Origin of the sequence: Vibrio sp. 10N.261.46.E11, from assembly GCF_041472735.1 — a bacterium.
Lineage (GTDB): Bacteria > Pseudomonadota > Gammaproteobacteria > Enterobacterales > Vibrionaceae > Vibrio.
The window spans coordinates 230,970-288,640 of sequence record NZ_JBFRQW010000002.1 but is presented as its reverse complement, the minus strand read 5'-3'; the positions used below and the strand labels follow the sequence as shown (position 1 = coordinate 288,640).

Here is a 57,671-nt window from a genome sequence, read left to right as displayed (position 1 = left end):
GTTTTATTACCACTGTCTGCAGTTCTTGGCGCACTGTTGTTAACCGCCGCAGATATGTTTTCTCGGGTGGCACTTGCACCAGCAGAACTGCCTGTAGGCATTGTCACTGCAATCATCGGTGCTCCTTTCTTCTTGTATCTACTATTTCAACAGAAAGGGAGAATCCTTTAATGTTTCCTTCAGCACTCAAAGCGACCAACATCGAAGTGAAATTCGGTAGTAAAGTGGTATTAGATGGCGTTTCTATTGAGATTGAAGCGGGGAAGGTAACCACACTACTTGGGCCAAATGGCGCAGGGAAAAGCACGTTACTTAAAGCTTTGTGCCAAGAGATATCAAGCACGGGTGATATTCAGTACTTTGGACATGCCAAAGATAAGTGGCCGTCTCAAAAGCTGGCAAGACACTTGGCTATGCTTCCTCAGCACAGTACGTTGACCTTCCCATTTTTAGCTCATGAAGTTGTCGAACTAGGAGGAATACCTCTGCAAGAGTCCAACAAGACGCTCACCAATATAGCTAGCCAAAAAATGGACGTTGCCGATGTGTCTCACTTGAGCGAAAGACTTTACCCTTCTCTATCCGGCGGGGAAAAGCAGCGTGTCCATTTAGCTCGAGTGCTAACCCAGCTTCACCACTCTGGTGATCAGTGTCTATTGATGCTTGATGAACCAACATCCGCACTGGATCTTGCTCACCAACACAACACCCTAAAGATCGCGAGGGATCTCGCCGACAACCACAACGCAGCGGTTATCGTAGTTTTGCATGACTTAAACCTAGCCGCTCAATACTCAGATCGATTGGTAGTTTTGAAAGAGGGAAACTTAGTTTGCGATGGCAGCCCTTGGGAAGCACTTAAGCCTTCGATGATTGAAGATGTGTACGGCTACACAAGCATTGTCGAAAAGCACCCAACCATGAACTTCCCACAGGTTCATCCCGCACAATAAGCTCAATTAAGAACAGGTTTGTTTTGAGTATTCGCTTTATCTAACAACCACACCATTCACCGCCTCGATTTCTTCGAGGCTTTTTATTGTCTCACAGTCCCTCTCTCGCCTTAAAATCAATTTTGTTAGTTACCATGGCAATACCCCTTAAAACGGCTCACCTTGAGCGTTTGAGGCTCTAGAAATAAACACCATCAGTTAATGTTAGTAAGCTTTTAGTTACTCAGAAATATGCAGGCAAAACCCTAAACATCTAAAAAGAAAAGAAATAACTTTATTCGGCACAAAGACAGCATCACGACAACGGTGTGAAAGCTAGAGAAAAAAGGAAGAAAAGTGAAACTACAGGTACAAAAAAAGCCCCCTTAGGAGCTTTTTTTATTGCGTGTTGATTATTGGCTCATATGAATCAATGATTTACCAATCAACCACTCTAATTCTTTACCACTAGTATCACCAAACTGAGTTTCAGTCAGTTTGTATAAGCGATCAATACCATTTGCAGCGAATTCATGTGCATTCTCAGCAGTAACGATATGATGGAAAAGTAAACGTAAGATCGCTAGGAACTCAGCATCTTCAAGTGCTGCAACCCAGCTAGCCGAAAATGCATCAAGGCCATTTTCAAAGTCAATGTGCTCCATGAACATCTTGAAAATACGACCGTCTAAAGCAGCAGTAAAATCCGTTTTCTTTGGAAAGTGATGACTTATACCGGTACGAGAAACGCCTGTTTGTTGACTCAACGTCGTGTATGACATTTTGTCGTAACCCAATCTCAATAGCTGGTCTACAACGGCATCCATGATCTTCTGGATCGTGATTTCTGTATCTTCTTTACTACGCTTTGGCATATTCAGGTTCTTCTCTTTGTAAATCCATCTAACTCAACCGAATGAAGTCAGAATGAAAATCGTTATCAGCATTATGTGAGCAAGGTATTTTTTCGCAAGTATTTCCATTAAATACCCACAAATACTTTGTACGAACAATTTTACAGTGTTGCCTCTTTGGGCACTTTGTTTAATTATTCTTCGAAAATCACCTTACAATCCTAAGTCGATAAGTTTAAATAACTACTTAGAATATGAAATACCCAACGAAAAATTCATTGTATAAATAACTGTCAAGCGATAGATACTCTTATAAAATCAATCCTGGCGCAACTAAGTGAATGATATTCTGACAAATAAATAACGTACCTCTTCAGGAAAACGTGATATTAATCACATACATATTTATCGTCGCGAATATACATATTCATTAAATATCCTATCAAACAGCATAGCATACTAGTAAAAATTAGTTCAAAGATTTTGATTTTTGTAGATACAGTTCAAATTGCTCGCTAGAATAACCGCAGACTTTGTAAGAGGATTATTTATGAGCCAAGATATTGGTAACAATGATGTATGTGAGGCTTGCGGCTGCGCAGGTGAAATCGGGTTTATCATTAAAGAAGGCGACGATGTTGCCGAAGTAACGGTTTACGGTAACTCTAAAGCACTCATTGAAACTGAGTTTGCTAAGTACGTTGAGCTTGCTAAACAAGTGTCTAGCAACGTTGAGTTTGAAGCATCAGAACTGACAGAAGAAAGCACAGAATTAAATGCTCGCTTTAAGTTTGAAGTCAGCGCTGAGAAGATTATTTTCGAACTTAAGACTCGCTCTCTAGCACGTTAATATAAGCACCAACACTCATACCAATGAAAGACGAGTTTATTTCTCGTCTTTTTTTATAATCTCAATCCAGCCTAGAGCACCATTGGTCTCAAAATCATTTTCGGCAGCACATCGAATCAACACTCCTGAAACTTCAACGACCGCACCTAGGCTATAGGCCTTATCATCATAATAACAAACTCGTTGCTGTGAACCACTCTGAGTGACGACGACTGCAGCCTTAGCGGGCGTTGATATTATTTTATTAGCATTCGCTGATGCTGAACAAAATACAGAAGTTACAATCACAAAGCCTTTTAGAATTTGACGCTTTATTTCAATCACAGATTCGCCTTTCATTGTGTTCTATTCTTTTTTACCGACCAACAAATGAGTAAAACACTATGCGAGAATAATTTTTTCATTATAGTGTTAACGTCTATCGTAATAAGAAGCTTGTTATGCTCCGAATAATCGTACTTATTATTGGTTCTTTAACCATAACAAATGTGACTGCAGAACCACTCGATCAGTATCAAATATTGAACCATCTGGATAATTACGGAAACTTATATTTACGAAATAAGCCCTATACATCGCTACCGACAGGATTGGTCGTCGATGGCAATTTAAATATAGAAAAAACCGCAATCACTCGCCTTCCCAAAGGGTTGGAAGTTAACGGAAGCCTTAAAGGCGGTAACAGTCTACTAGCCCGAGTTCCATCGGGCGTAAAAATAAAAGGCTACGCCGACTTGATAGGAAGTAAGATTACCCGTTGGCCAAAAGGTGTGAGAGTGGGTGGATTCATCAACCTCACAGATACCCCCCTAATACGGCTTCCCAACGGCTTTAGAGTAAAAGGAGACCTAAGCGTGATCCGTACTCCTTTAACCGAGCTACCAAACGGGATAGTGGTTGATGGCGATTTATATATTGGCGGATCTGCAATTACAGAATTTCCCGATACCATGACGGTCAAAGGCAATATCTACCTAGGTGGTAACACGATTACCACGTGGCCGACCCAATTAGATCTTGGTGGTGCTGTTGCTCGCTAACCTGCCGTTCGATTCATTGATTGATTGATTGATTGACGGTAATAGCAGTACTTAGAAAAAGACACCTATACCGCTATAAAAAAGGAGCCTTAGGCTCCTTTTTCAATTCAATCAACGAACGTGTTTGCTAACGCTCGTTAACCAATATTCTTCACTGGGTTCGCATAGCTATCGATCAAGTACTGACGAGCACCTTGTGGCAAACTCGATAGTTTATCTTCAAACTCTTGCTTCACCGCAGCTGTAATCGACTCGTCTTCTTTTTCTGCAGCCAGTAAGTTCACAGGAAATAGTTTGTAGTTATCGTGGATCTGGCGGTCAATCTCTTGAGCAAGAGCTTCAGGCGTATCGAAATCTTGGTCAATAACCTGACCAAAACCAACATGAACACGCCCTTTATTACCGATGATGCCTTGAATGATACTTTCGATATCTTCAAATTCACCTTTTTCGTAACTACCGTTAACGTCTTTTTCAAAAAGCTCAATTGCTTTCGCTGTGTCACACGGATCGTTTTCGTATGAAATAGCCACAGGAACGATCTTCAATGATTTTACGTATTCAGGGAAGGCTATTTTCTGCTTACGGCCTTCAACGTGGAACATTTTCAAGATTGCAGGCTCAGTAAAATCGTTACCGTCCTTTGCACGACCTTCTTTCTGAGCGATCCAAATAGAGTTACCTGTTTCTAGAGAATGCTTAATGTACGAAGACAACTGCCCTAGCGCTTTCATCATTTCACGTGGCCCTTTGAGAGAACGCTTTACGATGAAGCTTTTGTTCAGACGCATCAGTTCAGTGGCACATGGTTTCTTCAACAAGTTGTCACCAATAGCAATACGGCAAGTCTGATGATTTTTCTGATGCAAAGCGTAATTAACTAATGCTGGATCCATAGCAATGTCACGATGGTTTGATACAAACAGGTAAGCTTGATCAGTATCCAATGACTCTAAGCCCGTGTATGTCACCCCTTTGGTGGTTTTAGCTAGCGTGTCACGTAAGTACTTTTTCACTTCAATCTGAATGGATTCGACGCTAGTCAGCTTGCTCCACTTCATTTTTAAGTAAACGCGTAGAATTGGACTCATTAACGTTTTGAACCAAGACGCATGGTTTGAAAAACGGTAGTGCAAAATCGCACTGATAAATTCTTCATCATTAATAAGACGGTTTAGTGCCGCAGGAATTTCATCATCGCCGTAAGGACGAATATCAACATATGGATCGCTTGGAGAGGTCATTTTTTAATTCATATAATAAAAAGCTGGCTCATTCTACGCGTTGTTTTGACTTCTCGCAGCTACAGAGCCCATACTTTTGATAAGGTCAGACCAGAAACATTGAAAATCCCCTGTTATTGTTGGCATTCTTACAGATTAACGGTAATCTTGACGCCCCAAAATTAAGGTACTATCTATGAACTTCGCTATTGAATATACATCGGCTTACTTTTCACACTTGGTGATCACACCACGCAAAAAAGTACTTAAGCATAGCCTTGTATCTGTTCAAAGTGGCTTGGTTTTGATAAAGCTAGGTAAACAAGAGTATGCCGTTGAGCCAGGTCAAAGTATCTGGATTCCCTATGACTGCTTAACGTCACTGACCTACTTTCCAAATACCCAAATTAATCGTGTCGATTTTTCTGTGCGTTTAACGGATTCTTTCCCAAGACAAGCGGGTTACATCACTCAAACTAACCTATCTTCGGCGCTATTAGAAAAACTAGAGATAACCAAAGCTCGCGCTTCAAATGCTAATAATACCGAGCAAGCATTCAAAGATATGCTTTCTGTGCTTAAACAAGAAGTGTTAGCGTTCAAACCACTGCTTTGCGAAAGTGCTCTGTCTCAGCGATTCAATCAATGGAATGTTGATGACTCTAACTTGCCGCAAGAGCACACCTTGGTGATGGTAATGCGCGAAGCAAAGAAACGCATGCAATCAGGTCAAAAGCGAACTCTTGTGATTGATGACCTGTTCTCAGGCAAAGAAGAAGAGTTCGAACAATTGTGCATGCTCGTGTTTGGTGAAGACCTATAAGCAAGAGTATCGGACACCGGTTCTCTGCTCACTAGACTGTTCTTCACTTGCTAAGTTGCTGAGAAAATTAAAGCTTATCTTCAATCAGCCTGTAAACCACACAGCTAAATCAAACGACCAAACACCAGATACCAAAAAGCCGCAAAAACTCAGTTTTTGCGGCTTTTCTATATTCTTATCGCTTCTTAGCTCAGAGCTAATGTACCTGCAAAGATATTTTACCTAAAAAGGTACTTTTATCTAGAAAGGTAGCTCGACCTGCATCATAAGGTCTGCGTCTCGTGAATCATGCCAACGATAATCAAAACGCATACGCGGCTGCCCTTCAACTTTATCACCAAAACCTATGCTCAGCTGAAGACCATGGTTCATCAACCACTCTTCTGTCGACATATTATACTGTTCATCTTCAAGATCTTCTGGAAACCACATCCCCAAACCAACATAGTTGGACTCTAGGCTTTGTGTTAACAATGGCGTGTCTTTACTTTGAAGAACCCAGTCAGACCAATAGTCTGGCGCTTCAGGCTCTTCGTCACTTAGTCCGCTGATTTCCATCATACGTTGGCCAAAAGACTCAATACTCGTAGAGAAATCCAAACAGCCATTTTCATCATCAGAAGTCAGCATGACCGAATCTAGGCTAAAAAGATCACAATCGGCATATGCAGGTAAACTGCATGCTGCAATGATCATCGTCGCTGGTATCGCGCGCTTTAGCATAGTCATCAGACCTCTTGAGTGAGTGAATCTACATTATTGTATACAGTCCACTATCTTGCAATATCTTTGTAACTGACTTTGTACTCAGTTTTGCAACATCGCTTCCACTTATCAGCGCATTACGAATGTCTGTACTACGAATTTTCACTTTTTCAGGGCAAGCCATTACAGACCATCGCTTGGTAATTTCATCTGATTTATAGAAAGATGAGAACTTAAAGAAGTTGTCAGGCCCAATAACGAACGTGAGTTCCGCGTCACGATGTAACTTTTGCAGTTCACTGAGCACAGCATAAGTTGTCACGCTTTCACCGGGTGTAAACAAGCTCTTTTCAATCAATGATAGCTCAACTTGATCCAGGGAAAGATCACTGATAAATGCGCTAACTAACTGACATCTCGTATCAAAGTCTAGCATCTCTTTTCCCCAAGCATGGGCAATACTTGGAACGAGTAGAATTTTGTCAAAGTGAGCCAACGAATCAATCACACTTTTATGCCCTAAGCTCGGTGGATTAAACGCACTACCGAAAATGGCTATTTTTTCCATTATTTATTACTGCCTTCTCTTTCTAAGCTTGTGCAAAGAGGTTTTTAAATCGGATGATTTAGGTATGATAACACTAGATTTTTAATTTGCTTGCAGGAAAGGAATACGAATGGAACAGTTAATTCGTGACGAAATGCGCGTACTACCTTCAATTGACCCTCACTTCGAAGTGACTCGTCGTGTGGACTTTATTAAAACGAAACTTCAGCAGTCAGGCTGCAAGTCTCTGATCCTTGGTATCAGTGGCGGTGTGGATTCGACAACTTGTGGCCGTTTAGCACAAATGGCAATCAACAGCCTGAATGAAAACGCTGGCAGCAATGAGTATCAGTTCATCGCGGTTCGCCTGCCTTACGGCGAGCAAAAAGATGAAGACGAAGCACAACTTGCTCTCTCTTTCATCCAGCCTTCTCAATCCGTCTCTGTAAACATTAAAGCGGGTGTTGATGGGCTTCACGCAGCCTCTCACGTAGCTTTAGAAGGTACAGGCTTACTACCAACAGATTCTGCGAAAATCGACTTTGTGAAAGGTAATGTAAAAGCTCGTGCTCGCATGATCGCACAATACGAAATTGCAGGTTACGTTGGTGGCCTTGTGATTGGTACTGACCACTCAGCGGAAAACATCACTGGCTTCTACACTAAGCACGGTGACGGCGCATGTGATTTAGCACCACTGTTTGGTTTGAACAAACGCCAAGTTCGTGAACTTGCAGCAACGCTGGGCGCTCCAGAGCAACTTGTAAAGAAAGTTCCAACCGCTGATCTAGAAGAGCTTGATCCACAGAAAGCCGATGAAGCAGCCTTGAACCTTTCTTACGATCAGATTGATGATTTCCTTGAAGGCAAAGAAGTCCCTCAAGACGTATCAGAGCGTTTAGTTGGCATCTACAAAGCAACGCAACACAAGCGTCAACCGATCCCAACGATCTACGATTAATTTTTTGAATTAGTCTCAGAATCACAAAGGCCGGACGTTCATTTCAACGAACTTCCGGCCTTTTCTATTGAGTGCTTGTCTAACCCAATGAGTCGTTAATCAACAATTTCGATATCGGTTTGCGGAACACTACAACACGCCAATATCTGACCCATATTGCGTTCATGCTCTTGCAAAGCTGGTACGTCAGGTTGGTGAACTTGCCCTGACTCAAGGGTCACTTTACAAGCACCGCAGAAACCCGCGCGACAGCTTGAAGCAATAGACACACCCGCCGACTCGGCTTGCTCTAGCAAGGTTGACTGATTATTACCTTCGAACAAGTAGCCATTCACACTCAACTGCAGTTGCTTCACAGCTTCCTCAGTCGACTGAGCCACACCAAACGCTTCTTGATGGTAATGCTGAGGGTTGAGCCCCATTTGAATCAGCAATTTCTTAGCATTATCCATAAAGCCGTCAGGGCCACACACGAACGCTTGGCGCTTGTGTAGTTCTTCAATTTTAGCGACATGTGACACGCTTAGACGCCCAGACAAACCATCCCACTCTTTGGTTGGTTGGCTTAATGAGTAAATCACACGAAGACCCACGTGCTCACTGGCAATCTTATCAATCTCAGCTTGATAAGGAATGTCTTCTTCACTGCTGCATTGATGATAGAAAACCACATCATCGATCTGACCATGGTCTGCCAAGTAACGAAGCATCGACAACATTGGCGTAATGCCGCTGCCTGCAGACAAAAGCAGTAACAGGTGAGTTGGGTTTGCTTCTAAGTAGAATGCACCATCTGGGTTTTGAGCAACTAGCGTATCGCCCACTTGGAAATGGTCATTCAACCAGTTAGAGATTTGGCCATCGTCCACTCGCTTCACTGAAATCGCTAAACGACCTGCTCGTGAAGGGCTAGAAGATAACGTGTAACGACGAGAAACTTTTTCACCGTCAATCACCATCTCAATCGGTAGATGTTGCCCAGGCTTATAACTTGGTAGTGAATGGTTCTCTTTGGCAGGTTCTAACCAAAAGGTCGTAAAATCACGAGCGACCTCTTCGCGCTCAACACACGTTAAGTGCAACGACTCAACCCAAGTGTCTTCATAGTGTTCTTTTTCTTTGGTTTCGAGCACTTCAACCACATCACCGGCTTTGACTAAACCTTCATTTTTAGCCACAAGATTCTGACCAAAGAAAACGCCACCGCGTTCATTCGCTCGGAATGTAGAGAAGGTATTAAGCGGCTCTTTTGTTGCTCTAAATTCACCACGCTCAACATCAACTGTCGTAAGGATACAACGTTCACAAGGCTTAACCGCTTCGAATTCAACCTCACCAATACGGATACGCTTCCAACCATCTTCAGCAAAGGCTTCGGTATTAGAAACGACAAAGTTGGTGCGGAACTGGTCCATTGAATGGACTTCAGGGCTGCGGCGATTAAGTTCATCTAGCGATGCTTGGCTGATCACCAACATTGGGTAGCCATCAGCGAAACTGACATTCTGGCCGAGCTTTTCACGAACACGATTCGACTGCTCACCAGAGAACAATAACTCAACGCGAACACCCAACACATCGCTGAACCAATCATCGGCTTCATCATTGGTGGTGTAAGCAGTGAAACTGTCCTTCCAAACTGTTGCTGGCGCTTCTTGCATCTTGAAGTTTGCATATTTCAGACGCAGTGGCTCTTTACCTTCATAAGTAAAAATCAAACCGTCAGGTTGCAAGCTTGAAGAGACCTTAACCATCTTCGGGTACTTGCGCGCTGTAACCATTGAACCGTCTGCCAACGCCAGCATGAAACGCCTGTCAAAAGTTAGACCTTGTTTTTCGACCCAAGCAGAAGAGAGCGCGATCCCGCCCACAGATTTCACGGGAAATACATTGATTTGAGATAGAGAAGGCACTTGCTCTAAAGCCTTTTGATCTGACGGTAGCTGCGACATAACGATTCCAATGTTTTGTTGTTTGCCCCAATGCTAACAAATGGTTATAAATAGATAAACTGGCAGCTACTAAACACTTGATACTAAGCTAGTATCTTGAGATGTTTAGCTTTCACCTTGATACATAAAGACACCAATGCATTAACTTTCTCCATACGTTCTATAATTTGAACACGGTTATCGCATTAAACCTTCATTGAATAAAAAGGATTTATCATGAACAAACTCGTCATTATCATTTTATGTGTACTGCTTCCGCCTGTTGGTGTGTTCTTCGCTCGCGGTGCAGGTAAAGACCTATTGATTAACATCATCCTGACTTTTTTCTTCTGGGTGCCAGGAATGATTCATGGTCTGTGGGTAGCCACCCGTTAACCCTTCTTAACAAATAAATACCGAATAAAATACCCATAAAAACAAGCTCCTAGCCCTGAAGAGTTAAAAATAGGATGAAATGAAAGTGCTTTTCCACTATCATCCTGTCGCCTAAACGTAAGCGATTGCTTTCACAGATTTCGCTGAGTTTAGGCTCCAACTACATAACACTTCAAATGGTGGGAGCCTTCAATGACACAACTTACGATTACTCGTCCTGACGACTGGCACGTTCATCTACGCGATGGCGAAGTATTAAAAGATACAGTGCGCGATATCAGCCGCTACAATGGTCGAGCGTTAATCATGCCAAACACCATCCCACCGGTAACCGATACCGAAATGGCTTTAGCTTACCGTGAACGCATCATGGCAGAGCAGCCAAGCGAACAATTTCAGCCTCTAATGGCACTTTACCTGACAGACAACACTACACCTGACGAAATTCGCAAAGCGAAAGAATCTGGTGCTGTTGTAGCAGCGAAACTATACCCTGCAGGCGCGACGACTAACTCTGATTCAGGTGTAACCTCAGCTCAAAAGATTTACCACGTACTTGAAGCGATGCAAGAAGTAGGTATGTTGCTGCTAGTACACGGTGAAGTAACAGCTCACGATGTTGATATCTTTGACCGTGAAAAAGAGTTCCTAGACACTGTTCTAGCGCCGATTGTTAATGACTTCCCTAATCTGAAGATCGTTCTAGAGCACATCACGACGGCAGATGCTGCGACTTTCGTTAAGAACGCTAACGAGAACGTAGCGGCAACCATCACCGCTCACCATTTGCTTTACAACCGTAACCACATGCTGGTTGGCGGCATTAAGCCACATTTCTACTGCCTACCTATCCTTAAGCGCAACACGCACCAGTTAGCACTTATCGAAGCGGCAACAAGCGGTAGCAAGAAGTTCTTCTTAGGTACAGACTCTGCGCCACACGCAAAAGGTGCTAAAGAGTCAGCATGTGGTTGTGCGGGTTCTTACACTGCGCACGCAGCAGTAGAACTGTACGCAGAAGTATTCGATTTAGAAGGCAAGATTGAGAACCTAGAAGCATTCGCGAGCCACAACGGCCCTGACTTCTACGGCATGCCACGTAACTCAGACACAATCACGCTCGTTAAAGAAGAATGGAATGTTGCTGAAACAATGCCTTTCGGTTCAGACATTGTTGTGCCAATCCGTGGCGGTGAGACGATTGCTTGGTCTGTAAAATAGGCGCTTAGGCGGTGAAATAAAGGGGCTCGATAAACAAAGCCTTTCGTTTCAATGCCGCTCATATATATCTTGATATCAGTTAACGATATTGCTTTGCCAGTAGCACAAGTTACTGGCTTTTTTCATGAGCTTAATTTGGCGTATATCCCGATCTTTACCTTATATTAATCGTCGTAAGACGCCTTAGCTTAGCTTGTTATAAATACCAGGCACCCCATTCCATACACAGATCCGATAAGAGTTGCATGATAGCGTTCTGCTGATTATTCTCACTTCATCACAATGTACCGTATAGAGATAAACGATGGAAAGCACATACACCTACCCAATCGGTAAGCCAGGACAAAAATGGCAACAAGCAGAACGTGAAGCATGGTTAGCTCAACGAACGGTTAAGCGTGAATACCAGCAAGAAGTTGTACCAAAGATTAAAGCACTTGCAGACCATTTTGATATCGAACAATACGGCGCACTGAGCTACGACGAAGCTCGCTTCCCACTTTTCGCAATTAAGAGCAAAATCTGGGACGAGTCAAAGCCGACCATTCTGGTTACAGGTGGCGTTCACGGTTACGAAACCAGTGGTGTGCATGGCGCGATCAAATTCGCAGCGACTCAAGCAGAGAAATACACGGCGCACTTCAACATTGTTGTAGCACCGTGTGTGAGCCCTTGGGGTTACGAAGTGATTAATCGCTGGAACCCAAATGCTGTTGATCCAAACCGTTCTTTCTATGACGGTACGCCTGCTGAAGAATCAGCAAACCTACGTGCCTTAGTTGCGTCTCTGCCAGAAGTATTGGTTCACGTTGACCTGCATGAGACGACAGACTCTGATGAAACTGAATTCCGACCAGCACTCGCAGCTCGTGATGGTATTGAGTACATCGAAGGTATGATCCCAGACGGTTTCTACACCGTGGGTGATACAGAAAACCCGCAGCCTGAATTCCAAGCGGCAGTAATTGCTTCAGTAGAAAAAGTAACGCACATTGCGCCAGCAGATGCAGACGGCAAGATCATTGGTTCTGAAGTTACCCAACATGGTGTAATTAACTACCCAATGAAGAAGCTTGGCTTATGTGGCGGTGTGACCGACTGTAAGTACGGAACAACCACTGAGGTTTACCCAGACAGCGACAAAGTGACAGACGAAGAGTGTAATGATGCTCAAGTTGCTGCTGTAGTCGGTGCTCTGGATTACGTTATTCAACATGAATTGAACGCGTAAGCCAATAGCTAGTAGCTAGTAGCTAGTAGCTAGTCCCTTAGAACTAATCCCTAAAACTAAAAAGAGCCATAAGTGACGATTCACTTGTGGCTCTTTTTTTTGTCTTTTCTACTTGTCTTTGATTTCTTCTTGGGCATAAAAAAGCTCCCTTGCACACAGTACAAGAGAGCTTTGAAATAACGCTGAATAAGGAGTAATTAGCGAACTATATACTCCCCATACTCGATTACTTTATTTAGCGGTTTCGCTAACGTTTTCTTGTCCTTTATCTACTTCAGTCAGTAGACCTTTCAACAAGCTAAAACAGCCAATAAGAAGAATGATCGTAAACGGCAGTGCTGCAATAATCGTGATCGATTGCAGAGCTTGGATAGATTGAGTGCCACCAATCCACAGCATTACCATTGCGATTGCGCCAGAGATAACCGCCCAAACCACTTTCTGTTTCACCGGTACTTCTAGTTTACCACCTGCTGTCATGCCATCGATAACGATAGAGCCTGAGTCTAGCGTTGTAACGAAGAACACGATGATCAGCGCGACTGCGAGAACTGACAGAATGCTACCGAACGAGTAAGCATCTAGCATGTAGAACAAGCTTAGAGATACGTCTGTAATGCCTTGGTCGAAGCCAAGTTGTCCCACATGGTTAATTACTTGCTCGATAGCCACGCCGCCGAAGATCGACATCCAAGCCGACGTTACCAATGTTGGGATAATCAGTACGCAAAGTAGGAACTCACGCACCGTACGGCCCTTAGAAATACGCGCTACGAACATACCGAAGAATGGTGCATACGCAACCCACCATGCCCAGTAGAACACAGTCCAGCCATGCAGCCATGTTGTGTCTTCACGACCCGCACTTTGGCTCAAAGCTACGATGTTTTTCACATAGCCCGTTGCCGCAGTCGCCACAGAATCAAGCACTGTCGTAAAATTCAATACAGCGATAAGACCAAGGAATACGAACGCAATAACCATGTTCAGGTTACTTAGGAACTTAACACCACCGTCCATGCCACGCATAACAGAGATGATCGCCAAGCCCATGATCAGAACGATAATAGATTGCTGAAGGTAGATGTTGTTTTCCAAGCCAAACACGTGGCTAATACCACTTGCTGCTTGCGTACCACCTAGGCCTAATGAAGTTGCAAGGCCAAACAGAGTAACCAGTACCGTTAGTACGTCGATCACATCACCTGTTTTCCCCCAAACTCGTTCACCCAGTATTGGGTAAAACACAGAACGCATTGATAGCGGTAAGCCTTTGTTGTAAACAAAGTACGCTAGACAAAGCGCCGTCATGCCATAGATAGCCCATGCATGAAAGCCCCAGTGGAATACGGTTGCACCTAGTGCCAGTTCACGGCCTGCTTCTGTAAAAGGTTCTGCATCTAATGGTGTGCCGAACCAGTTAGTGAAGAACGCGGTTGGCTCAGCAACACCCCAGAAAATAAGCCCGATACCCATACCCGCTGCGAATAACATCGCAATCCAAGATGACATCGAATAGTCCGCCGTCGCGTCTTCGCCACCTAGGCGAATCTTACCCAACGGTGAAAATGCTAGAACAACAGCAAACGCCAGCATGATGTTAGCTCCCCACATAAACAGGAAGTCAAACTTTGATAAAACAGCACCCTTAATAGAATCAATAGCAGCTTTAGCGTCTGCTGGAGGAAGAGCAAGAAGAGTGATGATGAAAAGAAGAGATAAGCCTACTGAGGCTATGAAGACGGTGTTGTGGACATCCATGCCCCATTTACTGACGTTATCTTGACCAACTTGATAGTCAGTAGAATCGATACTGTATTTTTTTGATTTAAAACTCATAAATTATGATGTTCACATATCCGAATCAACGAATATAAGGACGCTCTCCATATCCAATTACTACTTGATTGGCTCGCCGCACCACCTAAATAGAAGCGATAAAAATCACAATGGTTGGTGATAAATGGACTTACTGGCTCAATCCCAAGGCGCCAATTATAGCACAGCTCAAAGCATTTTGACTGAGTTTTAGCTCAATAGTCACCCAAACCACCGTCAATAGTGATAGTTAAGCCAATAAAAACAGAATAAAATAAACAAGTAAAAATGTTTAAATACAGTGCTTTAAATTAAAATAACGCACTGCAAAATCTCATTCAAACTTTCTAAAGATAAAATCAACAACAACCCAATTTATTTATAGCTCTAAGAAAAAAGCCCCGCTATAGGGGCGGGGAAATTACCAAAGGTAAAAGAGAAATCAGTATTCAAATGTCAGTGCTACGTCTAGCAGAGCAGCACTTCATATTTCAAAGACAGCACATTAGATCGCGAAGCAAAAGCCTAGGTTGTAGTCTTCGCCATTCTTCGCCGTGAACTCTTTGTCTTCACTTGATGCATTCGGGCGGCCGCTTTCATCACCTTTTACTAAGCTCACCCAGTGACGAATACCTGAAGAACGGCTAGCCTCAGTTTGGCCAAACGTGGTGCACGTCTCTAATTGGATATCTTGAATATCAACTAACTCCAGACGGCCTGTGCCTTTACGAGCGCCGATTGTCACTTCAACGTGTGTACCACTTTCATCGCGGAATAGTATTGCTGAAGGCTTAGACTTGTCACCGGTGTAAGCTACAAAATGCTTAGCGCGTTTCAGGCCGGTGTGTTCACCGTTTTTGAAATAAACCTGAACATGTCGGTAATCAATCTCGTAGCTCACTGCATCTTCGTGTGAACCCGCCTCTAGAGGGAATAGAGTATCAAGTAACTGTTTCGCCATTTTTTGTTTTTCGAGTTGCTTGTCTGCTTTCACCATTTCTACGGCAAAGACAGCTTCAGCAATAAATGTTGAATGGTTTCTGTGAAGTTCTGTTTTGTCTAGTGTCAGCATATTCATAATCTTTCCCTCTTACGGCTTTGAATTTCATGTAGGTCAAAAATCCTGATTGACCTTGTTCAAAATTGTTCTTTGCTGTGTCGCTTCCATGTATTTCATACTACTTGTATTTTTGAAACAATTTCACAACAAAAATTTCACACTGTGAATTTTACTAAATTGATTTTTTACACAAACCGGAATTTTCGCCCCCAGCCCTTTATTTAATTGGGCTGAGAGCTCACTAGACACACTTTTACGTGTTGTTTGATTTTGTGTAATTACCAACTCAATCACAGTCAACACGCAACGCTATGGTAATCATTTCAGGAAAAAAGCGGGGGCGGGGACGTCTCGAAAACAAAAAACACTGTATTATTGAGTAGTAACCATAAGCTTCGACCAATGAACATTTGGTCGAAGTCATTTAATCACTCGCCAACCCGCACGTCTAAAGTAATCACAACAAAGGAATCACGATGCTAAACATTAAGAACCAGCGCTTACTCTCTTTTATGGTGACAGAAGCGAATAACGCGGTTGCCGTGAGCAATCCAGCAACAGGTGAACTTATTGGCCATGCGCCTATCTCATCTGAGGCGGAGTTAGAGAGCGCTATCGAACGTGCTCATGTTGCGCAGAAAGAGTGGGCAAAAATTCCCGCTAAATCCCGTGCTGCATTGCTAAGTGGTTGGCATCAACTGATCCTTGAAAACAAAGAAGATCTTGCTCGCCTAATGACCATTGAACAAGGTAAGCCGTTAGCAGAAGCAACGGGCGAAGTGGTGTATGGTGCAAGCTTTATTGAATGGTTCGCCGAAGAAGCGAAGCGCACTTATGGTGACTCGATTCCAAGTACTGCTGGGGATAAGCGTTTAGTGACGATCAAGCAGCCAATTGGCTTAGCATGTGCCATTACACCGTGGAATTTCCCGATTGCGATGATCACTCGTAAGGCCGCACCAGCTCTAGCGGCTGGGTGTAGTTTTATTGTGAAGCCCTCAGACGAGACACCGCTTTCTGCATTTGCTGTGGTTGAATTGGCTTACCAAGCGGGCATTCCTAAAGATCTACTTCAAGTCGTACTTGGCGATAGCCCTGAACATATTGGCGAGCTTTTCACATCACACCCACTGATCAAAAAGATCTCTTTTACTGGTTCGACTCGAGTCGGTAGTATCTTGATGGCTCAAGCGGCGAAAGGCATTAAGCGCACTTCAATGGAACTGGGCGGCAACGCACCGTTTATCGTGTTTGACGATGCGGATATCGACGCGGCCGTTCAAGGCGCAATGGCTTCAAAATTCCGTAATGCAGGCCAAACCTGTGTTTGTGCGAACCGTTTCTACGTTCATAGCAAGGTGCATGACGAGTTTGTAGCAAAATTCGACCAAGCCGTTCAGCAGCTCAAAATTGGCAACGGCTTAGATGAAGGCGTCACTATTGGCCCTGTGATCAGTGAAAGGGCGAAACAAAACATCCAAGGTTTGATTGACCGAGCGATGGAACAAGGTGCGCAGCCTGTAACCTCAACTCAAGCGCTTGACGGTTTGTTCATTCAACCTGTGGTTCTTAAAGATGTAAAACACAGCATGGACATCGTTCAACAAGAAATCTTTGGCCCAGTCGCGCCTGTGATGAAATTCGAAACCGATGAAGAACTTATCGAGATGGCCAACGATACCATTTATGGTTTGGCGTCTTACTTCTACAGCCAGAATATCCACCGTGTATGGAAGGTAGCAGAAGCACTTGAGTACGGTATGGTTGGCATTAATGACGGCATGATCTCAACTGAGGTTGCCCCTTTCGGTGGGGTTAAACAGTCAGGCATTGGTCGTGAAGGCGCTAAAGAAGGCATCGATGAGTACATGGATATAAAGTATTTATGTTTCGGTGGCAACTAAGCTTCGGGGGGAATTAAGGTTTTGGCGAAAATTAGGTTTGGTGATAGATAAGATAACTGCTTTTCATTTCTAAACTCAGCTCCCACATCTAACCAAAAACCAAAAAAAAGCCGCGCTATAAAGCGCGGCACCTTGGGCTCGGTTAAAGGGGGTTTCTTTTTTTAGTATTTTTCTTTCTCTGTTTTTGTTATTAGATCACTTTCCTATTTCAGTGATTTAGGCTTTTTGTGCTTTCGCTTATCTGCGATTTAGCACTTTCCGACTCAAATACTCTGCGCTTTCAGTTTTAGGCGCATCGCGTGTAACACTGGCTCGGTATAACCACTCGGCTGAGCACAGCCTTCAAATACCAACTGACACGCTGCGGAAAACGCAATGCTGTTTTCGAAATCAGGCGCCATGTTTTGGTAGCTTGGATCCCCAGCATTTTGCTCATCAACCACTGCTGCCATGCGCTTCATAGTTTTCATTACCTGGGCTTCCTCGCAAATACCGTGACGTAACCAGTTAGCAATGTGTTGGCTTGAAATACGCAACGTTGCACGGTCTTCCATTAACCCTACATCGTTAATATCAGGCACTTTCGAACAACCGACACCTTGGTCAATCCAACGAACTACGTAACCAAGAATACCTTGCGTGTTGTTGTCCAGTTCATTTTGGATATCTTGAGCTGTCAGCTTTTGATTGCCTAGCAACGGGATAGTAAGAATATCGTCAACATTTGCTCTCACACGCTCACGAAGCTCTTTCTGACGGCTAGGAACACTCACCTTGTGATAGTGCAAGGCATGCAGAGTCGCCGCGGTTGGAGAAGGAACCCAAGCGGTATTGGCTCCGGCTTGTGGGTGTCCAATTTTTGCGTCCATCATCTTGGCCATGTTATCTGGCTCTGGCCACATACCTTTACCAATCTGGGCTTTACCTTGCAGGCCACAAGCTAAGCCAAGATCAACGTTTTGATCTTCGTACGCGCCAATCCATGTCATGGTTTTCAGCTGTGTTTTAGGAGCAAAAGGACCCGCTTCCATACTGGTGTGGATCTCATCACCCGTTCGGTCTAGGAAACCTGTGTTGATAAACACCACACGGTCTTTGGCTGCGCGAATACACTCTTTCAAGTTCACAGAGGTACGACGCTCTTCGTCCATAATGCCGACTTTGATGGTGAAGCGGTCTAAACCTAGTGCATCCTCAATGCGACCAAACAATTCATTGGTGAAAGCCACTTCTTCAGGGCCATGCATCTTAGGTTTTACAATATTGATGCTGTTCGCGGTCGAGTTTTGGTAAGGGCTATTACCCTTTAAATCGTGCATCGCGATGAGCGATGTCACCATGCCATCCATGATACCTTCAGGCACTTCATTACCTTCTGCATCAATAATCGCAGGGTTAGTCATTAGGTGGCCCACATTGCGTATGAACAACATGCTGCGACCTTTAAGTGAGATTTCACCCCCCGTCACACTGGTGTATTGACGATCGGGGTTAAGATTACGAACAATGGTTTTACCGTTTTTCTCTAGCGACTCTTGCAGGTCGCCCTTCATTAAGCCTAACCAGTTTCGGTAAGCCAATGCTTTGTCTTCACCATCAACCGCAGCGACCGAATCTTCGCAATCCATAATCGTGGTCAGTGCCGATTCCACCAGCACATCTTTAATACCTGCAACATCGACGCTACCAATTGGCGCGCTCGGGTCGATTTGAATTTCAATATGGAGATTATTGTGTTTAAGCAGGATACAAGAAGGTGCGCTTGCGTCTCCTTGATAACCAATAAACTGGTTGCGATCAATTAGAGTGACTTCTTCGCCATTATCTAGCGTTGCTGTCAGCGTGTTGCCAATGCTCACATCGCTGATGCTGTATTTGGTCACGTCTTTATGAGAAACACCATTCAGCGGTGCGGCGTCATCAAGGAACCCGCGAGCATAGCTCACGACTTTAGCGCCACGAACAGGGTTAAAGCTTCCACCTTTCTCTGCACCGTCGCTTTCGCTGATCACATCGGTGCCGTAAAGCGCATCGTATAAACTGCCCCAACGCGCGTTTGCTGCGTTAAGTGCAAAACGTGCATTCATAATTGGAACGACAAGCTGTGGTCCTGCTTGGGTGGCGATTTCTGGCTCGACATTTGCTGTTGTCACTTGAAAATCATCGCCTTCAGGGACTAGGTAGCCGATCTGTTGTAGGAACTGTTTGTACTCTGCCGCATCTAGCGTTTGTCCAGCACGCTCTTGGTGCCAGGCATCAATTTGATGTTGAAGATCGTCGCGCTTTATAAGCAATGCGCGGTTCTTAGGAGCCAAATCTTCAAGGATGGTTGCAAAAGATTGCCAAAAGTCTTCAGCGACAATGCCTGTTCCAGGGATTACCTGCTCATTAATTAATTGGTAGAGGGTGCTATCAATGTTCAAGCTTCCCTGTTGAATACGACTGCTCATAAAATCTCTCTCAAGCTAACTGATGACTACTGAATAAATTTACGCAACGGACATAAATTTAGCTAATTTATGCCAGTTATATTGGATATTCATATAAAAAATACCCTACAAACTGTGTTATTCCGTCACTCCGCTCTCGATTTCATTGGCAACACTTTTAATCAAGCGACGCATCCACTGGTGGTCTGGATTGGTTTGTAATAATGGACTCCACGCCATTTTCACTTCAAACGGTTCAATCGCAAAAGGAGCAGGTTTGATCAACAGCCTTGGATTATTTCGCTGCAGTTGCGCGGCTTTGGTTGGAATGGTCAGGATCAGATTCTTCTGTTGAGCGAAGAGAATGGCTGATAGGTAATGTCGAGTAAACACCGTAATATTGCGTGTTTTTCCGATACGAATAAGGGCTTCATCTATCCAACCGAGCTTTTGCGCTTCACTTGGATTGATCCCGACTCCGGTTCCCATCCCCGTCTTACTTACCCAGATATGTTGCGCCTTTAAATAAGACAAAATATCAAAGTTATCGGCTATTGGATTATCACAGCTAAATAGGCAAGAGAACCCGTCGTGCCAAAGGCTCATCTGGTGAAAGGACTGTGGAATGTCATCAAAACGGTTGATGATAATGTCCACTGTTCCTTGTTCTACATCCTGATAGCTCACATCACTTGGCGTCATTATATCCAGTCGTATTTTCGGCGCTATCTCGCTCAGTTTTTTCAATAGCGGTTGAATAATGGTCGATTCCGCATAGTCACTCGCCATGATACGAAACACGCGTTCACTGTCTTCTGCATTAAACTCTGTGGTCGGTTGGAGTGTCTTTTCTACATTCGCCAAGATGTTGCGGATCAGAGGTTGCAACTTTTGCGCGCGCTCGGTCGGCACCATCCCTTCACTGGTTCTCACCAATAGCGGGTCTTCAAACAGATCACGCAATCGGCGCAGTCCATTACTCATGGCTGGTTGAGTTATTCCTAATTGATTTGCCGCTCGTGTAACGTTTCTTTCACGTAGCAACATGTCTAAATACACAAGTAAATTAAGGTCTATACGAGCAATATTCATAAGAAAAATACCGAATATAATAACTATAAATTAACAAAATTATCACATGCGTGGTTATTCTTTGTCCATAGCAAAGTTTTAATCCAAGCCAATTTGGCAACCATACCCCACGTGAAACTAAGGAATAGTTATGTCGCAAATTACACAAGATATCGAAATGATAGAAGTTGCAAAAAGCGCTGCAGGTGCTCCATGGGATGCAATCAATGCTGAATCTGCTGCTCGTATGCGAGCTCAAAACAAATTCAAAACAGGTCTAGATATCGCGCAATACACGGCAGATATCATGCGTGCGGATATGGAGGCTTACGATAAAGACAGCTCTCAATACACTCAATCTTTAGGTTGCTGGCATGGTTTTATCGGTCAACAAAAGCTGATTTCGATTAAGAAGCACTTTAATGGCAAGACAGATCGCCGCTACCTATACCTATCAGGTTGGATGGTTGCTGCACTTCGCTCAGACTTTGGTCCACTTCCAGACCAATCAATGCATGAGAAAACATCGGTTGCAGGCCTAGTAGAAGAACTATACACATTCCTGCGCCAAGCTGATGCACGTGAACTGGGTGGTTTATTCCGTGAGCTAGACGCTGCACGTGAAGCAGGCGACGTTAACCAACAAGACCTTATCCAAGACAAAATCGACAATCACGTAACACACGTGGTGCCAATCATCGCGGATATCGATGCAGGTTTCGGTAACGCAGAAGCGACCTACCTAATGGCTAAGCAGATGATTGAAGCGGGTGCTTGTTGTCTACAAATCGAAAACCAAGTAGCCGATGAGAAGCAATGTGGTCACCAAGATGGCAAAGTTACGGTTCCACACGCTGACTTCCACGCAAAACTTCGTGCGCTTCGTTACGCTTTCCTTGAACTAGGCATCGACAACGGCATCATTGTTGCTCGTACCGATTCACAAGGTGCTGGTCTAACAAAAGAAATTGCGGTAGTGAAAGAGCCGGGCGACCAAGGTGACATCTACAATTCATACCTAGATGTTGAAGAGATTGATGTTGCAGATATGGCAGAAGGCGATGTTTGCTTCAACCGTGACGGCAAGCTAGTTCGACCTAAGCGTCTGCCTTCAGGCTTATACCAATTCCGTGAAGGTACCGGTGAAGACCGTTGTGTATTTGACTGTATTGAAGCGATTAACGCAGGTGCTGACCTACTTTGGATTGAGACTGAGAAGCCACATATCGGTCAAATCAAAGAGATGATGGACGGCGTACGTGAAGTACACCCTAACGCGAAACTGGTTTACAACAACTCTCCATCATTCAACTGGACGCTAAACTTCCGTCAGCAAGCTTACGATGCATTGGTTGCTGAAGGTAAAGATGTATCTGCTTACGACCGTGCAAACCTAATGAGCGCCGAATACGATGAAACTGAACTGTCTGCAAGTGCTGATGAGAAGATTCGTACATTCCAAGCGGACGCATCTCGTGAAGCGGGTATCTTCCACCACTTGATTACGCTACCGACTTACCACACTGCAGCGCTGTCCACCGACAACCTTGCGAAAGAGTACTTCGGCGACCAAGGCATGCTGGGTTACGTTGCAAATGTTCAACGTAAAGAGATCCGCCAAGGCATCGCATGTGTTAAACACCAAAACATGTCTGGTTCAGACATCGGTGATGACCACAAAGAGTACTTCGCTGGTGAGAATGCACTGAAAGCAGCGGGCGAAGCGAATACGTCTAACCAATTCGATTAATCGCTAACACTTTTGATTAGTCGCTAACACTAAAGCCTCCCCCGCCCTTCTCTCTTACTTAGGTAAGACCGGGGGAAGGCTTTGAGATAAAGCTTGTACTGCCGGCTTTATCTCAAAGTCTAAGAATTGTGTTCTACACCACGGTCAGCTAAGCAACATCTGTTTAAGCTAACTGTATTCATGTTTGTTGAGATTCCTGTTTGTTGATCTTTCTTTTGATTGAGAGTGCCTATGACTTCAATACCTAAACACCTACAAGATGCAAAAACGCTGCTATCAGAAAATGGTTTCGCAACGGGTGATACTTGGTATCACGGCACGTCTTCAGCCTTGCTTGCTTCAATTAAAGGTCAAGGGCTGAAACGCTCTGGAGACAAAGCACTCAATGAAGCCGCTTCAAAAACCATGGCAACGATTGGCAACAACTACACCGAGTCGGTTGAACCTGTGTTTCTGACTCAGAGTAAAGAGCTGGCGTATTACTGGGCGCAACAAACCGTTCGTGAGCGCAGTGTTCGTTTCGAAGGGGAAGAACAACCTATCGTGTTAGCGGTAAACCTGTCTGAAAAGCAACATGCTAAAGTAAGACCGGACGTGGGTGCGATGAGCCTGTTAATGATGAGTGTGGGCGAGCAGTTCATGGCTCACATGGCTCAGGTTTATCAAGAGAACAACATCGCAGGCCCAGACATTGAGCTTCGAACAGCGGAGCGTATGGATTATCTCAATAAACTTGGAATGGCCTACATTGATGAAGACATCAGCCGAGCTTGTGTACAAGAGCTGTCAGAGCCGGAACTGACCAGTTAATTAGGTTCATTACGTAAACACTATTCAGAATAAAAAAGGGCTCCTAATCTAGGAACCCTTTTTAAGTGTGACGTTTTTTACATGCTCGTTAATCAATGGACTAGTTAATTTATGGACCAGCTAATCTATGGACACAAACGACCTTTCTGTGCAGGTTGCATCATTTCGATGTCACCTTGTAGAGAACGATAAACAACAGTGTTCCACACCTGACCATTATCCATTTCAAACTCGATCGCGTAGTTCAAACCCGCGACTACTTGAGTGCGAACGCTCAAGATTTTTTCGAGCTTTGCTGAGGTATTCATTTGTCCAAGAACCACATCTAAAGCTTGCTTGGCTTCTGGGGTAACATCGCTTTGTGACCAACCACCTGTCAGGTTCTTAGTGCTACAGATTGGATTCGCTTTCTCTTGTGGTTTAGCAGAAACATCAGACTCCTGACTGCACCCTGCTAACACTGCAACACTAAACACGGCTGCTAATCCAAGTAATGATGTTAATCGTACTTTTTTCATGAATCCTCTCTACATCGTTCATTCAGTCATTTACGAGAGATTACCCGTAATGATGTTTCATATGCAGGCAAGCTTAGACCTCGAATGTCATCACTTCATCAGAGATTATGGTGTAACTACTCAATAAATACAGAGCACTGTCAGAAAACCAAAGCCGGACAATAAGCAGACAAGTAAATATTTGAGAACACACTAATTTAGGGGTTCATGAATTGATCGAAAAATAGCGAAACCATGTTGTTTAGGATTAGTACAAGTAGTAAACTCCCACTTTAAATGCAGCTTGTTTTTGAGAAACTAAACGCACAAAAAGTTAGGACAACTTTATAAAGTAACTACTCTCAAACATCAGCCATAGATACATCTCTCATAAACGGGTACAAGTCACATAAAAATAATTAGATAAACTTAGGCGGTTCACTACATGGAATTAATGTCGTCTTTAGGTTCACTGTTGGCTAGCAGCCTGCCTATCGAAAAAAAACAACACGCTCTGGTTGAACTCGTACTCCACACTTATCAACCGCAACAGCGCACGGCTCTTTTCAAAACAGTGGCAGAACATCGTCGAAGCCAAATAGAATTGCTTTTCCCTGAACATCAAACAAAAAGCGACTCTGTAATGTTTGAAGTAATGGACTACCGCGATCTGATTCAACGTTACCCAAGTACATTATCCGCAGAGGTTGCTCTGCTGGAAGAGGCTGTAGGACAGTGCTATATGCATTGGTTAGACTTTTGGTGTGAATGTGAAATTTCCGCAATCAAAGCAAAATTACCATTGAGCACCCATGCCCTTTATCCTATGGATCTGCCCATTAAAGATAGTGCTTACTATGGTGTAATCATTGACCAAATAGAAAATAGTCAACTCATAGTACAAACGCCAACTTGCCCTCAAGGAGTACCAATCAGCGATGCTATTGCTTTAAGCAACCTTGAGGTTTTTATTAAAGGTGAGAAGTGGTATGAGATGCTACCTTTACTCCACTTATCACAAACAGGTAAGCACTTTATTCTACTCAAACACCCAACAGATGAAGCCTTTCCAACCCTAGTCTCTTCAGCCCTAATTCAAGATTGGTCAAAATATGAAACTTGGCTAAGCTACGCCCCCATGTTTAGCAATGAAAAATGGAAGTACAGTTTATCCGAACGTGGCTATGAGGGACTGGCAGAGCTACATATTTTTACTCCGCCGGCCCTATCAAAGTGTGACTCTATTCCAGAGTTCGATAATAAGTTCCAATTACAATTAGCCGAAATGCAAGCTGTATGTGAAATTCTACGCCTAACCGTGAGTGGAAATATTCAACAAAAAATCTACTTTCTTTATCTTGCTCAAAAAGAGATGCTCAACTTGTTACATCAAGCGGGCTATAAAATTGGTTTCACCATTATAGATCAACCTTTGATACTCGATTTTTACAAGGCTATCGAACCACAAGCATACTTGCCGCTAGGGTCTTGTGACTTGAACGAAACGAACTTAGTGACTTACCGCGGGTTATGGAATATTGAACTGATGTTGAAGGCATTCAATCATGTCAACTTTCGAGACTATAGACGGTGCCTCCGTGAAAATAAAAATACAGCGTGGCAAATAATATGAAGACGCTTGATCTTGGGCTAGAGGCGATGTTCTATGCTAAAGCCATCACTCTGCTTGCAACGGTCGCTGTTGTTGTAATGTGGCTGTTCTACTATTGTTATCGCCTTAAACAAAAGAACGAAGCGATAGTGGGGACACACCATGTACCTTACATCGCATATTCCATCTGTATTATTACGTGGATCAGCAGTAATGCCTACTTCCACACCGGCTTTTTGCCAGGACTTGGTACCACAGCAGCCATATTCGCAGCAAAGTTGGCCAACCTCAGCTCTTTCCTTGCTTTTGCCTTTGCGTATTACTTCTCGTGTCAGCTCGCAGCCGAAAACCGCAGTGGTAAAATCCATAGGTGGCAACAAACCATTCTCGCGAGCATGACGGGCTACTCCTTCTATATCAATTTGACCCCAGGGTTAACGGTAGAAGATGTCACCATTACTGCTCCAAGCCAATTCGTGATCGAGTTTGGCCCGCATACACCCTACTTTTTCATGGGGGTTATCAGCTTGATTGCCCTTACATTGACTAATCTAGTGACCATGCGTGCCAATAGCAGCAAGCTAACATTAGCCAAAACCAACTACATGATTACGGGCATCTTGGTATTCATGCTATCTACCGCAACGATTCACATTGGCATTGCCTATTTCCTACGTGACTTCTCACTCACTTGGCTTCCCCCAGCCTTGTCGCTCAGTGAGATGTTATTTTTTGGCTATGCACTGCTGACCTCTCGCTTCTACAGTTTGAAATACCTTACATACATAAGCCTTAATGTGCTGTTGGTGTGTGCAATATTGTTGCTACCTTTTGGTACGGTATTTATCCCCCTAACTGACGGTAACCAATGGCTTTTAGCCATCCCTATTAGTGCGATGATCGGCGTCGCTTGGAATCTACTCTACAAACGCGTAAGTCCTTACTCCTCATTACTTGTCTTCAGAAACAAAAAGACACCGGTACAACAAATCCTCGCATTAGAAGAAGACTTCAAGTTGTCGATTGACGATGCCATGCGCCGTTTAGGTAGCCAACTGCAAATCCCAGAAGACAAGCTTCGACTAGTTAACAGCAATTACAACGAAACCTTCTACGAAGATTACCTATCTAGCACAAAATCCGTTCTAGTGTTCGATGAGCTTTCTGAAAAACTCGATTATACTCAGCCAGCTAAGCGGTCACTAAAAGCACTTTATGACAAGATGAGTTCGAACAACACCGCGTTGGTCATGCCACTATTTGGACACAAAAAATCAGTCACACACTTGCTAGTATCATCGCACAAAAGCAACAATCGTATGTTCTCTAATGAAGAGATCTCTGCACTGCAAACCTTGTTAACTAGAGTACAAAGCACAATCGAAGCCGACAGGCGTATTCGCCAAAGTCGTGCTCTGGCTAACTCAATCGCTCATGAAATGCGTAATCCACTGGCTCAAGTGCAACTGCATTTTGAGGTGTTAAAGCAGCACATTGATAATCAAGCACCAACTCAACAAATCTTGACTGACATTGAGAGTGGCCAAGCAGCAATTCAACGCGGACGGCAACTGATTGACATCATCTTGCGAGAAGTCAGTGACAGCTCACCTGAGCACGGGCCAATCACCATGACCTCAATCCACAAGGCCGTGGATCAAGCTGTCAGCCACTATGGCTTTGAGAATGAAAAAATCATTGAGCGCATTCGTTTACCGCAACACGCTGATTTTGTGGCAAAGCTGAATGAAACCCTATTCAACTTCGTCATTTTCAACCTGATACGCAATGCAATCTATTACTTTGATTCTTACCCAGACAGCCAAATTGAGATCAGCACCAAAACAGGATCTTACGAGAACGTTCTCATATTTCGTGATACCGGCCCCGGCATTGACGAAGCCATTGTTCATAAGGTCTTTGATGACTTTTTCTCTTTCCAAAAAAGCGGTGGTAGCGGCTTAGGTCTGGGTTATTGCCAACGAGTGATGCGTTCATTTGGTGGCAGGGTAGAATGCCATTCCAAACTTGGTGAATTTACTGAGTTTCACTTGTACTTCCCTATTGTACCCAATGCTCCAAAAGCGGAGACGCTGCGTACGCCTAATTTCAACGGTTGGAAACACAACCAATCAATGGAAGATAAAGCCGAAGCTGATGTAAAACCAGAGACCCAAACCCCAAGCGGTAATAAAGAGCCTGAACCGGCAAGTGCGCTAACAGAACGCACGCAAGCAGAAAATCAACCAGCATCAAGCCATCTTGCACCGACAGTACTTATTGTCGATGATAAAGAGGTACAGCGCACGCTTGTTCAGATGTATTTGAACCGAATGGGCGTTAACAGTTTGCAAGCCAAAAACGGGAAAAATGCCGTCGAGTTGTTCAGAACACACAAGGTTGATTTGGTCTTAATGGACGTACAAATGCCAGTAATGAACGGCTTTGACGCAAGCTTGATCATTAAGGCACGCTCACCTCAAACACCAATTATTGCTTTGTCTGGTGAATCAGGACAACGTGAACTCGACATGATCAATCAGTTAATGGATGGTCGACTTGAAAAGCCAACCTCATTGGATGCACTACAAAACGTGCTTGATAGTTGGTTGAGAAAAGACGCAACGTCTAACGCTTCTAAGGAAACAGAGAATTAGTATTAAACACCGTAATCTCACTCATCATCTGATCATCTGATCATCTGATCATCTGATCATCTGATCATCTGATCATCTGATCATCTGATCATCACGATTAAACCAGTAATATCAGCAGAGCAATTCAATAGTTAATCAAAACTCGCGTCAAAAGTCCTTCTTAGCAGAGAGTTTTGCATTGGGGTAATTGGCTCTATAACTTTACAGCATCTAATATTCACTTGACCGGCATTGATTCTAGTCCATTGATTTTTAGAACAATAACCTTACACTTCCAGGTAAGTAGATGAATTATATCTTGTTTAACTCGTGAAACAATTCCATGATTTATAAAGCAAAAAGGTTTATACATCATAATGTGTTATTTAAAGTACTGAAATTATCATGACGCTCAAAGAAATCCTGAAAATTCCCAATGTCCGCTACTTCTTGATGTTCAGAAGCAGCTACTTTGCGCGTTTTTATTACCCTATTTTCACCCTACTCTATTTAGATTACGGCTTGACCCTTTCTCAGTTTGCCATGCTCAACGTAGTTTGGGCGGCGACCATTGTGCTTGCGGAAGTACCATCAGGGGCATTCGCCGATACCTTAGGTCGCAAGAAACTGGTGGTGCTGTCTTCGATCGTGATGTTTGTTGAGATCGCCATGATCGCTCTTGTGCCGACCGGAGATGCCAATCTAGTCTTCATTGTGTTTCTGGTTAACCGAATTCTCAGTGGCTTAGCAATGGCACTGGCCAGCGGCGCCGACGAGGCATTGGCTTACGACACTTTGAAAGAGCAAGGCAATGAAGAATTGTGGCCGAGAGTGCTGCAAATCCAGCTTCGTGTCGCCTCAACCGTCGGTATCTTTGTCACACTAATTGGTGCGGCGATGTATGACGTGAACTTTATGGCGAACATCTTTGATTTCCTAGGATTAGCCGAGCCAGAAAGCACTAAAGACCTGATGCGAATTCCTGTTTTCGCTACCCTGTTTGTCGCAATGATCGCCATTTATGCCGCAGTTAACATGCGCGAAGAGAAAAAGGTGATGCCAAGCGATCAAAGCAAATTAGCAACCACCATCGCCAGCCTTAAATTAACGGCTGACACAGGTAAGTGGGTACTTGCTACGCCTTACGTGCTGTTCATCTTGCTCTACTACAGTCTATTCGAACACACCTCGCGAATGTTCCTAACCATGAACAGCCAATACTATCTGGCTATTGATATTCCAATTCTCTACTTTGGTTTTATTGGCGCAGGGATCAGTTTACTCAAAATCATATTGGCGGGACAAAGCCGTAGATTGGCGGAAAGCATCGAGCCTAAAACCTTTGTTTTAGTCATGGGGTTAGCAAGCATGGCGACCTACTATTGGATCAGTTTAGGTTGGTCGGTTTATGGCGTAATACCGGCGTTAGTGCTGATCTTTATCATCATGACGATGAACATATTCATCAGCTACCATCTGAATAGAAAAACCGAATCACACAACCGAGCTACCGTCCTAAGTTTTAAAGGTCTGATGTTTAACCTTGGGTATGGCTTGATCGGTATTTTGTATGCCTACTACTATAAGTTGGTCTCTAATAATTACACCGAGCAAGAGATAGAACAGAACCTCGCCTTCCTAGCATCACTATCTTCGTTCTGCTACTACTTCGCCTTATTGTTCGTTTTAATTAGCGCGTTGTTCTATTTCAAAAACAAGAAACAGCCGATCTTCAGAAGAGCGCTCTAATACCTAATAGAAGATTAATGAAGAGGCTCTGTTTATAAAAATCCCATCGCGCTGCTCTTGTTTCTACGCAGCAGTATTGGTGATGTGGCAGTAGTTTGAATACCTCACAAGCCAAGCAAGGTTCAATTGTCTTGATTAAACGACATCAAGCATTAACGAGTTCGTCAGTATGACTAGGACAAATTGAAGTCATATTGCGACCGTTTGTTTTCGCGTGATATAACGCTTTGTCGGCTCGGCTAATAAACCCATCCCAACACTCATGTGGGTGAAGCTGAGCAACACCAAAACTCGACGTCAGAAACATCTCATGTTTTTGTACTGCTGATATTTCTGAAATGGACATTCGTAACTTGCTAGCCATAACCTGAGCTTGTTGGAAATCGACATTAGGCAATAAAATCATTATCTCGTCTCCACCAAAACGAAACGCACTGGCTCTAGGTGATGTTTCTATTGCACTTTTAGCCATTTCAGCAAAAGACTTGATGACAAGATCGCCCACAATGTGCCCGTGTTGATCATTAATCGACTTAAAGTTATCAATATCCATCATTATGGCACTAATAGGCGTGCTACCCGCCTGCTTCATAATGACTGGAATCATTTCATCTAAAGCTCTGCGGTTTCCAAGTGCCGTTAAAGGGTCGCTGTAAGATAGCTCGTGAATAGAACTAAGCAGCCTTGCATTGATCAACCAAAGCATTGTGAAGCTCATCGACACGATAAGAACAATACTCACTAAAAAGGCAAGTTGATGAATGAGCGTGGCCACCATGAAATCCTGCAACTCAGCTGAAAATAGCGTAACCAATACTCGGAACGCCATAAACCCGCCATATATCAAAAATGACAAAGCCATCATCCGAGTTGCTAAGGTCAAGTCATCGCGTTGACCTTTTAATACAGCAAAGGCAGTGCAAAGAGTCACAAAGGCCAAATATAAACTAATAAGGATAATTCGAGCCTTGATGGAAGGTTCATAGTACGTGAAATGAATAAAACCTAGCAGAAGAGCCAACATCATCAAACTGCTGAAGTAGGTGCACTTTAAAGAATACTCTCGGAACAGGCATAAACTATACAAAGCGAGATGAAACCCAAGCGCAATAACCATATTGGCACCAACAACAGTGACCCAATCAGGGAGCTCCCCTCTTAGGCTCAACATCAACGGCCCAGTTCCAATAACAAATATTGAAAGGGAAAAGCTAGAAAGCCCTTTAATTGGCTGTTGGGTAAATTGGAATAACAATAAGCCAATACAGTAAATGAAAGAGAACAAAATAATAATAAAATTAAGTGTTCTCATATCCAGCGAAAAACCATCCATGATTTACTATCTTCCCTATGTTCAATCCAACCGCATCGTACTGATAATTATCTAAATAATACAAGAATACTTACTATCCATTTTTTATCTCTGAAAAAATGCGACTTATATCTCACTTAAGAGTGAACGACACTCATTTCATATGGATAAGTATGCTCTGTTTAAAATGATGCACAATCAATTTCAAATGACTTTCGAAGGCAGATTATTGCGATATCAAACATTTACTCCGCTCATTCATTACCTATAAATTCAGAAACGGGTCAAGCTATATCCACGATCGCGCACCTCACCTAAACGACCCACACTCGCTATTTTCGCTAGTTACTTGGTTGAATCACTGGTGTCTGGCATTATGCGCCTATTAAACCTGTGGTTATTACACAGCAAAGAATGAACGAAGGTAGTCAGTGGTAGAAAACAGCCAACAATTAAGTGACCGTTACAACGAACATGGTTACTTTGTTATCAGAAATTATTTCGATGAAGCTCAAATTGCATCGCTTAGAAAAGTCGTGCTGAAATTTCATGAATCATGGAAAGCAGACAACGAAGAATTCTATAAAGAAGAAGCATTTAACTCATCTTTAATTACGGGAAGCGAATATTTGCCCGCCGACGATAGAACTGTACTGTTTGACTTCATCGGCTCAAAAAAAGTGATGGAAGTGGTCGATGCGGTGATACCGAACAAACCTGCCTTCATGAATACACAGCTGTTTTTCAACCCTGTGAACCCGCAACAAAAAGACTTCTGGCATCGTGACTGTCAATACGACTACGACGTTGATGAACAGATCAAAGTCATCATGGAAACCCAGGTATTGCATCTGCGAGTGCCCCTTTTTGATGAGCCCGGTATGGAGCTTATCCCCGGAACACACAAGCGTTGGGACAACGAAGAAGAATACAACGTTCGCCAAGAAGTAAATGGAAAGGTAAGCAGTGATGACATCTCTGGCGGTAAACAGATACCGTTAGAAGCGGGCGACTTATTAGTCTTTTCTGCGGATATGATCCACCGAGGCCGATACGGGTTGGATCGTTTAGCATTGGATATTTTGATCTTTGACTCAGCGGCAGACTATGTCGACTACGTTGATGACGATTGTTTACCGACGCCAGCCATGCTAAGCAATATTACCGATCCAAGACTGTTTATGAACACGCTGCTCTTAAAGTCGATGCAGTACTCATAAACCACAAAGGTGCCCGAACCATGACTGTCACTAAGCCAAACACCCGAATTAGCCAGTTTCGTTTCGGTCAGCCGAAAGAATCTCTCAAGTTAGAACATGTCGCTTTAGGTGCGCTTGATAAAGATAAAGTTCGAGTACGAGTTGAGGCAACCAACATCAACCCTAGTGATCTGTTGTCGATTTATGGTGTGGGTCAATACAAACACAGCCACCAACCGCCGAGAGTGCCGGGATTTGAAGCAGTAGGAAGGGTTGTAGAGTCCGGCCATGCTGAGTTTGCAACGAATCAGCGAGTGCTCGTAGCAACCAGTGGAACATGGCAGAGCTATGTCGATGTATCACCAGATGACCTGTTCCAAATTCCTCAACATTTAGAAAATGGCTACGCCTGTCAGTTGTACATTAATGCGCTAACTGCATGGGTGTTGACGACAGAAGTAGCTAAGCTGACCCAAGAAGATGTGTTGATCATCAACGCGGGCAGCTCAGCCATCGGTAAGATATTCTCTCAATTATCAGAATCACTCGGCTTCAAAATAATTGTCGTTACATCACAACCGAAAAAATACCTGACCATTTCAAGTTGGGTGTTAGATGCAAATGATGATTTAGTTTCTCAAATTAAGGCGTTAGGCTTGCATATGCCGACGGTTGCCTTTGATGCGATTGGTGGCTCACCCGGAACCGATCTTATTCACACCCTTAGCAACAATGGGCGTTTTATCAACTATGGCACGCTGTCACTGGATTTTTACGAGCCACGTTTTTTTGAGCAGGCGAAAAGCCAAGATATAGATTTCAGCACCTTCTTCTTACGTTATTGGGAAGAGGCTGAAGGCAAAGATGTGCGCCGTGATAAATTCACAAGCATGCTAGATCACTTCATCACAAACGACATTCAGCTCGACGTCGACCGCTACCTGCCATTCGATGAAGTTCAGACTGCGATTGGCCTCATTGAATCGAAAACCACACGATTAGATGGCAAGATCATCTTGCTTCCTTAGTACATCGTTGATCGCGATAACTTGCGATCGTGTTAGGTAACCCTCCTAACACTGCGTTAAACGGGGGAGTTTAAAAAGACGTAATTACTTCAGATAAATAACGTTTGTATGTTTCGGTTTACTCAACCCAGTTTCAAGTTTTTTCGACAGAGTTTCCGCACACATAGGTTTGGCTAAGAGATAACCTTGTCCGTAGTCACAGTCCGATTGCGCTAAGAAGCTTGACTGGATCGTTGTTTCAATTCCTTCAGCAACGACCTTAATACCTAGCTGGTGAGCCATTGAAACAACTGCTGCACATAGAGCGCGGTCATTCATATCGCACTCAAGATCATTGACAAAGCTTCGGTCAATTTTCAAACCATCAATGTTGAACTCTCGTAAAAACCCTAGTGAAGAGTATCCGGTGCCAAAATCATCTAACCAGACTTTGATCCCCATACTCCTAAGGTCGTCCAACGTTTTCTTTGCGCTTACCCTATCAAACATTAGGGCCGTTTCGGTTACTTCTATATGTAACCTTGTCACTTCAACTTGATGTTTTTGTGTTTGATATTGGAATGTTCGGAGTGCTTTATCGCCATAGAGCTGCTTTGGAGACAGGTTTATCGCAACATAAAATTCAGGAGGAAGGTGATGTCTAGAATCCCACGCCTGAATATCTTTGCAGGCTTGCATTACTATCCAATCACCAAGTGTATGAATAATATCCGTGGCTTCAGCGATAGGAATGAACTCAATTGGAGAAATATTGCCCTTTGTAGGATGATGCCAACGTATAAGGGCTTCAACTCCAACGACATGCCCTGTTTTCAGGTCAAACTTTGGTTGATATAAGAGCCTAAACTGAGAAAAGTCATCGATAGCGGCTCTAAGCTCCTTTTCTATGACTCCCTTTGCTAATATCTTCTGTTCGATTTCTTGGTTGAAGAAACAGTATCTACCTTTACCATTCTCTTTGGCGCTGTACATTGCCATGTCCGCACTTTTCACCAAGTCTTCAGAGGTGTTTCCCGAATCAGGATATAAAGCAACGCCAACACTCGCTCCAACCACTACCGATTCACCTACGGAACTGAGGTAAATCGGCTGTTTTAGTGAACTCACAATATCAGAGGCAAACTTAGATACTGTATCCTGTGTCTTAACTCCTGATAAACGAAGTAAGAACTCATCCCCTCCAACTCTTGCAATCATGCATTGAGGCTCTTCCTTTGTCGTCGTTTGCCCCATTTTTGTTAACGAGTTTGTTAAAGTCTGAGCCACTTCAATTAACAGTTCATCTCCAGCTTGGTGTCCAAGGTTGTCATTAACTCGTTTAAACTCGTCCAAATCGATAAAGAAAACCGCAAACACCTCTTTTGACTGTTTGCACCGATGAATACATCGTTCAAGGCATTTAATAAACTGAGAGCGATTCGGTAACTTAGTCAGCGGATCGTTATAAGCTAAAAACTCAACTTCCTCATTCCGTTGCTTGAGGCTTGAATCCATACTATCAAACGCCTGAGCAAGTTCTCCGAGTTCATCACTGCGCTGAATGTTGTTTGGTACTTGGAAAATCCCTTTACTGATGCGTTTCGAATGTTGTAGGAGTTGATTAATCGGACGAATCATCGTCTTCGCTAATAACATGGAAAAGAGTAAGCTCACCAAACACATGAACATTGTCAAGATTATGCTCAACACCGCGCTATAGCTTCTACTTGACTCAGTAATATCCTTGATAATGGTGTTATTTTTCTCGATATCGTCTTTCACGGCCTTTAAGGAGTAGCTCATCACTATGCCACCTAACCGAGTCTTATTCATCGTGATTGGACGCGCAACAATCAGTGCTGATGAATTGATTTCAGTGTAAGCTTCCTGCTTATTCAAGACATTTTCTTGCACTCTTGGCATATCCAAGTTGGAGCCATAACCGAGTACTACATCTTCTCCTGTGTGAACTATCAGACCATTAACATCAAAAACCTTTATGAATACGACATCTTTATTTTCAAAGGCCGGGTCTAAAATGGAGTTGATATTATCGATATCATAAAAATACATCGGATCAAAAAGTGCCTCTGAGAGGTACTCAACCGTTTGTTCTGCTTGACTCTGTGCTTGGGAAGTAAAGTTCTCTGCAATGTTAGTTGCCGTTTCTTCCAGAATTTCATCACTATAATATGAAGATATCAGCCACTGAGACAAGGAAAGGCAGCCCATAGTCAAAACGACCATAAGCATGTTTCCGAGAACCAATTTACCTTTTAACTTCATAAGCAATGACTTCTCTAGTTAACGGGAGATATATTCATCAACCAGTTGTTTTTGCGCTTTCGCCCGAGAAAGACTTTCTACAATCTCTGGTGTGATAGCATCAAACTTTTTCGTCTTCTTATAGGCTTTCAAAGCCTGTTTACCTTCTTCACTTTCATGAGCCGAAAGCAATACTAAGAGCATGTTTTTCTTAAGTTCGGAAGAGAGATCAGGGCGTATTAGTACTAGTGAGCGGGGAATCGCTTGAGAAGTATGGATTACCTGAAACTGTTGTTTTACCTGCTCGGGAATTTCTTTCTCCCAATCGAGATTACTAAATGCAGCTGACGCAACAATATTACGATGAACCCAGCTCATCATGTTAGATTCTCCTCCAGACTTTGAATATTCATCGGAGAAAAAATAACCCACCTTGTCTTTCGGTGGATATTCTCTAGGGGAGCTTAGCTCATAGAGCTTATATCCTTGCCCAAGCAGTATCGCCGCAGGGACAAGAAATGCACTAGTAGAACCGACATCCTCAAAGACAACCGTTTTGCCTCGCAGGTCACCTAGGGAGTCGACCCCGTTATTGCGTTTGGAAAAGAAGATTGAATGATATTCCGCCGCACCGCTTTTCCATCGTCTTGCTAAAAGTTCAGCACCCGAATATTGCATTAATTCCTGTGCTGCAAACACCGTTTCAGAAACCAGATCTACCTGACCGCTTTTTATCCAAAGAGCCATTTGACGAGAGTCGCGGGCGACAACAACTTGGCCTGTTTTGATACCATGGTTAGATAGATTTTCAGCTAAGTAATCTGCAAAAGGCTGTGCACGTTTGAATGCTTTTTTGGGGTTAGAGCTAATAACCCCTATGATTATTGTTTCTGCACGCAAGGTGCTTTTCGTGTCTGCACTAGCAGATACCGTGAAAAGCGAACAAACGATTACAGATAGCAGTAAAACGAACTGTTTATAAATGGACTGACAGCTAAACATGTACGCACCAAAGTGTGATATTTATCCCTATATTCGACCTATAATATTCGAAAATCATAGAGTCTGCCATCTTGTAATAGCGATTAGTGGTGTAAGCACACAATCACGAATAAATTAATCTCATGACGTTGACAACAAGTTGTTAATAGAGCATCTAAAGTGAATATGTAGAATAAATAGCCTTCATTCTATCCATAGGCGTATAGGAAAGGCTTGAGCGAGATTGCGAATAATCATACAAACATAAACTCTCACGGGAGAATTTACTATTTTCAGGGGCTTAGGTTTTGCTGCTGTATAAGTTTACCTTTAGTGGGCTAAATATCGATATTAACAGGCACCAAAATATCTTCGTTATTAATTGCTGCGCCAATAGATTAAAACTCAGCTGTCGCAAGTATAACGACACTTTGGATACATAGAGCAACCATAAAAAGACATACCAGATTTAGCTCCTCGTTTAGCTACACGCATGACAAGTTTCGATTGGCAATTAGGGCAAATAATAGATTCGACGTCTACCCTGTGTGTTTGGGGTGATGGTTTATTTTGAAAGCTACGCCCATCCTCAATCATATGAACCAGTTCGCTACCGTTGACTAACCACAGGCGCTTATCGAGAGAAAAAGCGACAGCCTCAGAAGTAAAGTCACCTGAAGTTACGACAATCATCTTACTGGCATTGTTCGCGATCATGACACCGTACATTTCCCTTAAAACTTGTACTCCTACTTTACGAGACTTCCAATGCTTACATTGTACAAGGCTTAATTCACTATCCTTTGTTAGCCATATATCAACACCGCCATCAGGTTTTTGAGCGAAAGACTGTTTGACCGCATACCCTTGAGACTTAAAGTATTCTCCGATGTAACTTTCAAATTCCATCCAGCTCAGGTGATTTAGTGGGGAGGCATTCCTATGAGTTTTAATCTGAGAATTGGTCGTGAGGTAGCTTTTTTTCCTTTGATATTGTTTGAAAAACGCTATTGGTGCAGGGATCAAAAATAAGAGCGAAAAATAGGGAGCCATCAAGGGCAAGTTTGGAACAATGGCTTCAAAAATGAAGTTATTGCTATCCACGGCCAAGCTAGGTAATAGATATGAAAGTCCAAAATAAATACAAGCCGAGAGTACTACGCTTAGCCACCATGGAGCGTCCATTAAGTGCCATATTATTCCATCGTTTTTTCGCGCCATTTAAATTTACCTGATGAGCATTTAGATGCATTAAAACACAAGCGATAGATGGTGGGTATAGCTAGTTGGCCATATACGTCCTCTAATAGTCAAATATACTGTTTTTGATTAATTATACTTTGTTAAGATGAAGCATTTGGTAAACAACAGGGGCTGTTAGCTATGAGTAAAAGAGTCTTTAGAAGGTGGGATAAAGAGACTGATATCGCTGAAGCACTAGCTAGGCATGAAGCTCGACAACATTGCAGTAACGTAGAGATTGATCAAAACAAACGAGCAAAGCGAATAATAAGTTCTATGCATAAACAAAAATTATGCATATTCATAACCTCACACTGCAAAGTTAACCGAGTGAATGGAGTGTGGAGATTCACCTTATTATCTACCGGGAAATCGTTTGGACTGAATCGTTTATTGGAGGTATTTAAGTCTCGTAGCTACTGGACAATAGACAAGACGGCTAAGGAGAAATCTGGTCATGCGTTTTTAGCTGAGATAGATGTGGATTTGCATAACCCTAGAGTTGGTACTAGCTACAAATAAGAGCAAACTTCAAAAGGATAAACAAGTTAATGATATGCTTCAAAAAGACAATAAGTTGTTAAAACAATTGGGTTGGTAGTGTTTTTAGGTGGTGCGCATTGACGATAGAATGCAGTCGTGACGTTCATACCAAGCTTCTGTCCAGAAACGACTTAGACAGTTTCCCCATTGTTAAATTTGGCATAAAAATACGCCTAATATTTTAACCAAGACAAACTACTGTATAGGCCCACCCTTAATCCACCCAAGCAAGATAGGGGTAAAGTGGGGAAGAAGGAAGTTAATGATTTTCAGTGTACTACGCGATATTTGAGGGCTCAAAAACGGTGAAACTCCGATGTTGGTAGCATCGGGGTTTCGAATTTCTAGACTTCACGATTGGTAAGATCGATCATCTTTTCTATGCAAAGGCTGGATTTATCCAATCAATTCCTGGTAGGGAATTAGATACGGATGAAGTCCATGTGCTCAACTTTAGGCTTGAACGCGTGCCGTTGAACGTCTTGCGGCTTAACCTTAACTTCAGCGCCGTCAATCACAAGAGTGATTACTTCGTAGAATTCAGGCTTATCCATTGGTTGATCACGTCAGAGTGAACGAGTGCGATAGATACTGAACCTGCACCCAAGTAAGCTTTACGATCAAGCGCAGATCAAATCGATCGCTTTAGATATCTTCTCACAAACTTTTGCCATCACTCGGGCGCTTAATGGCGTCACATTAATAGTGGCGATGGCAAAGTGGCTTCCTATTACTACAGCCAACCATTCATCGATGTATCAGGCGAAGTAACCATTGATGGCATCACGCATCAGGTGTCTGGTAAAGGTTGGATAGACAGAGAATGGAGCTCGCAGTTCTTACTCGACTCACAACAAGGCTGGGATTGGTTTGCACTCAGGCTCAATGATGAAACTAGCTTAGTCGTGTTCCAACTACGAAGTTCAACAACAAGGGAAGCCAGTTATGCTAGCGCAAGGTTAATGAAGCAAGATGGTTCTGGCATTGAGATTTCACAGCAAGACATCAGCCTAACCGCCGTCAAGCAAACAGTAATCGACGGGCGCAATTACCCAACAGAGTGGCAAATATCAATTCCAATTCAAAATATAGAACTGACAGTCTCGGCGCTCAATCCCAGAGCAAAAATGCCGCTATCGGTTCCCTATTGGGAAGGCCCTATCTCAATTGAAGGAACACACTCAGGCACAGGTTATATGGAGCTGACGGGGTATTAAACATATCTCTACGAACACCATTACGATCCAAAGCGTGACTAAGAAGCAAACAAAACGAGACTGCTCTTTATCAAAATTCAGTTGAGCAATAAGGATCGCGTTGGATGTGTTTTTATATGAACCCGGAAAGATTTGACGCATATCGTCACTTGTTATGGAACACCTCATTAGTGATCGTATGCAGTTAACTTAATTTCCAAAACTGCCAATTCAGAGCATAAAGATATACTCTTCTGGTCAAAAAATCACAACAAACGGTTCTTATACTGTTCTGGCGTTTGGTTCGCGTAACGTTTGAACATGGTGATAAATGGACTAGCTTGGTTATAACCCAATGTAAGAGCGACCTCTTTGACTGATTGGCCGTTTCTTAACAAGTCCATCGAGTAAAGGTAGCGCACTCGCAATCGCCACTCTGTAAAGCTCATTCCAAGCTCCGTCTGGCAGTGGCGAGAAAGGGTTCTTTCCGTGGTGTGAACACGTTCAGCCCAATCTTTCAGTGTCACTTCATCGGTTGGGTTTTCTTCAACAGAAGCCAATATAGGTGCGAGGTACTTATTGTCGGTCGAAGGCAAGAAGTGGTGTTCAACCTCACGCTGCGCAAGTTGGTCAAGCAGTACCTGAACGAGCCTTTGATCTTGCTCTGTTTCCGCAACATTTATCCCACGATCGCGAAAATCATCGATGATAGAAGACACAATCGGCGTGATCTTTATAAGGCTGGTTTTATCTGGCAGATGCTGTGTTAGCTCTGGGGCGATATTTAGCGAGCAGTAGTCCAAAGGCTTACGGTTATAACTGCAATGCATCACCCCGGCCGGTACCCAAATCGCTAGATGTGGTGGCGCTAGAAATCGAGTGCTTTCCGCTTCCATCTCTAATATACCGCCACTGATCAACTGAACCTGTCCCCATGAGTGGCTATGAACTCGGGTTTCAGTGTTCGAAAGAAACGCTTCAAAATTCATAAATACGTTGGATGGTGCCTTATCAATTGATAAGGATGGATGAAGGTTTCTGGAGTGTTTTTTCAAACTTGTCTTCCTATCGCGCCTGATGTCTTTCTAAAGATACTTGTAAGTATAACGACCTGTCAAACTAGCCACATCAACTCATTTGCGACGGAACTCACATGCATTATCTCTTACCATTTTTTACAGTCTGTATCTGGGGCGCCAATGCAATCGTCAACAAGCTTGCTGCAAGCACTATAGAACCTAGTGCGATGAGTTTTTACCGTTGGTTTTTTGCGATGTTAATTCTCACGCCTTTCTGTATTCGCCCGGTGATGAAGCAGTGGGCTGTCATTAAGCCAAACTTATCTAAATTAGCGTTCCTCGGCTTTTTAGGCATGGTGTTGAACCAATCTCTAGGTTACTACGCAGGCTTAACCACAACCGCTTCCAACATGGCATTGATCACATCTCTAGTCCCGTTGATCAGTGTATTTCTAAGCGTTCCTTTGTTGCACAAGTCCATTTCTAGTTTAAGTATTGTTGGCGGTGTGTTGTCACTGTCAGGCTTAGCTCTGATGTTAGGTAAAGGCGATCCTTTATTCTTCATGCATCAAGAATTGACTCAAGGCGATCGCTATATACTGATTGCGGCTTTTGTTTATGCGTCTTACTGTGTGCTATTGAAACGCTGGAAAATGCCAATCAGTAGCTGGGTGGTGATTTACATTCAGGGTCTGTTTGCTGTCGCGATGCTTACGCCACTTTGGCTTACCAGCGAACAGCTTTTACCACCGCAACAAGCGATACCATTGATAGCTTACGCCGCGGTGGCCGCTTCAATTTTAGCGCCTTGGATGTGGGTGAAAGCGATTGATACCATTGGCGCGGATTCAAGCGCGATGTTCATGAATCTGATGCCAGTTATCGCGATTGTATTAGCTTCCACCTGGCTGGGCGAAAAGATTAACCAGTTCCACATTATTGGTGGTGTGATGGTGATTTCAGGTGTCATTCTTGCTCAAATCAAAAGAAAACCAAGGCTTGAGGCTCCCCAACCTCAGCAAAACTAACCCCGCTTAACCAGCGACAATGCCCCATTCCATTTTCCACTCAGTACCTGCCTCGTTGGCAGGTACTTTTGTCTATTGTCGATTTCTCGATTCATGCTCTCTGATTTTATTTTTCGTTCACGAAACTTTAATAACGGTATTTACTATTGCAATATCTCAGCAACTTCCGTTTAATGAACCAAGTACGGTTTAAGTGCTCAAAGCGTTAGAATAGCTCTCCAGAAAGCAGGTAACTGTTGCTCTAATCGCTCTCCTATAGTCACACGGCTCATGCAACCCAGGCCGCCATGAGCCATTTAGAAAAGTTATAGCAATGAAAGAACCGTCTAGTCACTTTGGTTTATGCAAATTTTAGCACTCTAAATTAATGCCAATATAGTTTTAAAACCTTAACTTACCAACAAAGACAGATTATTACTGCAAAATTCATTAAAAGAGTTTTCTAGCAATAATACGAAAGGAAATATCCACACGAAGGCTCTATACTTTTCGAACATAAAGTGAGCTTATAAGAAAAAATCAAAACTATCGTTTTAGGATTAATTAAGATACCATCACTTTAACTAAACCGGATAAGCAACGGTTAGTTGGCTAACTCAAAAAGGTACCGATATGAGTACCACACGGCTTAGAAACACCTAGCATTCCGCTAGGTGTTTTTTGCGATCGACCCTTTGGCCAACTTGCTCGATAAAGCACTCCTCTGTTGGAGCGTCACGTCCATCTCCTTTAAACATCAATATTCATCAACCTACCATCTGTTTGAGAAAATATTCTTAACCGTGAGATTATCCACTTTAATTTATGTCACCTTGAGTATATTGTTATTAGCAAGTAACGAGCATGTTATTCAGAACAATAATAATGAAGGAAGATAGATGAGCAGTCACAATAGCCGACAAGATGGTAAACGAGACGTTACTCTGCGTTTTTTAGCTGAACCCGGGGATGTGAACTTTGGTGGTAAAGTTCATGGTGGTGCCGTAATGAAATGGGTCGATTTAGCGGCTTACGCTTGTTCTGCTGGATGGAGTGGTAAGTACTGTATTACCGCTTACGCTGGTGGTATTCGATTCGTTGCTCCAATCCATGTGGGTAACCTTGTTGAAGTAAGTGCGAAGGTCATTTATACGGGTTCATCTTCAATGCACATCGCTATCGATGTTCAAGCCAGCGACCCAAAAGAACTCAACAACCGCCTAACGACTCACTGTATCGTTATTATGGTGGCGGTTGATGAAAATGGTAACCCGACTAAAGTGCCAGAATGGGTACCAGAAACATCAGAAGACATCGAATTAAGAGATTCGGCTATTCGTCTAATGAACATGCGAAAACAGATCGGCGAAGAAATGGAAGCGCACGTGAAGTACCTGAAATAACGTCCACCAACAGCCCTCCCCCTACAAAACCTTATTACAATGCCAAGCGCCTGCTTGGCATTGATCTATTTGACACCTTCGTGCTCTACACAGCCAAATCCGCTGCACACCCAATACAGACGATAAGAGCGTGATACCCAGTCAAAAGTTAAAATGATCCGATACTTGTTCACGGATTTATTTTGACTGTAATAAAGTCGTCATTTTGCTCTGTTTAAATACCGTCAATCATAATGGATGTATTTAAATTTCTTGGAGCCACTTTTGAGCACGACATTTCCCACCCTTTGCGAATCTACACTGACGAACTTGAAGGCAGTTGAGTATCAATGGGTTAGAAGTTTGTACGTCGAAGGCTACGACACTAATGAAATTAACCACTATATCCAAGCTTGTTTTGGCGGTGATCAGACGTTTGCGGATCTGTTTCGTCGCGTAGCTCTTTATCAAGACAGCATCTATGTTTTACTTCAGCATTTAGGTTGCGCACCTTCTAGCAAAGAGTTCTAGTCTCACATCACCTCTTCCTTTTCTTCTTCTATTTTGGAAATATTTACCACCAAATCAATAACTACCGAGAATACCCACCACAAAACATTAACACGAGTCTGCCTTTATAGGCACTTTCTGTGTAATCGACCAATCCGTTGCATCCAAATTATTGAAGTATCACGCATGGAAATATTACTCATATATCAATAGAGCTGTGGCCCCCTATACTGAGAGTCTGATTTGTGAGACTCGTTGATGTCTTCAATTAGAGAGATGAAACCAGAAAATCCAGGAAAAGAGGTGCTTCAGTATTTAATGACTGAAAGAAACCAAAAAGGCTGAGATAGAGATAGAGATAGAGATAGAGATAAAGATAGAAATTGAGATAGAGATAAAAGTAGCGGGCATAAAAAAACCCAAGTAAGTACCTGGGTTAGAGTTACAAAAAACCACTAATCATTAATAGCGTAAGGAACCTGATTAGTAGCCAGCTATGCGTAACCTGAGGGTTATTTTTATTACTGATCGGCGGCCAAACCAAATGATGTAATAAAAATGCCAATATAGAGCGACCTAACGATCGCTCTTTTTTCTTTCTTATAAGGACAGCTTATCCTTTTACACCACCCGACGTCAAACCGCCAACTAACCAACGTTGAGCCAGTAAGAACACGATAGTGATTGGAAGTGCGGAAAGTACCGCTGCTGCCGCAAAGTCGCCCCATAAGTAGTTCTGAGGATATAGGTACTGCTGCATACCTACCGCTAGCGTGTAAGAGTTCACGTCCGATAGTAGGATTGAAGCAACTGGTACCTCACCAACAACACCAATGAAAGATAAAATGAATACAACCGCTAGGATTGGTACTGACAGTGGTAATAGAACCAATCTGAACGCTTGCCAAGGTGTTGCGCCATCTAATGCTGCTGCTTCTTCCAAAGAGTTATCAATCGTCTCAAAGTAGCCCTTAATCGTCCAAACGTGCAATGCAATACCGCCCAAGTACGAGAAGATCAGACCGCCATGCGTATTCAAGCCTAAGAATGGGATGTATTGCCCTAATTTGTCGAACAGTGCATAGATAGCCACTAGAGCCAATACCGCAGGGAACATTTGAAAAATCATCATCGCTTTCAGGATAGTTTCTTTACCTTTAAAGCGCATACGAGCAAATGCGTAAGCCGATGTTGTCGACAGTGTAACAATAAGAATTGACGTAATACCCGCTACTTTTATTGAGTTCCATAACCAAGTAAGTACTGGGAACGGAGGTGGCGTTACTGAGCCATCAGCGTTAGTCACTGACATACCCAGAGCCAGCTTCCAGTGTTCCAAAGACGGGTTTTCTGGGATCAAGCTACCGGTTGCGAAGTTACCTTCACGGAACGAAATCGCAATAATCATCAATAATGGGAAGATAATTAGCGCTAAGAAGCACCACAGCGCAATATGCGTTGCCCACACTCGGTATTTAAGGCCTTTACCTTGTACCATAGCCATTGTCGTGCTCCTTAATCTTGAGACAGTTTAGTGAAACGAAGGTTTAGTAACGCTAGTGCACCAACCAATAGGAAGATAAGCGTTGCGATTGCACTTGCTAGACCAAAGTCTTGACCGCCGCCGCCCTCGAATGCAATTCGGTACGTGTAGCTTACAAGCAAGTCTGTGTAACCCGCTGGCTCAGAAGTGCCAATCATGTTCGGGCCACCGTTCGTCAATAGTTGAATCATGACAAAGTTATTGAAGTTAAAGGCAAACGCTGCAATCAATAGCGGTGTTAACGGCTTAATCATCAATGGAAAAGTGATTCGCTTAAAGTTATCAAGGAAGTTAGCACCATCGATGGCTGACGCTTCGTACAAATCTTCAGGAATCGCTTTTAGTAGACCCATACATAGAATCATCATGTAAGGGAAGCCTAGCCAAGTATTAACAATCAACACCATGGTTTTCGCTAAGATCGGGTCAGAGAACCAATTCGGGCTTAAACCAAAGATACTCTCAAGTACCATGTTGATCTCACCAAAGCTCTGGTTGAATAAGCCCTTAAAGATAAGAATCGAAATAAACGCAGGTACGGCGTAAGGCAAAATTAGTAAGACACGGTACACAGCACGGCCTTTCAGCTCTTCCCACTGCACAACGTTTGCCAGAACCAAACCAATTGCAAGTGTGAATGCAACGGTACAAATGGAGAATACAACCGTCCAAACAAAGATACTGATAAACGGTTCTTTAATGCCGTCATCTTTCCAAACACGTTCAAAGTTAGCCGTACCAATGTCAACAACAAATCCTGGAGAAATGGTGTTACCGATAAACTCACCTTTCTCGTCGACCGGTTGGTAGAAACCCACTTCCATGTTTGGTTTCAAGGTCTCGCCAGATTCATTGTTGTATAGCGTTTCCCCGTCATCTTGAAGGGTATAAAGCGGTGCAACAGCAGCAAATTTACGCAAGCCACTCATACGGATGTCATCACCATTTGGTAGATGGAAATCGACACCACTGATCACAGAGCGATTTTGGATGATCGCTTTGATCTTCTCTTTTTCACCTTGTACAGAGTCAATTACAGATAGGTCCATCTCTGTTGATGTCATGCCTTCCAGAGAAAATACATCCGTTGCTAACAGCTGGTCGCCATCTTTCACAACGATCTGGTGACCATTATCTGTTTTGTACAAAGTGAATGGGTAGCTTTCACCGCTTTGGAATGAACGGTCTAAAAGAACGGTTTGAGTACGCTCTAGAGAGAGCTGGTTTTTTGCGCTGTAGTTAGTAAACGCAAGCCCTACGGTGTATGCCAGTGGGAAAAGAATGAATAAGATCATTCCGGCAATACCTGGGTAAATATAACGGTGGGCGTAAGTTTTCTTACTACCAAAAATGTAAAGAGCCAAAGCCGTTAAAATCACAGTAAGCAGCGCAAATGCGAGCTCACCGCGAGAATACATTAAAATTGTAGCGTAGCCATTAATTAAGCCAACACTACCAAGCAACCCCCATTTGATGAAGACGCTTTTACTGCCTGGAAGGCTTGATGGTGCCGGGATCGCATCTGAACCTTGAACTGACTGCATAGAGGAACCTGCTAACGAGATATAAAAATAGAAAAGTAAGGAGAGGTTGCCCCCTCCTTAAAAGGTAGTGCTTGGTTGTTACTTAGTCATTCGAGCTTCAGCACCTTTTAGTGCTTGCTCTACTGATTGACGGCTATCAACTACGTTGCCAATAGCTTCTTCCATGCTGTACCAGAATGTTGTGAACTGAGGGATGTTAGGCATGATTTCGCCGTTCATCGCGTTATCCATTGTTGCTGCAATACGAGTGTCGCTGTCTAGTTGACGCTGGAAAGAGTTAAGAGCAACAGCACCTAGTGGCTTGTCGTCGTTTAAGCTCTTCATACCTTCATCAGTAAGTAGGTAGTTTTCCATAAACTCAACGGCTAGATCACGGTTTGGAGAAGCGGTGCTGATACCACCAGCCCATACACCAACGAATGGCTTAGACGCTTTACCGTTGAACTTAGGCAATGTTGCTACGCCGTAATCTACGCCAGCTTTCTCGATGTTTGCCCAGCCCCAAGGACCGTTAATTGTCATTGCAACGTTACCTGCTACGAATTCAGACTCAGCAACTGAGTAATCCATATCCGCAGAAATAACTTTGTCCTTTACCATCTTCTCAATGAAACCTAGAGACTTCTGAACACCGTCAGTCGCTACGCCTGCATCTTTAATGTCGTAACCTTCCGCTGTTTGCTTGAACGCGTAACCGCCGTCAGCTGCAAGTAGAGGCCATGTGAAGTAAGCGCCACCACGTAGAGGCCACATGATTGCTTTCTTGCCATCTTTTTGAAGCTTAGCGTTAAGTGCAGGGATCTCTTCCCAAGACTTAGGTGGGTTAGGAACAAGTGCTTTGTTGTAGATAAGAGAAACTGACTCAACTGCGACTGGGTAAGCGATTGTTTTACCTTCGTAAGAAACAGCATCCCATGCGAAGTCTACGATACCTTCTTTCGTTTCCTTAGAAGGTTTGATATCAACAAGAAGACCCGCTTCTGCAAAACCACCAAAACGGTCGTGTGCGTAGAAAATCATATCTGGGCCATCGCCAGCTGCTGCAACCTGAGAGAATTTCTCTTCTAGTTTGTCAGGGAAAGCGACGGTTACTTTGACACCAGTATCTTCTTCAAAGCGTTTACCTACTTCAGCCATTCCTTCATAAGCTTTGTCGCCACCAACCCAAATAGTTAGTTGACCTTCTTCGATAGCAGCGTTTGCACCAAAAGAACCCAGAGCAACGATTGTGCCTAGAGCTACAGCGCTTAGAGCGTTTTTCATGTCAATATCCTTTTTATATTTATACGTAGGGCGCATTCAATTAAGACGAGCCAGTTTTCGGAGGCTATGATCTGAGAAAATCAATGACAGCTCATCATCCTAGCCACTACGCCCTCGCTATTATGGCCTAATTTCGTGATCGTCATCCGGTAAGATTGGCGAGCGAAGTCACAAAGTAGATACTCATCGTGATCCACATCACCGTTACACGGTGGATTTATTTGAACTGGATCGCCAATTATAGATCACCCCCTTTATCTACTCCTCCCCTCCTACTCCCCCTCGTTAATTTTCTATTAGGAGGATGTACCATTACGCGAATTCACCGAAACTGCATTCATCCAAGAGTGGATAGTAAGAACCCTTTACCAGTGGATGTATGCGTTGACGCATTCTTCATTTAACTGGCTTCACTGCTCGCTGGTGTCTTAATTAGCATCGAGCTAAATCTGTGATTGAATCACGGGGGAGATTTAGCTCGGCGTGGGGGAATTAGGCACGAGTTTGGCTATGACGGGTGGGCTTGATTGAAAAGCCAAGCCCCACCCACTTTTTTCTTACTCACTCAATACTTACCAATTCCTACAGTTACTGCTGACCCAAAAATTCCTTATAATGATAAGCAGTAAAACTTAAAATTTGATCGATCGAGGACTAGCTAGATGGCGAGTGTCACGTTAAAAAACGTTTATAAATCATATGGTGATGTACAGATTTCTAAGGACGTAACCTTAGACATCAACGAAGGTGAATTCGTAGTATTCGTTGGACCATCAGGTTGTGGTAAATCGACGCTATTGCGCTGTATCGCGGGTCTAGAAGATATTACGTCTGGTGATTTGTACATTGGTGACCAACGCATGAACGATGTTGAGCCATCAAAACGTGGTGTGGGTATGGTATTCCAATCTTACGCGCTCTACCCTCACCTAAATCTTTACGACAACATGTCTTTTGGTCTTAAACTGGCAAACGCCGATAAAGCTGAAATTGACAAGCGTGTAGAACATGCTGCAGAAATCCTTCAGCTTGGTCACCTTCTTGAGCGCCAACCTAAAGCATTGTCTGGCGGTCAACGTCAACGTGTTGCTATCGGTCGTACTCTGGTTTCTCAACCAAACGTATTCCTACTTGATGAGCCTCTGTCGAACCTAGATGCAGCACTGCGTGTTCAAATGCGTTCACAAATCACTAAGCTACAGCGTCAACTGGGCTGTACCATGATTTATGTAACACACGACCAAGTTGAAGCGATGACAATGGCGGATAAAATCGTTGTACTTGATGGTGGTTTTGTTTCTCAAGTGGGTAAACCTCTTGATCTTTACCACTATCCTCAAAACCGTTTCGTTGCTGGCTTTATTGGCTCACCAAAAATGAACTTTATGTCGGTTCACATCGAACAAGTTGAAGCAGAACGCGTATTGGTACAACTTTCAAACGGCATGACTTTCTGGATCCCGGTTGATGGTACGACCGTGAATGTTGGCGACCGTATGTCATTGGGTGTTCGTCCTGAGCATTTGTTGTCTGCTGAAACTGGCGATGCAACCATTGAAGGCGACGTGATGATCGTTGAGAAGCTAGGTAACGAAACTCAAGTTTATCTAAACCTTGAAAGTGCCGATGCAGACGTAATCTACCGTCAACCAGACACACTAACGATTGAACCAGGTGACAAACTGTCGATCGGTATTCCGGCGCACCGTTGTCACCTATTCCACAGCAATGGCAAAGCATGCCGCCGCTTGTATAAAGAATACGGTACCGATGGTGCTTAGGATTTAAATCCTTTAGTACTGATCTAAAGCCTGCATTTAAATGGTGAAACTTGGCCATACCGAATCCCTCTTACCTTGTAAGGGGGATTTCTCATTTTCTGACAACGAGTTTTACTTTCATAAAATAGATCGCGCTTTGTCTGTTGTCTGTTGTCTGTTGTCTGTTGTCTGTTGTCTGTTGTCTGTTGTCTGTTCAGTATAAAAACAAAAAAGGCCTAGCGAATGCTAGACCTTTATCTGTTTGAGCTAAAAGCCATCCTATCTAAACAATAAAGATACAGGCTTGCTCAACTTTAATACCAATCGTAGTAAATAACTTAGTGAATTGGCGTATCACTTGTTTTATTGAACTGGCCAAAATGCTGTTCTAACACTTCAGGTGTTAGTTTGCCTTCCGCTTCTAATCGCTTAAATTCAGCAACGATCGCTTTTTGCTCTTCAAGTGATGGAAGTTTCACTTCAGGCTCATCGCCCATCTCTTGAGTCATCTGCTCTAGTTCTTTTTCAAAATCGCTCATGATACTTACCTAAATATTAAACCTAGCGAGATTTTACTCATTTACGCTCTATGATGCTAGGGCGATTAGGTGCAAAGCCCGAAACCAGATCAAGTGAACGTCAGCTTAAATGCAAAGCTGCGACCTTGATGACGATGTCAGACGTAAAAAAACCGGATTCACGTATAATGAATCCGGCTCCAATGTAAGTGCTGCAAGTTTATTCGCTATTAAAGCTTAAACGAGCCAACCATCTTATCTAGGCGAGAAGAAAGCTGTTGAAGCTCTTGGCTCGCTTCAGCTAGCTGCTCAGCGGTTCCAGTCGTCACTTCGTTAATCGCGTTGATTTCTTCAATATTCTGGTTGATGGTGTGAACTACGGTTGATTGCTCTTCCGTTGCCGTTGCCACTTGAGTGTTACGGTCAGTGATATCAACGATACGGTCTGAAATACCACCCAGTACGTCCACCGCTTCGTCCGACGCAGATACACCTTCAAGTGTAATCACTTTACCTGCACTCATAGCCGTTACGGCATCTTTAGCATCACTTTGCAGTTGGTTGATCATCTTCTGAATCTCTTCCGTAGAATCTGCAGTACGGCTTGCTAGGTTACGCACCTCATCAGCCACAACTGCAAAACCACGACCTTGTTCACCTGCACGCGCAGCTTCAATAGCAGCGTTCAGAGCAAGTAGGTTGGTTTGTTCAGAGATGTCACGAATTACACCCAAAATAGAGCCAATATCTTGAGTCGTTGAAGCTAGCTGCTCTACCACTTGACCTGTACTTTCGATGTCCTGCGCTAAACGACTGATCGCGTCTTTTGCTTTATTTACCACAGATCGGCCTACTTCAGTATTACCTGAAGCCTGTGTTGCCGTTTCCGCTGCGGTTGCCGCATTCGATGCAATCTCACTGATTGTCATACCCATTTCGTTAATAGCAGCGACTACTTGAAGCGTTTGATCGCGTTGTTCTTGGCTATTGTCGTGAGTGATGTGTGCTTTATTAGAAACACTCTCAGCGGCGACTTGAAGGGCTTGGCTTGTAGAGAAAACCTCTTTCATCGACTCGTGAATCTTTTCAATAAACCCGTTAAAACCCGCTGAAAGCTGTGCAATTTCATCATTGCCTTTCACTTCGATACGTTGAGCAAGGTCACCGTCACCTTCGCCAAGGTCACCGAATCGCTTAGCCAGAAGCTTAATCGGTTGAGTGATACTGTTTGCTAGCACTACGCCCATCAGAATAAAGATTAACGCTACAACAGCGGTCATGATCAGCATCTGTTTAGCCGTTGCATCAAGCTCAGCAAAAACTTCGCTCGTAGGTACTTCACCAACAACGAACCAATCCATTGACGGCACATACAAACTCGCGACAAACAGTTCTTGTCCTTGGTGCTCGGTTGTAATCAAATTAAACCCTGACTTGCTTAACAACTGACTAGATTGAGGACCGTAAAGTTGTTGAAGTGATGAGTCACTGAGCGAGCGTTCGCGGTGAATTTGCACATCACCTTGGCTATTCGTTAAGAAGACAAAACCGGTATCTTCGATCTTAAAACTATTAAGTAGACTTACCATGTCACCCATCGATTTCGATAAGCCAGACATCGCTAAACCAGAAGGCTGTTGGTAGTTCGCGAACATTTTCACTTCACCTGTCGCTTCTTGGAACATACTAACCATTGTTTTTTGACCAGATTGCGTAAAGCCAAAGAACCAACCATCCTGCTGTTGATTGAGTTGACGCAAGAAGCCATCTTGGTTCCAGTAGTAGGCCGTTTGACGGTTCGCTACTGAGGCATCATTTAGCTGATATTGATTACGAACATTGTTCAGTTGTTTTACCAACTTTGCCTCTAACTCAGCATCGCGATCGGTCGATTCGATAGCGTCAGAAATAAATTCATTCGAAGCAATTTGTTCTGCAGCTAACAATAACTGAGAGACTTCACGGTCAATTTCACCGTTGATTCGCTCTAACATTCCCGGAAGCTCAATATCGACTAATCGATGACTCAAAACATCTCTTGCTTGCTTTTGTGCCATCGCACCGACAATCACCGTAGATGCAAGAACCGCGAAGGTAATTCCAAGTACCACTTTTTGTTTAATACTCAGAGAGTTAGTTTTCAACATATTTGGACCTTTAAAAAGAATCGCTCGTTATTTATATGCCCGGAACAGGCTTTTTTGGGGTGCACTGAAACCAGCAATGCACTCTCTCAACCATGTATCGGCTAGACGCCATCAAACTAGAGAGGTATTTCGCAAAAACTTGCAAGCACGGTGAAACGACAAAACTATTTATTCTTTAGAGGAAACAATTAGGTTCCACGAAACTCGCCTAACGACAGACCTGAAGCTTTGATATATAAAAAACGATTGGTATGGTACAAACTATTGTTTGGTGGTTTTTCTCTTTAACCACTTGTAAATAATTCCAATTTTGAAAAAATAAATTCCGCAAACGTACTGGAACTTTTTCCTAGTAATCAGTGACAAATACTCAAAATAAAAATCGAATGGATACCCAGAGAGTCCAAAAATGCACAAAACAAATTTCGAAGTCCTTCAAAACTATCTAGAGTCTCAAATCATTGGTCAAAAAGAGCTCGTTAAGCAGCTGATGATCGCCCTTTTGGCTGATGGTCACATCCTAGTTGAAGGGCCTCCCGGGCTAGCAAAAACCCGAGCAGTAAAGTCACTGGCTGACTGTGTCGAGGGAGACTTCCACCGCATTCAATTTACGCCTGACCTACTGCCTGCAGACTTAACGGGTACCGATATCTTCCGACCAGAGACCGGAGAGTTCACTTTCCAATCTGGCCCGATTTTTAACTCGCTTATTCTAGCGGATGAGATCAACCGTGCTCCGGCGAAAGTACAAGCGGCAATGCTGGAAGCGATGGCTGAAAAACAAGTCACTGCAGGTCGAAAAACCTATGCGCTACCGGATCTGTTTTTAGTAATGGCAACACAAAACCCGATTGAGCAAGAAGGCACTTACCCACTGCCAGAAGCCCAGTTAGACCGTTTCTTACTTCATCTAGAAGTTGAATATCCAGATATGGAAAGTGAACTTGAGATCCTTCGACTCAACCGCGGAGAAGCTCAAGGCAACGAATCGGTTCAGCCACAAGAGATATCTCAGCAAACGATCTTTGAAGCACGCCAAGAAGTACTCAATATTCACATGGCAGATACCATTGAGCAGTACATCATCAGACTGGTAATGGCGACTCGCCAACCTAAGCAGTACAGCGACCAACTTAATCAATGGCTAGATATGGGGGTTAGCCCACGTGCAACGATTGCCCTAGACCGCTGCGCTCGTGCACACGCTTGGCTTGCTGGCCGCGACTATGTCACACCACAAGACGTTCAAGCGATGGCATTCCCTGTACTGCGTCACCGCCTACTTCGTAGCTACCACGCACAAGCCGAAGGGGTCACTGCAAACCAAGTGATCGCACACCTTATCTCGTTGGTTGGTAGCGCATAGGAATACGCGCATGAATAATCAATTACCCAACCATAGTGACGGTGTCACGTTAAATTTAGACGAACTGCTGCAATACAAAGCGCAGTCTGTTCGCTGGTTGCCTCCAGCGAAGAGCCTTTGGTCGCAACTTAACGGCCAGCACGAGAGTAATCGTAAAGGTCGCGGGATGAATTTCTCTGAGGTTCGTCAATATCAGGCGGGCGACGATATCCGCAGCATTGATTGGCGCGTCACGGCGAGAACCGGAAAGGCGCATACCAAACTGTTTTCTGAAGAAAGAGAACAGCCTGTGATTTTGTTCTTGGACCTATCAAGCAGCATGATTTTCGGCTCAACCTTGTTGCTTAAATCGGTTCAACTCGCACACTTTGCCAGCCAACTGTGCTGGTTAACCGTCGCTCAAAAAGACCGTATTGGTGCAGTAATAGATACTGGCCAAGAGATCATTGAGATTAAACCCAGTGCTAGCAACCATGCTCCGCTGCGTATTTTACAAAAAGTCATAGAAATCAATAACGCAGCGCTGATTGAACACAACAATCATAGTGACACGACCTTAGAGCATGGACTGAAATCTCTACACCAACTTTGCCCGAAAGGGAGCGATATTATTATGCTCAGTGACTTTGTGCGTTACCAAGAAAGTGATTACTCACTTATTAGTCAAATTCGCAGACACAACAGAGTACGTCTGGTGCATTTTTACGACCCGCTAGAGCAAGGTCAAACGACCTATAAAGGCTCGAAACAAGTCACTGATGGCGGTAAAACACAGTGGTTCAACTTCTCCTCTAATAAAGAGAAGGCAAAGCTTAACCATGCCTTCTCGGCCAAGCAGCAACAGCTACAACAGATGGGGTTATCTCTCGCGATACCCTATAGCTCACTGTCGAGTGCACAGCCACTGATGAGCCAGATATCGGGAGTTCAGTCATGAAGCAACTCTTAGATTTAAGTCCGGTTATTGCGCCTGACGCACCAACATGGTGGCCTTTGGCGTGGGGTTGGTGGGCATTGATTATCACTGCCATTGCTCTGATCGCCATAGTATTTTTCATTATAAAACGCCGACAAAAGAACCAATACGCGAAGAACGAAGCACTTGCTTGCTTTCGTAATAATCAGCCTTCAAATGCCTTGTCTGCGAGCGAAGCTCAAGACATCCTTCGTCAAGCTGCATTGAGTTACTTCCCACGCGACAAAGTGGCAGGTCTAACTGGTGATAATTGGTTGGCGTTCTTAGATGCGCAATTGGCAAAACCGTTGTTCGCCGCAAAACAATCGCAATGGCAACAAGCGCTCTATCAAGATGCAGCCTTAATGAGCGACGAACAGAAAAAGGCTCAACAGCAATTGGTTAATGACTGCGAAACCTGGCTTCGCAAAGCCCTTCCTCCAAAGCGAGGTCGCTATGACTAACTTTTTAAACGCGAGCTTACTAAACATCGAGTTCGTTTGGTGGTGGATGTTTTTCCTCGCGCCACTACCGCTTCTCGTTTACTTGTTCTCGCCAAGGTCAGAATCAAGCAGTGCCATAAGGCTTCCCTTTCTACCCGAGGACGGCAATACCAAGACACCGAGCACTCGCTTACCAAAAACCTTGTCAGCCGTTATCTGGCTTTTATTGGTGACGGCAATGGCACGTCCCGTTTGGTACGGCGAACCGGTTGAGTTTCAGCCCAAACACCGAGACTTGATGTTAGTTGTCGACCTCTCCGGCTCGATGAGCCAAGAAGACATGCAGTTCAATGGCGAATACATCGACCGCTTATCAGCAGTAAAACATGTATTGAGTGAGTTTATAGAAGAGCGCAAAGGCGACCGAGTCGGATTGGTGCTATTTGCTGATCATGCCTACTTGCAGACGCCACTGACGTTAGACAGAGACACTCTTTCACAACAACTCAATCAGGCTGTGTTAAAGCTTATCGGTACTCAAACTGCGATCGGTGATGGTATCGGCCTTGCCACCAAAACCTTTGTCGATAGCGATGCCCCTCAGCGTGTAATGATTCTACTTAGTGACGGCAGCAATACCGCAGGCGTATTAGATCCACTTGAAGCTGCCGATATTGCTAAAAAGTACAACGCGACGATTTACACCGTGGGTGTCGGTGCGGGTGAAATGATGGTCAAAGAGTTCTTCATGACTCGTAAGGTCAATACTGCTCAAGACTTGGATGAGCGCACCCTAATGGAAATTGCCAAACGCACTGGCGGTCAGTACTTCCGTGCGCGTGACAGCAAAGAGCTGGCAACGATTTACGACACCATCAACCAGTTAGAACCCGTGACGAACGCCACAAAGATCTGGCGACCACAACAAGAGTGGTTTGTCTGGCCACTGTCGGCGGCAATGTTCTTCGCATTTATGCTGTTAGCCATTAGGAGAAACAATGTCTAACTTTACTTTTATCTACCCATATTGGTTCTTGGCGCTTGGCGCGTTGCCCGCGATTTGGTGGCTTAGCAAGAGACAATCCAAGCAAGGGCTATTGGCGTCACACATCGCCCGTTATCTGGCTCCTGAATCGAGTAAACCCTCGAAAAACCGCAGCACTTATTTCGGTGTTTGGTGGTTGATCGGTGTCATCGCGTTGGCTGGACCAAGCTTTGAAAAAAATGAACAACCGAGCTTTGAAAAAACGCAGGCGCGAGTTGTAATGATGGACATGTCGATGTCTCTATATGCTACCGATATAAAACCAAATCGCCTGACTCAAGCGCGATACAAGGCTCTGGATCTGCTTTCGTTATGGAAAGAAGGCCTAACAGGAATGGTGGCATACGCCGGAGATGCTTACACCATCAGTCCGCTAACGTCAGACATCAACACCATCAAGAACCTCGTACCCAACCTATCACCAGATATTATGCCCTTCCAAGGCGGCAATGCAGCATCGGCAGTTAAGCTCGCGATTGAGATGATGACTCGCGCTCATATCTACCAAGGCGATCTAGTATTGATTGCTGATGATATTGATGCTCAAGAGAAGAAAGAGATTGATTCCCTACTCTCAGGCAACGATTGGACATTGTCGATTCTAGCAGTAGGGACAGAAAGCGGTGCGCCGATCTCGTTACCTACAGGTTCGATGCTGCAAACCGCCTCAGGACAAACCGTGGTGGCAAAAACCAACTTACAGAACATGCGCGAGCTTGCACACAGCTATGGCGGCACATTCACTGAATTGCAATTGGATAACTCAGACGTTGAACACATCGCAAGTTACCTCGACCGAGTTGCCACAACATCAGAAGTGACTAAAACCAATAACTCACTCAACACCAGAGTGAACAGCGGTTTCTGGTTATTGCCGTTTCTGTTACTTCCTGCACTTGGGCTATTTCGAAAAGGTGTTATTTGGTGCGGGTTAGCTGTGCTTGTATCGTTCAGCCAGCCGAATACTGCGTTTGCGAATCCTTGGAAAACCGATGATCAGGTGGGTTATCAGTTATATCAAGATGAGGACTTTCAACAAGCCGCAGAACAGTTCGAACAGCAAGAATGGAAAGGCATTGCGCAATACAAAGCCGGTGATTTCGAAGCGGCCGAACAGACGCTACAAAGCCTTTCCGGCGAAGATGCTCGCTACAACCTCGCCAATGCACAAGCAAAGCAAGGTAAGTACGACCAAGCGATAAAAGAGTATCAACGCATTCTCGAAAGCAACCCTGAACATGCTTATGCGAAGAAGAACCTAGAGATTGTCGAACAAGCTCAGAAGCAACAGCAACAGCAACAGCAACAGCAACAGCAAGGCGATTCTGAGTCCAAAGGTCAAAAAGACCAAGACCAGCAAGGTCAGCAAGGTCA

General features: G+C 43.7%; 47 protein-coding genes and 2 pseudogenes (1 of these 49 only partly in view). 27 read left to right on the top strand and 22 right to left on the bottom strand.

What is annotated here, in order from left to right; translation table 11 throughout:
• A protein-coding gene (locus AB4407_RS01655; protein WP_372117968.1) for a FecCD family ABC transporter permease crosses the window boundary here: on the top strand, window positions 1–171 show its end. Its footprint begins 867 nt before the window's first position; 171 of the gene's 1,038 nt are visible here — the last part of the coding sequence; its start codon lies off the left edge, out of view; its stop codon occupies window positions 169–171.
• Window positions 171–953, top strand: a complete 783-nt coding sequence (locus AB4407_RS01650) for a heme ABC transporter ATP-binding protein (RefSeq protein WP_372117966.1) — start codon at window positions 171–173, stop codon at window positions 951–953. The genes AB4407_RS01655 and AB4407_RS01650 overlap by 1 nt, the downstream gene beginning before the upstream one ends.
• Window positions 954–1,345: 392 nt before the next feature.
• Here the strand turns inward: AB4407_RS01650 and AB4407_RS01645 are convergent, their stop codons facing one another.
• Entirely contained in the window at window positions 1,346–1,807 is a 462-nt protein-coding gene (locus tag AB4407_RS01645) for a TetR/AcrR family transcriptional regulator (RefSeq protein ID WP_086050649.1), read from the bottom strand.
• Between the two features lie 529 nt (window positions 1,808–2,336).
• Between AB4407_RS01645 and AB4407_RS01640 the strand changes: the two genes are divergently transcribed.
• Window positions 2,337–2,636 (top strand): YfcZ/YiiS family protein, encoded by a 300-nt coding sequence (locus AB4407_RS01640; RefSeq protein ID WP_009845739.1) that lies wholly within the window; start codon window positions 2,337–2,339, stop codon window positions 2,634–2,636.
• Window positions 2,637–2,672: 36 nt separating this feature from the next.
• Here AB4407_RS01640 and AB4407_RS01635 read toward each other — a convergent pair whose 3' ends face one another.
• Window positions 2,673–2,975, bottom strand: a complete 303-nt coding sequence (locus AB4407_RS01635) for a YnjH family protein (protein WP_012600256.1) — start codon at window positions 2,973–2,975, stop codon at window positions 2,673–2,675.
• 101 nt (window positions 2,976–3,076) lie between these two features.
• Between AB4407_RS01635 and AB4407_RS01630 the strand changes: the two genes are divergently transcribed.
• Complete coding sequence (locus tag AB4407_RS01630) at window positions 3,077–3,676, top strand: hypothetical protein (RefSeq protein ID WP_372117963.1); 600 nt, start codon at window positions 3,077–3,079, stop codon at window positions 3,674–3,676.
• Between the two features lie 137 nt (window positions 3,677–3,813).
• Here the strand turns inward: AB4407_RS01630 and AB4407_RS01625 are convergent, their stop codons facing one another.
• Window positions 3,814–4,920 (bottom strand): 1-acyl-sn-glycerol-3-phosphate acyltransferase, encoded by a 1,107-nt coding sequence (locus tag AB4407_RS01625; RefSeq protein ID WP_372117960.1) that lies wholly within the window; start codon window positions 4,918–4,920, stop codon window positions 3,814–3,816.
• Between the two features lie 175 nt (window positions 4,921–5,095).
• Here AB4407_RS01625 and AB4407_RS01620 point away from each other — a divergent pair, with 175 nt between their 5' ends.
• Window positions 5,096–5,722: an AraC family transcriptional regulator gene (locus AB4407_RS01620; RefSeq protein ID WP_372117957.1), complete on the top strand. Its 627-nt coding sequence runs from the start codon at window positions 5,096–5,098 to the stop codon at window positions 5,720–5,722.
• 240 nt (window positions 5,723–5,962) lie between these two features.
• Here the strand turns inward: AB4407_RS01620 and AB4407_RS01615 are convergent, their stop codons facing one another.
• Window positions 5,963–6,451 carry a hypothetical protein gene (locus AB4407_RS01615; protein ID WP_372117955.1) on the bottom strand — a complete coding sequence of 163 codons (489 nt, stop codon included), beginning with the start codon at window positions 6,449–6,451 and terminating at the stop codon, window positions 5,963–5,965.
• 22 nt (window positions 6,452–6,473) lie between these two features.
• Complete coding sequence (locus AB4407_RS01610) at window positions 6,474–6,995, bottom strand: nicotinate-nicotinamide nucleotide adenylyltransferase (RefSeq protein WP_372117952.1); 522 nt, start codon at window positions 6,993–6,995, stop codon at window positions 6,474–6,476.
• Between the two features lie 109 nt (window positions 6,996–7,104).
• Between AB4407_RS01610 and nadE the strand changes: the two genes are divergently transcribed.
• Window positions 7,105–7,935 carry an ammonia-dependent NAD(+) synthetase gene (gene nadE / locus AB4407_RS01605; protein WP_372117949.1) on the top strand — a complete coding sequence of 277 codons (831 nt, stop codon included), beginning with the start codon at window positions 7,105–7,107 and terminating at the stop codon, window positions 7,933–7,935.
• A 95-nt stretch (window positions 7,936–8,030) separates the two neighbouring features.
• On the opposite strand, the gene AB4407_RS01600 is transcribed toward nadE, so the two are convergent.
• Window positions 8,031–9,887: an MOSC N-terminal beta barrel domain-containing protein gene (locus AB4407_RS01600; RefSeq protein ID WP_372117946.1), complete on the bottom strand. Its 1,857-nt coding sequence runs from the start codon at window positions 9,885–9,887 to the stop codon at window positions 8,031–8,033.
• Window positions 9,888–10,103: 216 nt separating this feature from the next.
• Between AB4407_RS01600 and AB4407_RS01595 the strand changes: the two genes are divergently transcribed.
• The 3 genes from AB4407_RS01595 (at window position 10,104) to AB4407_RS01585 (ending at window position 12,714) form a co-directional block, all read left to right on the top strand.
• The gene (locus AB4407_RS01595; protein ID WP_004731890.1) at window positions 10,104–10,262 is read left to right on the top strand and encodes a YqaE/Pmp3 family membrane protein; all 159 of its coding nucleotides are present in this window, start codon (window positions 10,104–10,106) and stop codon (window positions 10,260–10,262) included.
• Window positions 10,263–10,454: 192 nt separating this feature from the next.
• Entirely contained in the window at window positions 10,455–11,483 is a 1,029-nt protein-coding gene (gene pyrC, locus AB4407_RS01590) for a dihydroorotase (protein WP_108194321.1), read from the top strand.
• Between the two features lie 304 nt (window positions 11,484–11,787).
• Window positions 11,788–12,714, top strand: a complete 927-nt coding sequence (locus AB4407_RS01585) for a M14 family metallocarboxypeptidase (protein WP_372117943.1) — start codon at window positions 11,788–11,790, stop codon at window positions 12,712–12,714.
• 231 nt (window positions 12,715–12,945) lie between these two features.
• On the opposite strand, the gene AB4407_RS01580 is transcribed toward AB4407_RS01585, so the two are convergent.
• Window positions 12,946–14,553 carry a BCCT family transporter gene (locus AB4407_RS01580; RefSeq protein ID WP_372117941.1) on the bottom strand — a complete coding sequence of 536 codons (1,608 nt, stop codon included), beginning with the start codon at window positions 14,551–14,553 and terminating at the stop codon, window positions 12,946–12,948.
• Between the two features lie 484 nt (window positions 14,554–15,037).
• Window positions 15,038–15,610: a malate synthase gene (locus AB4407_RS01575; RefSeq protein ID WP_017070684.1), complete on the bottom strand. Its 573-nt coding sequence runs from the start codon at window positions 15,608–15,610 to the stop codon at window positions 15,038–15,040.
• Between the two features lie 458 nt (window positions 15,611–16,068).
• Here AB4407_RS01575 and AB4407_RS01570 point away from each other — a divergent pair, with 458 nt between their 5' ends.
• A complete protein-coding gene (locus AB4407_RS01570) occupies window positions 16,069–17,496 on the top strand; it encodes an NAD-dependent succinate-semialdehyde dehydrogenase (RefSeq protein ID WP_372117938.1) in 1,428 nt (475 codons plus the stop codon).
• Between the two features lie 263 nt (window positions 17,497–17,759).
• Here the strand turns inward: AB4407_RS01570 and AB4407_RS01565 are convergent, their stop codons facing one another.
• Both AB4407_RS01565 and AB4407_RS01560 read right to left on the bottom strand, forming a co-directional pair.
• Window positions 17,760–19,946, bottom strand: a complete 2,187-nt coding sequence (locus AB4407_RS01565) for a malate synthase G (RefSeq protein WP_372117936.1) — start codon at window positions 19,944–19,946, stop codon at window positions 17,760–17,762.
• A gap of 117 nt (window positions 19,947–20,063) precedes the next feature.
• On the bottom strand, window positions 20,064–21,017 hold the full coding sequence (locus AB4407_RS01560; protein WP_372117933.1) for a LysR family transcriptional regulator: 954 nt from the start codon (window positions 21,015–21,017) through the stop codon (window positions 20,064–20,066).
• A gap of 130 nt (window positions 21,018–21,147) precedes the next feature.
• On the opposite strand from AB4407_RS01560, the gene AB4407_RS01555 reads away from it, so the two are divergent.
• Window positions 21,148–22,746 carry an isocitrate lyase gene (locus AB4407_RS01555; RefSeq protein WP_372117930.1) on the top strand — a complete coding sequence of 533 codons (1,599 nt, stop codon included), beginning with the start codon at window positions 21,148–21,150 and terminating at the stop codon, window positions 22,744–22,746.
• A gap of 231 nt (window positions 22,747–22,977) precedes the next feature.
• Complete coding sequence (locus tag AB4407_RS01550; protein WP_372117928.1) at window positions 22,978–23,556, top strand: hypothetical protein; 579 nt, start codon at window positions 22,978–22,980, stop codon at window positions 23,554–23,556.
• 125 nt (window positions 23,557–23,681) lie between these two features.
• On the opposite strand, the gene AB4407_RS01545 is transcribed toward AB4407_RS01550, so the two are convergent.
• The gene (locus AB4407_RS01545) at window positions 23,682–24,074 is read right to left on the bottom strand and encodes a cystatin domain-containing protein (RefSeq protein ID WP_372117926.1); all 393 of its coding nucleotides are present in this window, start codon (window positions 24,072–24,074) and stop codon (window positions 23,682–23,684) included.
• Window positions 24,075–24,498: 424 nt separating this feature from the next.
• Between AB4407_RS01545 and luxM the strand changes: the two genes are divergently transcribed.
• The 3 genes from luxM to AB4407_RS01530 all read left to right on the top strand — a co-directional run bounded on the left by luxM (window position 24,499) and on the right by AB4407_RS01530 (window position 30,050).
• Window positions 24,499–25,686, top strand: a complete 1,188-nt coding sequence (luxM, locus tag AB4407_RS01540) for an acyl-homoserine-lactone synthase LuxM (protein ID WP_372117924.1) — start codon at window positions 24,499–24,501, stop codon at window positions 25,684–25,686.
• Window positions 25,683–28,322, top strand: a complete 2,640-nt coding sequence (locus AB4407_RS01535; RefSeq protein ID WP_372117922.1) for a response regulator — start codon at window positions 25,683–25,685, stop codon at window positions 28,320–28,322. The genes luxM and AB4407_RS01535 overlap by 4 nt, the downstream gene beginning before the upstream one ends.
• A 384-nt stretch (window positions 28,323–28,706) precedes the next feature.
• Window positions 28,707–30,050 (top strand): MFS transporter, encoded by a 1,344-nt coding sequence (locus AB4407_RS01530; protein ID WP_372117919.1) that lies wholly within the window; start codon window positions 28,707–28,709, stop codon window positions 30,048–30,050.
• A gap of 145 nt (window positions 30,051–30,195) precedes the next feature.
• Here AB4407_RS01530 and AB4407_RS01525 read toward each other — a convergent pair whose 3' ends face one another.
• The gene (locus AB4407_RS01525; RefSeq protein ID WP_372117917.1) at window positions 30,196–31,383 is read right to left on the bottom strand and encodes a GGDEF domain-containing protein; all 1,188 of its coding nucleotides are present in this window, start codon (window positions 31,381–31,383) and stop codon (window positions 30,196–30,198) included.
• Window positions 31,384–31,793: 410 nt separating this feature from the next.
• Here AB4407_RS01525 and AB4407_RS01520 point away from each other — a divergent pair, with 410 nt between their 5' ends.
• Complete coding sequence (locus tag AB4407_RS01520) at window positions 31,794–32,582, top strand: phytanoyl-CoA dioxygenase family protein (RefSeq protein ID WP_372117915.1); 789 nt, start codon at window positions 31,794–31,796, stop codon at window positions 32,580–32,582.
• 20 nt (window positions 32,583–32,602) lie between these two features.
• Window positions 32,603–33,589, top strand: coding sequence for a zinc-dependent alcohol dehydrogenase family protein (locus AB4407_RS01515; RefSeq protein WP_372117913.1), 987 nt, complete (start codon window positions 32,603–32,605; stop codon window positions 33,587–33,589).
• Window positions 33,590–33,673: 84 nt separating this feature from the next.
• Here the strand turns inward: AB4407_RS01515 and AB4407_RS01510 are convergent, their stop codons facing one another.
• The 4 genes and pseudogenes from AB4407_RS01510 to AB4407_RS01495 all read right to left on the bottom strand — a co-directional run.
• Window positions 33,674–35,854, bottom strand: a complete 2,181-nt coding sequence (locus tag AB4407_RS01510) for an EAL domain-containing protein (RefSeq protein WP_372117910.1) — start codon at window positions 35,852–35,854, stop codon at window positions 33,674–33,676.
• Window positions 35,855–35,872: 18 nt separating this feature from the next.
• Entirely contained in the window at window positions 35,873–36,733 is an 861-nt protein-coding gene (locus AB4407_RS01505; protein WP_372117907.1) for a phosphate/phosphite/phosphonate ABC transporter substrate-binding protein, read from the bottom strand.
• 486 nt (window positions 36,734–37,219) lie between these two features.
• Complete coding sequence (locus AB4407_RS01500; RefSeq protein ID WP_372117904.1) at window positions 37,220–38,035, bottom strand: restriction endonuclease; 816 nt, start codon at window positions 38,033–38,035, stop codon at window positions 37,220–37,222.
• A 986-nt stretch (window positions 38,036–39,021) separates the two neighbouring features.
• Window positions 39,022–39,194, bottom strand: a pseudogene (locus AB4407_RS01495) (50S ribosomal protein L25); the annotation flags it as partial.
• 109 nt (window positions 39,195–39,303) lie between these two features.
• On the opposite strand from AB4407_RS01495, the pseudogene AB4407_RS01490 reads away from it, so the two are divergent.
• Window positions 39,304–39,816 (top strand): annotated as a pseudogene (locus AB4407_RS01490) (lipocalin family protein); the annotation flags it as partial.
• Window positions 39,817–40,061: 245 nt separating this feature from the next.
• On the opposite strand, the gene AB4407_RS01485 reads toward AB4407_RS01490, so the two are convergent.
• Entirely contained in the window at window positions 40,062–40,850 is a 789-nt protein-coding gene (locus AB4407_RS01485; protein WP_012600208.1) for a helix-turn-helix domain-containing protein, read from the bottom strand.
• A gap of 98 nt (window positions 40,851–40,948) precedes the next feature.
• On the opposite strand from AB4407_RS01485, the gene AB4407_RS01480 reads away from it, so the two are divergent.
• The 3 genes from AB4407_RS01480 (at window position 40,949) to AB4407_RS01470 (ending at window position 43,734) form a co-directional block, all read left to right on the top strand.
• A complete protein-coding gene (locus tag AB4407_RS01480) occupies window positions 40,949–41,842 on the top strand; it encodes a DMT family transporter (RefSeq protein WP_372117901.1) in 894 nt (297 codons plus the stop codon).
• A gap of 878 nt (window positions 41,843–42,720) precedes the next feature.
• Window positions 42,721–43,224 carry an acyl-CoA thioesterase gene (locus AB4407_RS01475; protein WP_012600206.1) on the top strand — a complete coding sequence of 168 codons (504 nt, stop codon included), beginning with the start codon at window positions 42,721–42,723 and terminating at the stop codon, window positions 43,222–43,224.
• 237 nt (window positions 43,225–43,461) lie between these two features.
• Entirely contained in the window at window positions 43,462–43,734 is a 273-nt protein-coding gene (locus AB4407_RS01470) for a hypothetical protein (protein ID WP_012600205.1), read from the top strand.
• Between the two features lie 592 nt (window positions 43,735–44,326).
• Here AB4407_RS01470 and malG read toward each other — a convergent pair.
• From malG to malE, 3 genes are all read right to left on the bottom strand, one after another.
• Complete coding sequence (gene malG, locus AB4407_RS01465; protein WP_372117898.1) at window positions 44,327–45,217, bottom strand: maltose ABC transporter permease MalG; 891 nt, start codon at window positions 45,215–45,217, stop codon at window positions 44,327–44,329.
• A gap of 11 nt (window positions 45,218–45,228) precedes the next feature.
• Window positions 45,229–46,800: a maltose ABC transporter permease MalF gene (malF, locus tag AB4407_RS01460; protein WP_372117895.1), complete on the bottom strand. Its 1,572-nt coding sequence runs from the start codon at window positions 46,798–46,800 to the stop codon at window positions 45,229–45,231.
• A 78-nt stretch (window positions 46,801–46,878) separates the two neighbouring features.
• Window positions 46,879–48,063 (bottom strand): maltose/maltodextrin ABC transporter substrate-binding protein MalE, encoded by a 1,185-nt coding sequence (gene malE / locus AB4407_RS01455; protein ID WP_017096230.1) that lies wholly within the window; start codon window positions 48,061–48,063, stop codon window positions 46,879–46,881.
• Window positions 48,064–48,725: 662 nt separating this feature from the next.
• Here malE and malK point away from each other — a divergent pair.
• The gene (gene malK, locus AB4407_RS01450) at window positions 48,726–49,844 is read left to right on the top strand and encodes a maltose/maltodextrin ABC transporter ATP-binding protein MalK (protein WP_372117892.1); all 1,119 of its coding nucleotides are present in this window, start codon (window positions 48,726–48,728) and stop codon (window positions 49,842–49,844) included.
• Window positions 49,845–50,161: 317 nt separating this feature from the next.
• Here malK and AB4407_RS01445 read toward each other — a convergent pair whose 3' ends face one another.
• On the bottom strand, window positions 50,162–50,362 hold the full coding sequence (locus tag AB4407_RS01445; RefSeq protein WP_009845810.1) for a chromosome segregation ATPase: 201 nt from the start codon (window positions 50,360–50,362) through the stop codon (window positions 50,162–50,164).
• 209 nt (window positions 50,363–50,571) lie between these two features.
• The gene (locus AB4407_RS01440) at window positions 50,572–52,488 is read right to left on the bottom strand and encodes a methyl-accepting chemotaxis protein (RefSeq protein WP_372117890.1); all 1,917 of its coding nucleotides are present in this window, start codon (window positions 52,486–52,488) and stop codon (window positions 50,572–50,574) included.
• Between the two features lie 409 nt (window positions 52,489–52,897).
• Here AB4407_RS01440 and AB4407_RS01435 point away from each other — a divergent pair, with 409 nt between their 5' ends.
• The 5 genes from AB4407_RS01435 to AB4407_RS01415 all read left to right on the top strand — a co-directional run.
• Entirely contained in the window at window positions 52,898–53,854 is a 957-nt protein-coding gene (locus AB4407_RS01435; protein ID WP_372117887.1) for an AAA family ATPase, read from the top strand.
• Window positions 53,855–53,864: 10 nt separating this feature from the next.
• Entirely contained in the window at window positions 53,865–54,791 is a 927-nt protein-coding gene (locus AB4407_RS01430; protein ID WP_372117884.1) for a DUF58 domain-containing protein, read from the top strand.
• The gene (locus AB4407_RS01425; RefSeq protein WP_372117881.1) at window positions 54,788–55,273 is read left to right on the top strand and encodes a DUF4381 domain-containing protein; all 486 of its coding nucleotides are present in this window, start codon (window positions 54,788–54,790) and stop codon (window positions 55,271–55,273) included. The genes AB4407_RS01430 and AB4407_RS01425 overlap by 4 nt, the downstream gene beginning before the upstream one ends.
• Window positions 55,266–56,258, top strand: a complete 993-nt coding sequence (locus AB4407_RS01420) for a VWA domain-containing protein (protein WP_372117878.1) — start codon at window positions 55,266–55,268, stop codon at window positions 56,256–56,258. Before AB4407_RS01425 ends, AB4407_RS01420 begins: the two co-directional genes overlap by 8 nt.
• The coding region (locus tag AB4407_RS01415) for a VWA domain-containing protein (protein WP_372117876.1) at window positions 56,251–57,671 on the top strand (1,421 nt) is incomplete at its 3' end. The genes AB4407_RS01420 and AB4407_RS01415, both read left to right, overlap by 8 nt.

What these genes read in the sequence shown, in the direction of transcription:
- AB4407_RS01475 (WP_012600206.1), top strand. Translation starts at nt 42,721, where the DNA reads ATGAGCAGTCACAATAGCCGACAAGATGGTAAACGAGACGTTACTCTG.
- AB4407_RS01525 (WP_372117917.1), bottom strand. Translation starts at nt 31,383, where the DNA reads ATGGATGGTTTTTCGCTGGATATGAGAACACTTAATTTTATTATTATT.
- AB4407_RS01585 (WP_372117943.1), top strand. Translation starts at nt 11,788, where the DNA reads ATGGAAAGCACATACACCTACCCAATCGGTAAGCCAGGACAAAAATGG.
- AB4407_RS01425 (WP_372117881.1), top strand. Translation starts at nt 54,788, where the DNA reads ATGAAGCAACTCTTAGATTTAAGTCCGGTTATTGCGCCTGACGCACCA.
- AB4407_RS01470 (WP_012600205.1), top strand. Translation starts at nt 43,462, where the DNA reads ATGTATTTAAATTTCTTGGAGCCACTTTTGAGCACGACATTTCCCACC.
- AB4407_RS01555 (WP_372117930.1), top strand. Translation starts at nt 21,148, where the DNA reads ATGTCGCAAATTACACAAGATATCGAAATGATAGAAGTTGCAAAAAGC.
- AB4407_RS01620 (WP_372117957.1), top strand. Translation starts at nt 5,096, where the DNA reads ATGAACTTCGCTATTGAATATACATCGGCTTACTTTTCACACTTGGTG.
- AB4407_RS01445 (WP_009845810.1), bottom strand. Translation starts at nt 50,362, where the DNA reads ATGAGCGATTTTGAAAAAGAACTAGAGCAGATGACTCAAGAGATGGGC.
- AB4407_RS01535 (WP_372117922.1), top strand. Translation starts at nt 25,683, where the DNA reads ATGAAGACGCTTGATCTTGGGCTAGAGGCGATGTTCTATGCTAAAGCC.
- AB4407_RS01440 (WP_372117890.1), bottom strand. Translation starts at nt 52,488, where the DNA reads ATGTTGAAAACTAACTCTCTGAGTATTAAACAAAAAGTGGTACTTGGA.
- AB4407_RS01635 (WP_012600256.1), bottom strand. Translation starts at nt 2,975, where the DNA reads ATGAAAGGCGAATCTGTGATTGAAATAAAGCGTCAAATTCTAAAAGGC.
- AB4407_RS01435 (WP_372117887.1), top strand. Translation starts at nt 52,898, where the DNA reads ATGCACAAAACAAATTTCGAAGTCCTTCAAAACTATCTAGAGTCTCAA.
- AB4407_RS01595 (WP_004731890.1), top strand. Translation starts at nt 10,104, where the DNA reads ATGAACAAACTCGTCATTATCATTTTATGTGTACTGCTTCCGCCTGTT.
- AB4407_RS01480 (WP_372117901.1), top strand. Translation starts at nt 40,949, where the DNA reads ATGCATTATCTCTTACCATTTTTTACAGTCTGTATCTGGGGCGCCAAT.
- AB4407_RS01560 (WP_372117933.1), bottom strand. Translation starts at nt 21,017, where the DNA reads ATGAATATTGCTCGTATAGACCTTAATTTACTTGTGTATTTAGACATG.
- AB4407_RS01530 (WP_372117919.1), top strand. Translation starts at nt 28,707, where the DNA reads ATGACGCTCAAAGAAATCCTGAAAATTCCCAATGTCCGCTACTTCTTG.
- AB4407_RS01625 (WP_372117960.1), bottom strand. Translation starts at nt 4,920, where the DNA reads ATGACCTCTCCAAGCGATCCATATGTTGATATTCGTCCTTACGGCGAT.
- AB4407_RS01575 (WP_017070684.1), bottom strand. Translation starts at nt 15,610, where the DNA reads ATGAATATGCTGACACTAGACAAAACAGAACTTCACAGAAACCATTCA.
- nadE (WP_372117949.1), top strand. Translation starts at nt 7,105, where the DNA reads ATGGAACAGTTAATTCGTGACGAAATGCGCGTACTACCTTCAATTGAC.
- luxM (WP_372117924.1), top strand. Translation starts at nt 24,499, where the DNA reads ATGGAATTAATGTCGTCTTTAGGTTCACTGTTGGCTAGCAGCCTGCCT.
- AB4407_RS01650 (WP_372117966.1), top strand. Translation starts at nt 171, where the DNA reads ATGTTTCCTTCAGCACTCAAAGCGACCAACATCGAAGTGAAATTCGGT.
- AB4407_RS01430 (WP_372117884.1), top strand. Translation starts at nt 53,865, where the DNA reads ATGAATAATCAATTACCCAACCATAGTGACGGTGTCACGTTAAATTTA.
- malK (WP_372117892.1), top strand. Translation starts at nt 48,726, where the DNA reads ATGGCGAGTGTCACGTTAAAAAACGTTTATAAATCATATGGTGATGTA.
- malE (WP_017096230.1), bottom strand. Translation starts at nt 48,063, where the DNA reads ATGAAAAACGCTCTAAGCGCTGTAGCTCTAGGCACAATCGTTGCTCTG.
- AB4407_RS01500 (WP_372117904.1), bottom strand. Translation starts at nt 38,035, where the DNA reads ATGGCGCGAAAAAACGATGGAATAATATGGCACTTAATGGACGCTCCA.
- AB4407_RS01515 (WP_372117913.1), top strand. Translation starts at nt 32,603, where the DNA reads ATGACTGTCACTAAGCCAAACACCCGAATTAGCCAGTTTCGTTTCGGT.
- AB4407_RS01610 (WP_372117952.1), bottom strand. Translation starts at nt 6,995, where the DNA reads ATGGAAAAAATAGCCATTTTCGGTAGTGCGTTTAATCCACCGAGCTTA.
- malF (WP_372117895.1), bottom strand. Translation starts at nt 46,800, where the DNA reads ATGCAGTCAGTTCAAGGTTCAGATGCGATCCCGGCACCATCAAGCCTT.
- AB4407_RS01420 (WP_372117878.1), top strand. Translation starts at nt 55,266, where the DNA reads ATGACTAACTTTTTAAACGCGAGCTTACTAAACATCGAGTTCGTTTGG.
- AB4407_RS01630 (WP_372117963.1), top strand. Translation starts at nt 3,077, where the DNA reads ATGCTCCGAATAATCGTACTTATTATTGGTTCTTTAACCATAACAAAT.
- AB4407_RS01565 (WP_372117936.1), bottom strand. Translation starts at nt 19,946, where the DNA reads ATGAGCAGTCGTATTCAACAGGGAAGCTTGAACATTGATAGCACCCTC.
- AB4407_RS01545 (WP_372117926.1), bottom strand. Translation starts at nt 24,074, where the DNA reads ATGAAAAAAGTACGATTAACATCATTACTTGGATTAGCAGCCGTGTTT.
- AB4407_RS01645 (WP_086050649.1), bottom strand. Translation starts at nt 1,807, where the DNA reads ATGCCAAAGCGTAGTAAAGAAGATACAGAAATCACGATCCAGAAGATC.
- AB4407_RS01570 (WP_372117938.1), top strand. Translation starts at nt 16,069, where the DNA reads ATGCTAAACATTAAGAACCAGCGCTTACTCTCTTTTATGGTGACAGAA.
- AB4407_RS01615 (WP_372117955.1), bottom strand. Translation starts at nt 6,451, where the DNA reads ATGACTATGCTAAAGCGCGCGATACCAGCGACGATGATCATTGCAGCA.
- malG (WP_372117898.1), bottom strand. Translation starts at nt 45,217, where the DNA reads ATGGCTATGGTACAAGGTAAAGGCCTTAAATACCGAGTGTGGGCAACG.
- AB4407_RS01640 (WP_009845739.1), top strand. Translation starts at nt 2,337, where the DNA reads ATGAGCCAAGATATTGGTAACAATGATGTATGTGAGGCTTGCGGCTGC.
- AB4407_RS01510 (WP_372117910.1), bottom strand. Translation starts at nt 35,854, where the DNA reads ATGAAGTTAAAAGGTAAATTGGTTCTCGGAAACATGCTTATGGTCGTT.
- AB4407_RS01600 (WP_372117946.1), bottom strand. Translation starts at nt 9,887, where the DNA reads ATGTCGCAGCTACCGTCAGATCAAAAGGCTTTAGAGCAAGTGCCTTCT.
- pyrC (WP_108194321.1), top strand. Translation starts at nt 10,455, where the DNA reads ATGACACAACTTACGATTACTCGTCCTGACGACTGGCACGTTCATCTA.
- AB4407_RS01550 (WP_372117928.1), top strand. Translation starts at nt 22,978, where the DNA reads ATGACTTCAATACCTAAACACCTACAAGATGCAAAAACGCTGCTATCA.
- AB4407_RS01580 (WP_372117941.1), bottom strand. Translation starts at nt 14,553, where the DNA reads ATGAGTTTTAAATCAAAAAAATACAGTATCGATTCTACTGACTATCAA.